59 protein-coding genes (2 of these 59 only partly in view) are annotated in these 56,842 nt (G+C 44.8%); 27 read left to right on the top strand and 32 right to left on the bottom strand.

Annotation, left to right across the window (positions count from 1 at the left end; all coding sequences use genetic code 11):
- From FTU19_RS04535 to ubiG, 13 genes are all read right to left on the bottom strand, one after another.
- Nucleotides 1–507, bottom strand: partial view of an ABC transporter ATP-binding protein gene (locus tag FTU19_RS04535; RefSeq protein ID WP_180011124.1) — the 5' portion only. 300 nt of this gene lie to the left of the window's left edge; the window shows 507 of its 807 coding nt (coding positions 1–507); the start codon lies at nt 505–507; its stop codon lies off the left edge, out of view.
- Nucleotides 508–532: 25 nt separating this feature from the next.
- Complete coding sequence (gene ssuC / locus FTU19_RS04530) at nt 533–1,348, bottom strand: aliphatic sulfonate ABC transporter permease SsuC (protein ID WP_166137594.1); 816 nt, start codon at nt 1,346–1,348, stop codon at nt 533–535.
- On the bottom strand, nt 1,348–2,523 hold the full coding sequence (gene ssuD / locus FTU19_RS04525) for an FMNH2-dependent alkanesulfonate monooxygenase (protein WP_166137591.1): 1,176 nt from the start codon (nt 2,521–2,523) through the stop codon (nt 1,348–1,350). Before ssuD ends, ssuC begins: the two co-directional genes overlap by 1 nt.
- 16 nt (nt 2,524–2,539) lie before the next feature.
- Nucleotides 2,540–3,472, bottom strand: coding sequence for a sulfonate ABC transporter substrate-binding protein (locus FTU19_RS04520; protein ID WP_257218576.1), 933 nt, complete (start codon nt 3,470–3,472; stop codon nt 2,540–2,542).
- An 88-nt stretch (nt 3,473–3,560) separates the two neighbouring features.
- Nucleotides 3,561–4,520: a sulfonate ABC transporter substrate-binding protein gene (locus tag FTU19_RS04515; RefSeq protein ID WP_180130213.1), complete on the bottom strand. Its 960-nt coding sequence runs from the start codon at nt 4,518–4,520 to the stop codon at nt 3,561–3,563.
- 334 nt (nt 4,521–4,854) lie between these two features.
- On the bottom strand, nt 4,855–6,198 hold the full coding sequence (argA, locus tag FTU19_RS04510) for an amino-acid N-acetyltransferase (RefSeq protein WP_179991887.1): 1,344 nt from the start codon (nt 6,196–6,198) through the stop codon (nt 4,855–4,857).
- 132 nt (nt 6,199–6,330) lie between these two features.
- Nucleotides 6,331–6,693 (bottom strand): RcnB family protein, encoded by a 363-nt coding sequence (locus tag FTU19_RS04505; RefSeq protein WP_159124174.1) that lies wholly within the window; start codon nt 6,691–6,693, stop codon nt 6,331–6,333.
- Nucleotides 6,694–6,915: 222 nt separating this feature from the next.
- On the bottom strand, nt 6,916–7,311 hold the full coding sequence (locus tag FTU19_RS04500; protein ID WP_180011122.1) for an RcnB family protein: 396 nt from the start codon (nt 7,309–7,311) through the stop codon (nt 6,916–6,918).
- 306 nt (nt 7,312–7,617) lie between these two features.
- Entirely contained in the window at nt 7,618–7,773 is a 156-nt protein-coding gene (locus FTU19_RS04495) for a hypothetical protein (protein ID WP_180130211.1), read from the bottom strand.
- A 183-nt stretch (nt 7,774–7,956) separates the two neighbouring features.
- Complete coding sequence (locus FTU19_RS04490) at nt 7,957–8,376, bottom strand: hypothetical protein (protein ID WP_180002558.1); 420 nt, start codon at nt 8,374–8,376, stop codon at nt 7,957–7,959.
- Between the two features lie 222 nt (nt 8,377–8,598).
- Nucleotides 8,599–9,345 carry a YciK family oxidoreductase gene (locus FTU19_RS04485; RefSeq protein WP_004781375.1) on the bottom strand — a complete coding sequence of 249 codons (747 nt, stop codon included), beginning with the start codon at nt 9,343–9,345 and terminating at the stop codon, nt 8,599–8,601.
- A gap of 49 nt (nt 9,346–9,394) precedes the next feature.
- Nucleotides 9,395–10,084, bottom strand: a complete 690-nt coding sequence (locus tag FTU19_RS04480) for an HAD family hydrolase (protein WP_180002559.1) — start codon at nt 10,082–10,084, stop codon at nt 9,395–9,397.
- Nucleotides 10,081–10,809 carry a bifunctional 2-polyprenyl-6-hydroxyphenol methylase/3-demethylubiquinol 3-O-methyltransferase UbiG gene (gene ubiG / locus FTU19_RS04475; protein WP_034704015.1) on the bottom strand — a complete coding sequence of 243 codons (729 nt, stop codon included), beginning with the start codon at nt 10,807–10,809 and terminating at the stop codon, nt 10,081–10,083. The genes FTU19_RS04480 and ubiG overlap by 4 nt, the downstream gene beginning before the upstream one ends.
- 226 nt (nt 10,810–11,035) lie before the next feature.
- Here ubiG and FTU19_RS04470 point away from each other — a divergent pair, with 226 nt between their 5' ends.
- Nucleotides 11,036–11,653, top strand: a complete 618-nt coding sequence (locus tag FTU19_RS04470; RefSeq protein WP_004781380.1) for a thiol:disulfide interchange protein DsbA/DsbL — start codon at nt 11,036–11,038, stop codon at nt 11,651–11,653.
- Nucleotides 11,654–11,751: 98 nt separating this feature from the next.
- Here FTU19_RS04470 and FTU19_RS04465 read toward each other — a convergent pair whose 3' ends face one another.
- Nucleotides 11,752–12,381, bottom strand: a complete 630-nt coding sequence (locus tag FTU19_RS04465; RefSeq protein WP_034704013.1) for a TetR family transcriptional regulator — start codon at nt 12,379–12,381, stop codon at nt 11,752–11,754.
- 194 nt (nt 12,382–12,575) lie between these two features.
- Between FTU19_RS04465 and rph the strand changes: the two genes are divergently transcribed.
- A complete protein-coding gene (rph, locus tag FTU19_RS04460; RefSeq protein WP_004781384.1) occupies nt 12,576–13,292 on the top strand; it encodes a ribonuclease PH in 717 nt (238 codons plus the stop codon).
- Nucleotides 13,293–13,441: 149 nt separating this feature from the next.
- On the top strand, nt 13,442–13,564 hold the full coding sequence (locus FTU19_RS16285; protein WP_005232802.1) for a hypothetical protein: 123 nt from the start codon (nt 13,442–13,444) through the stop codon (nt 13,562–13,564).
- Nucleotides 13,565–13,651: 87 nt separating this feature from the next.
- Here the strand turns inward: FTU19_RS16285 and nadC are convergent, their stop codons facing one another.
- Entirely contained in the window at nt 13,652–14,497 is an 846-nt protein-coding gene (nadC, locus tag FTU19_RS04455) for a carboxylating nicotinate-nucleotide diphosphorylase (protein WP_034704010.1), read from the bottom strand.
- Between the two features lie 181 nt (nt 14,498–14,678).
- On the opposite strand from nadC, the gene ampD reads away from it, so the two are divergent.
- Together ampD and murJ are read left to right on the top strand one after the other, a co-directional pair.
- Nucleotides 14,679–15,251: a 1,6-anhydro-N-acetylmuramyl-L-alanine amidase AmpD gene (gene ampD / locus FTU19_RS04450; protein ID WP_180011118.1), complete on the top strand. Its 573-nt coding sequence runs from the start codon at nt 14,679–14,681 to the stop codon at nt 15,249–15,251.
- A gap of 77 nt (nt 15,252–15,328) precedes the next feature.
- Nucleotides 15,329–16,879, top strand: a complete 1,551-nt coding sequence (gene murJ / locus FTU19_RS04445; protein WP_171505608.1) for a murein biosynthesis integral membrane protein MurJ — start codon at nt 15,329–15,331, stop codon at nt 16,877–16,879.
- 84 nt (nt 16,880–16,963) lie between these two features.
- Here murJ and FTU19_RS04440 read toward each other — a convergent pair whose 3' ends face one another.
- Nucleotides 16,964–17,122 (bottom strand): DUF1328 domain-containing protein, encoded by a 159-nt coding sequence (locus tag FTU19_RS04440; RefSeq protein ID WP_004647174.1) that lies wholly within the window; start codon nt 17,120–17,122, stop codon nt 16,964–16,966.
- Nucleotides 17,123–17,314: 192 nt separating this feature from the next.
- Between FTU19_RS04440 and FTU19_RS04435 the strand changes: the two genes are divergently transcribed.
- Nucleotides 17,315–17,767 carry a YcgN family cysteine cluster protein gene (locus FTU19_RS04435; RefSeq protein WP_004781392.1) on the top strand — a complete coding sequence of 151 codons (453 nt, stop codon included), beginning with the start codon at nt 17,315–17,317 and terminating at the stop codon, nt 17,765–17,767.
- A gap of 43 nt (nt 17,768–17,810) precedes the next feature.
- Here FTU19_RS04435 and FTU19_RS04430 read toward each other — a convergent pair whose 3' ends face one another.
- Nucleotides 17,811–19,943 (bottom strand): bifunctional diguanylate cyclase/phosphodiesterase, encoded by a 2,133-nt coding sequence (locus tag FTU19_RS04430; protein ID WP_180130209.1) that lies wholly within the window; start codon nt 19,941–19,943, stop codon nt 17,811–17,813.
- A gap of 267 nt (nt 19,944–20,210) precedes the next feature.
- Here FTU19_RS04430 and FTU19_RS04425 point away from each other — a divergent pair, with 267 nt between their 5' ends.
- Nucleotides 20,211–21,485: a replication-associated recombination protein A gene (locus FTU19_RS04425; RefSeq protein WP_166137552.1), complete on the top strand. Its 1,275-nt coding sequence runs from the start codon at nt 20,211–20,213 to the stop codon at nt 21,483–21,485.
- Nucleotides 21,486–21,751: 266 nt separating this feature from the next.
- Here FTU19_RS04425 and purC read toward each other — a convergent pair whose 3' ends face one another.
- From purC to dapA, 3 genes are read right to left on the bottom strand one after another with little or no spacing between them, the layout of a single operon-like run.
- The gene (gene purC, locus FTU19_RS04420) at nt 21,752–22,471 is read right to left on the bottom strand and encodes a phosphoribosylaminoimidazolesuccinocarboxamide synthase (protein WP_004781395.1); all 720 of its coding nucleotides are present in this window, start codon (nt 22,469–22,471) and stop codon (nt 21,752–21,754) included.
- A 38-nt stretch (nt 22,472–22,509) separates the two neighbouring features.
- Entirely contained in the window at nt 22,510–23,115 is a 606-nt protein-coding gene (locus FTU19_RS04415; protein ID WP_034703997.1) for a lipoprotein-34 precursor (NlpB), read from the bottom strand.
- Between the two features lie 12 nt (nt 23,116–23,127).
- Complete coding sequence (dapA, locus tag FTU19_RS04410) at nt 23,128–24,027, bottom strand: 4-hydroxy-tetrahydrodipicolinate synthase (protein ID WP_180130207.1); 900 nt, start codon at nt 24,025–24,027, stop codon at nt 23,128–23,130.
- A 728-nt stretch (nt 24,028–24,755) separates the two neighbouring features.
- Here dapA and mhpT point away from each other — a divergent pair.
- From mhpT to FTU19_RS04395, 3 genes are all read left to right on the top strand, one after another.
- Nucleotides 24,756–25,961: a 3-(3-hydroxy-phenyl)propionate transporter MhpT gene (mhpT, locus tag FTU19_RS04405; protein WP_179991897.1), complete on the top strand. Its 1,206-nt coding sequence runs from the start codon at nt 24,756–24,758 to the stop codon at nt 25,959–25,961.
- Nucleotides 25,962–26,194: 233 nt separating this feature from the next.
- Nucleotides 26,195–26,824, top strand: a complete 630-nt coding sequence (gene pncA / locus FTU19_RS04400; protein WP_159124185.1) for a bifunctional nicotinamidase/pyrazinamidase — start codon at nt 26,195–26,197, stop codon at nt 26,822–26,824.
- A 107-nt stretch (nt 26,825–26,931) separates the two neighbouring features.
- Entirely contained in the window at nt 26,932–27,906 is a 975-nt protein-coding gene (locus tag FTU19_RS04395; RefSeq protein ID WP_166137546.1) for a bile acid:sodium symporter family protein, read from the top strand.
- Between the two features lie 76 nt (nt 27,907–27,982).
- Here FTU19_RS04395 and FTU19_RS04390 read toward each other — a convergent pair whose 3' ends face one another.
- Nucleotides 27,983–29,236, bottom strand: coding sequence for a hypothetical protein (locus FTU19_RS04390; RefSeq protein ID WP_159124187.1), 1,254 nt, complete (start codon nt 29,234–29,236; stop codon nt 27,983–27,985).
- A gap of 77 nt (nt 29,237–29,313) precedes the next feature.
- Between FTU19_RS04390 and serB the strand changes: the two genes are divergently transcribed.
- The 3 genes from serB to FTU19_RS04375 all read left to right on the top strand — a co-directional run bounded on the left by serB (nt 29,314) and on the right by FTU19_RS04375 (nt 31,907).
- Complete coding sequence (gene serB / locus FTU19_RS04385) at nt 29,314–30,534, top strand: phosphoserine phosphatase SerB (protein WP_180002568.1); 1,221 nt, start codon at nt 29,314–29,316, stop codon at nt 30,532–30,534.
- 417 nt (nt 30,535–30,951) lie between these two features.
- Nucleotides 30,952–31,287 carry a ciprofloxacin tolerance protein AciT gene (gene aciT, locus FTU19_RS04380; protein ID WP_034703185.1) on the top strand — a complete coding sequence of 112 codons (336 nt, stop codon included), beginning with the start codon at nt 30,952–30,954 and terminating at the stop codon, nt 31,285–31,287.
- A 140-nt stretch (nt 31,288–31,427) separates the two neighbouring features.
- Nucleotides 31,428–31,907: an SCP2 sterol-binding domain-containing protein gene (locus FTU19_RS04375; protein WP_004281258.1), complete on the top strand. Its 480-nt coding sequence runs from the start codon at nt 31,428–31,430 to the stop codon at nt 31,905–31,907.
- Nucleotides 31,908–32,007: 100 nt separating this feature from the next.
- Here the strand turns inward: FTU19_RS04375 and dtd are convergent, their stop codons facing one another.
- Nucleotides 32,008–32,448: a D-aminoacyl-tRNA deacylase gene (gene dtd / locus FTU19_RS04370; protein WP_004281259.1), complete on the bottom strand. Its 441-nt coding sequence runs from the start codon at nt 32,446–32,448 to the stop codon at nt 32,008–32,010.
- Between the two features lie 227 nt (nt 32,449–32,675).
- Here dtd and FTU19_RS04365 point away from each other — a divergent pair, with 227 nt between their 5' ends.
- From FTU19_RS04365 to asd, 5 genes are all read left to right on the top strand, one after another.
- Entirely contained in the window at nt 32,676–34,190 is a 1,515-nt protein-coding gene (locus FTU19_RS04365) for a catalase (RefSeq protein WP_180130205.1), read from the top strand.
- Between the two features lie 186 nt (nt 34,191–34,376).
- On the top strand, nt 34,377–34,904 hold the full coding sequence (locus tag FTU19_RS04360; RefSeq protein ID WP_180130203.1) for an ankyrin repeat domain-containing protein: 528 nt from the start codon (nt 34,377–34,379) through the stop codon (nt 34,902–34,904).
- A gap of 128 nt (nt 34,905–35,032) precedes the next feature.
- Complete coding sequence (gene pncB / locus FTU19_RS04355) at nt 35,033–36,238, top strand: nicotinate phosphoribosyltransferase (RefSeq protein WP_180130201.1); 1,206 nt, start codon at nt 35,033–35,035, stop codon at nt 36,236–36,238.
- A 178-nt stretch (nt 36,239–36,416) separates the two neighbouring features.
- Nucleotides 36,417–37,265, top strand: coding sequence for a sulfurtransferase (locus FTU19_RS04350; protein ID WP_180130220.1), 849 nt, complete (start codon nt 36,417–36,419; stop codon nt 37,263–37,265).
- Nucleotides 37,262–38,113, top strand: coding sequence for an archaetidylserine decarboxylase (asd, locus tag FTU19_RS04345; protein ID WP_180130199.1), 852 nt, complete (start codon nt 37,262–37,264; stop codon nt 38,111–38,113). The genes FTU19_RS04350 and asd overlap by 4 nt, the downstream gene beginning before the upstream one ends.
- Before the next feature lie 165 nt (nt 38,114–38,278).
- Here asd and FTU19_RS04340 read toward each other — a convergent pair whose 3' ends face one another.
- Both FTU19_RS04340 and argS read right to left on the bottom strand, forming a co-directional pair.
- Nucleotides 38,279–38,893 carry an SPOR domain-containing protein gene (locus FTU19_RS04340; protein ID WP_159124212.1) on the bottom strand — a complete coding sequence of 205 codons (615 nt, stop codon included), beginning with the start codon at nt 38,891–38,893 and terminating at the stop codon, nt 38,279–38,281.
- A gap of 313 nt (nt 38,894–39,206) precedes the next feature.
- Nucleotides 39,207–40,997: an arginine--tRNA ligase gene (gene argS, locus FTU19_RS04335; protein WP_180130197.1), complete on the bottom strand. Its 1,791-nt coding sequence runs from the start codon at nt 40,995–40,997 to the stop codon at nt 39,207–39,209.
- 243 nt (nt 40,998–41,240) lie between these two features.
- Between argS and FTU19_RS04330 the strand changes: the two genes are divergently transcribed.
- Nucleotides 41,241–41,528 carry a DUF2798 domain-containing protein gene (locus tag FTU19_RS04330; protein ID WP_125278848.1) on the top strand — a complete coding sequence of 96 codons (288 nt, stop codon included), beginning with the start codon at nt 41,241–41,243 and terminating at the stop codon, nt 41,526–41,528.
- A gap of 88 nt (nt 41,529–41,616) precedes the next feature.
- Here the strand turns inward: FTU19_RS04330 and FTU19_RS04325 are convergent, their stop codons facing one another.
- Genes FTU19_RS04325 through FTU19_RS04315 form a run of 3 tightly spaced genes read right to left on the bottom strand, consistent with a single transcriptional unit; the run spans nt 41,617 to nt 44,080 of the window.
- Nucleotides 41,617–42,918, bottom strand: coding sequence for a DUF445 domain-containing protein (locus tag FTU19_RS04325; protein WP_159124210.1), 1,302 nt, complete (start codon nt 42,916–42,918; stop codon nt 41,617–41,619).
- Between the two features lie 14 nt (nt 42,919–42,932).
- Nucleotides 42,933–43,499 (bottom strand): hypothetical protein, encoded by a 567-nt coding sequence (locus FTU19_RS04320; protein ID WP_180025288.1) that lies wholly within the window; start codon nt 43,497–43,499, stop codon nt 42,933–42,935.
- A gap of 41 nt (nt 43,500–43,540) precedes the next feature.
- The gene (locus FTU19_RS04315) at nt 43,541–44,080 is read right to left on the bottom strand and encodes a DUF924 family protein (RefSeq protein ID WP_166137519.1); all 540 of its coding nucleotides are present in this window, start codon (nt 44,078–44,080) and stop codon (nt 43,541–43,543) included.
- A 211-nt stretch (nt 44,081–44,291) separates the two neighbouring features.
- Between FTU19_RS04315 and gshA the strand changes: the two genes are divergently transcribed.
- A complete protein-coding gene (gshA, locus tag FTU19_RS04310) occupies nt 44,292–45,869 on the top strand; it encodes a glutamate--cysteine ligase (protein ID WP_179991906.1) in 1,578 nt (525 codons plus the stop codon).
- Between the two features lie 18 nt (nt 45,870–45,887).
- Nucleotides 45,888–46,415, top strand: a complete 528-nt coding sequence (locus tag FTU19_RS04305) for a disulfide bond formation protein B (RefSeq protein ID WP_159124206.1) — start codon at nt 45,888–45,890, stop codon at nt 46,413–46,415.
- An 88-nt stretch (nt 46,416–46,503) separates the two neighbouring features.
- On the opposite strand, the gene FTU19_RS04300 is transcribed toward FTU19_RS04305, so the two are convergent.
- A complete protein-coding gene (locus tag FTU19_RS04300) occupies nt 46,504–47,835 on the bottom strand; it encodes an alpha/beta hydrolase (RefSeq protein WP_166137513.1) in 1,332 nt (443 codons plus the stop codon).
- Between the two features lie 243 nt (nt 47,836–48,078).
- On the opposite strand from FTU19_RS04300, the gene FTU19_RS04295 reads away from it, so the two are divergent.
- Both FTU19_RS04295 and parE read left to right on the top strand, forming a co-directional pair.
- The gene (locus FTU19_RS04295; RefSeq protein WP_180130195.1) at nt 48,079–48,672 is read left to right on the top strand and encodes a YqiA/YcfP family alpha/beta fold hydrolase; all 594 of its coding nucleotides are present in this window, start codon (nt 48,079–48,081) and stop codon (nt 48,670–48,672) included.
- Between the two features lies 1 nt (nt 48,673).
- Complete coding sequence (gene parE / locus FTU19_RS04290) at nt 48,674–50,554, top strand: DNA topoisomerase IV subunit B (protein WP_166137506.1); 1,881 nt, start codon at nt 48,674–48,676, stop codon at nt 50,552–50,554.
- A gap of 62 nt (nt 50,555–50,616) precedes the next feature.
- Here the strand turns inward: parE and FTU19_RS04285 are convergent, their stop codons facing one another.
- The 4 genes from FTU19_RS04285 to FTU19_RS04270 all read right to left on the bottom strand — a co-directional run bounded on the left by FTU19_RS04285 (nt 50,617) and on the right by FTU19_RS04270 (nt 53,134).
- Complete coding sequence (locus tag FTU19_RS04285) at nt 50,617–51,345, bottom strand: hypothetical protein (protein WP_180130193.1); 729 nt, start codon at nt 51,343–51,345, stop codon at nt 50,617–50,619.
- 119 nt (nt 51,346–51,464) lie between these two features.
- Nucleotides 51,465–51,968, bottom strand: coding sequence for a GNAT family N-acetyltransferase (locus FTU19_RS04280; RefSeq protein ID WP_180130191.1), 504 nt, complete (start codon nt 51,966–51,968; stop codon nt 51,465–51,467).
- A 98-nt stretch (nt 51,969–52,066) separates the two neighbouring features.
- Nucleotides 52,067–52,798: an outer membrane protein OmpK gene (locus tag FTU19_RS04275; RefSeq protein WP_180130188.1), complete on the bottom strand. Its 732-nt coding sequence runs from the start codon at nt 52,796–52,798 to the stop codon at nt 52,067–52,069.
- A gap of 192 nt (nt 52,799–52,990) precedes the next feature.
- The gene (locus FTU19_RS04270; protein ID WP_180130185.1) at nt 52,991–53,134 is read right to left on the bottom strand and encodes a hypothetical protein; all 144 of its coding nucleotides are present in this window, start codon (nt 53,132–53,134) and stop codon (nt 52,991–52,993) included.
- A 240-nt stretch (nt 53,135–53,374) separates the two neighbouring features.
- Between FTU19_RS04270 and FTU19_RS04265 the strand changes: the two genes are divergently transcribed.
- The 4 genes from FTU19_RS04265 to dsbD all read left to right on the top strand — a co-directional run.
- Nucleotides 53,375–53,749, top strand: a complete 375-nt coding sequence (locus FTU19_RS04265) for an HPF/RaiA family ribosome-associated protein (RefSeq protein WP_180130182.1) — start codon at nt 53,375–53,377, stop codon at nt 53,747–53,749.
- Nucleotides 53,750–53,878: 129 nt separating this feature from the next.
- A complete protein-coding gene (locus FTU19_RS04260; RefSeq protein WP_180130180.1) occupies nt 53,879–54,421 on the top strand; it encodes an ankyrin repeat domain-containing protein in 543 nt (180 codons plus the stop codon).
- 24 nt (nt 54,422–54,445) lie between these two features.
- A complete protein-coding gene (locus tag FTU19_RS04255) occupies nt 54,446–55,213 on the top strand; it encodes a transporter (RefSeq protein ID WP_159124198.1) in 768 nt (255 codons plus the stop codon).
- A gap of 17 nt (nt 55,214–55,230) precedes the next feature.
- Nucleotides 55,231–56,842, top strand: the 5' portion of a protein-coding gene (dsbD, locus tag FTU19_RS04250; protein ID WP_180130177.1) for a protein-disulfide reductase DsbD. Its footprint extends 233 nt past the window's final position; the window shows 1,612 of its 1,845 coding nt (coding positions 1–1,612); it begins with the start codon at nt 55,231–55,233; the stop codon falls past the right edge of the window.

The raw sequence follows: 56,842 nt of genomic DNA, 5'->3' as shown, positions 1-56,842 counted from the left end.
TGCCAGAGCTGTACGCTGACGCTGACCACCAGATAATTGTGAAGGCCAAAGCCCAGCTTTTTCTTTTAAGCCGACTTTCTCCAGCATTTGTGAAGCATTGCCATGCTGATCTTTTGGTAAGCCAAGTTGTACGTTCTGTTCGATGCTGCGCCATGGCAATAGACGCGGATCCTGGAACATCACGCGGATATCATCAGCGGTAATACCTTCACGAATATGACGCGCAGACTTGAATTTAATTTCACCGTAACTCTGTTTTTCAAGATCGGCAATCAGACGGAGCAGGGTACTTTTACCACAGCCACTACGTCCAACAATCGCCAGAAATTCACCCGGCTGAATATGCAGGTCCAGATCTTCCAGTACCTTCACCGAACCATAGAACTTGTGCAGCTGTTCAATAATGATTTCGGCACCCGCAACGGCATTGGGATTGATGTCGGTTGCAGCAGGCTCCTGCACTGCAGTCGGATCATTGGCAAGACGCCCTAAGCTGAGATCAGTCATCACATGCTCCTCAATATTTTTTCAATTATTTTTGATAGCCAGCATGCCAGCGCAGCAGGAATCGTTCTAAGGCCACGGCTAGGACATCTGCCAGTTTACCGAGCAGGGCATACAGTAAAATACCCACCAGTACGACATCAGTTTGCAGGAATTCACGCGCGTTCATGGTCATATAACCGATACCAGACTGGGCAGAAATCGTTTCCGCCACAATCAGCAGTACCCAGACCAGACCGAGTGAAAAGCGTAGACCGACCAGAATTGAAGGCATTGCCCCTGGCAGGATGATTTCTTTATAAAGCTGCCAGCGAGTCAGGCCATAGCTTTTACCCATTTCAATCAGCTGGGGATCGACTGAACGAATCCCATGATAGGTATTGATGTAGATTGGGAAAAACACACCAATCGCGACCAGGAACAGCTTGGCTGATTCATCAATCCCGAACCATAAGATGACCAGTGGAATTAAGGCCAAAGCCGGGATATTACGGATCATTTGCAAGGTGGTATCCAGCAGGGTAGAAGCCGTTTTGGATGAACCATTCAGTAGACCCAAAATCAGCCCTAGACCACCACCTACTAATAAACCACTTAAGGCACGGCCAGCACTCACTTTGACATGTGTCCACAATTCACCGCTGAGCAGCAAATTCCAGAACGCGATGACTACGGCACTTGGTGCAGGCAAAATGCGGCTTTCCAGCAAACTGGTACTCGACGCGATTTGCCAGAGTAGAATTAATCCGACAGGAACTAACCAGGGCAGCAAACGCTGCCCAAGCTGTGTTCCACGTGAAACCTTCTTTTCTGCGAGGGTTTCAACTGAAACGACTTTCGACATTAAGCTGGCTCCTGAATACTCTCAGCCTTCTTGTTCTCATCTGGAGTGTAGTTATTTGCCACAATCTCACCGAATGGACCAGTCAGGTTTGGCTGAGCCAGTTTTTGCTGAGTTTCAAGCGGAAGTAATGGGAATACCAGTTCCGCAAAACGGATCGATTCTTCCAGATGTGGGTAGCCTGAGAAAATGAAGGTATCGATACCTAGATCAGCATATTCCTGAATACGTGCTGCGACAGTTTCTGGATCTCCTACAAGCGCTGTACCTGCACCGCCACGTACCAGACCTACACCTGCCCACAGGTTTGGAGACACTTCGAGTTTGCTACGGTCGCCATTGTGCAGCTCAGCCATACGACGTTGGCCGACAGAGTCCATTTGCTTGAATTTCGCTTGTGCAGCAGCAATGGTGGCATCATCCACATATTGGATGAGCTCGTCTGCTGCTCTCCATGCTTCTTCATTGGTTTCACGCACGATCACATGCAGACGGATACCGTAGCTCAGCTTGCGACCTTTCGCTTCCGCTTTGGCACGCACATTTTCAATTTTTTCTTTCACTGCTGCAGGTGGCTCACCCCAAGTCAGGTAAGTGTCAACCTGATCAGTGGCCAGTTCAACGGCTGCATCTGAAGAACCACCGAACCAGAGTGGTGGATATGGTTTTTGAATTGGTGGATAAAGCAGTTTGGCATCATCTACACTGAGACGTTCACCATGGAAAGTGAAGCTTTCGCCGGTATGTGAACGGGTCAGGATTTCACGCCAGATGGTGGTGTATTCAGCTGCAGTCTTGTAGCGTGTTGCATGATCTTCATAAACGCCGTCGCCTTTTAGCTCTTGCTCATCACCACCCGTCACCAGGTTCAGCAATACACGGCCACCAGACAGACGGTCAAAGGTTGCAGCCATACGTGCAGTCAGGGCAGGCGTAGTAACACCTGGACGCAGCGCGACGAGGAATTTCAGTTTTTTAGTGGCATCAATCAGGCTGGCTGCAGTTAACCATGGATCTTCACATGAACGGCCAGTCGGGATTAATACACCTTCATAACCAAGATTATCGACCGCAACCGCAATCTGCTTCATGTAAGCATGATCGACCTGGCGTGCACCTTTGCTGGTACCTAAGTAGCGGCTGTCGCCATGTGTCGGGATAAACCAGAAAATTTTCATGTCTTTGATCCTTAGATTATTTGCCTGCCCAAACGGCTTGCTGAATATTGATAGATTTCGGAATGATCTTGAGTTCGCTGAAACGGTTTGCGAGTTCCTGCTGATCGGCAATTACTTTCTTGGTGAGCGGTGCCGCACCAGACGGATTCGGACGACGCTGGATAAAGGTCTGGCTGACAATCGGTTTTAGACCGGTACTTTGTGCAAAGATGCTTGCAGTTTCAGCCTTATGGCTTTGTACCCATTTATCTGCAACATTGACCTGCTTGATAATGCCTTTTAAGGCTTGCGGGTGATTTTTGATTAAATTTTCTGAAGCCAGGTAAAAGGTGTAATTGGGACTTAAGCCCTTACCTGAAGATAAGACTCTGGCTTTATCTTCTACTTGAGCCGCAGCATAGTACGGATCCCAAATCGCCCAGGCATCAATCGCCCCTTTCTGGAAAGCTGCACGCGCATCAGCAGGGCTTAACCAGACCGGCTGGATATCGGTCCATTGCAGACCCGCTTTGCGTACTGCCTGCACCAGTAAATAATGTGAGCTTGAACCGCGGTGTACGCCGACACGTTTACCTTTGAGCTGGCTCAGCTTGGTAATTTTGGAATTATGCTGGACCAGAATGGCAGAAGATAAAGGTTTTGCAGTTTCATAAGCAAAATAGTGCAATGGCTTATTGCCTGCCTGAGCGTAGACAGGAGGTGTATCTCCAGTTGCACCCACATCGATAGAACCTACCGCCAATGCTTCTAAAATTTGTGGTCCGCCTGGGAATTCATTCCAGCTGATTTTTGCATTTGGAAATTCTTTTTCAAACAGTTTTTGCTGCTGGGCAATGACCAGGTTCACAGAAGCTTTTTGATAGCCCACACGAAGCTGTTTAACAGAAGGATCTACTGCCCAAGCGGCACTTGAACCCAACATCGCGCAAGCAACTAATGCAGCGTTCATTCCATGACTGGAGGTCTTGAACCATGTGATTGCTTTGTTGTGTAGCTGATGTTGAGTCATGATTAAATCCCCTAAATTGTTCTTTGGTTTACTTCGCGATAATTGCAGATTGAATATTCAGTTTGGCTGGAATCAGTTGCTGGCCATAAAAGGCATCAGCCACCTGTTGTTGTTTTTGTGCCACTTCGGGAGTGAGTGGTTTTACTCCAAAACCCATGCGTGAAATAGACGTTTTCAATACATCAAATGCCAGACCTGTTGGTTTTTCCAGAAGTTTGGCGGCTTCATCCTGATGAGCAGAGACCCACTCAGTGGTCAGATTGAGTTCATTCACGACAGCTTCAATAATCTGTGGGTTGGCTTCAGCAAACTTGCGATCTGCCAGATAGAACTGATGGTTACTGATGATGTTCTCACCCGTTGCGATGACACGGGCACCAATCTGATGTTCTGCTGCAGCGAAGAACGGGTCCCAGATCACCCAGGCATCGACAGCACCGCGTTCAAAAGCGGCACGGGCATCAGAAGGTGGCAGGTAAACCACTTCGATATCACTGAGTTTCAGATTGTTGGCTTCAAGGACTTTAAGTAGTAAGTAATGAACATTTGAGCCTTTATTTAAGGCAACACGTTTGCCTTTCAGATCCTGAACTGACTGGATATTCGAATCTTTTTGTACGATTAGCGCTTCAGCTTTCGGTGCTTCAGGCTGATTGGCCACATAGACCAGATTTGAGTTCGCTGCTTGAGCAAAGATCGGTGGCGCTTCACCGGCTTCACCAAAAGATATGCTGCCGACATTCAAGCCTTCAAGCAACTGAGGACCAGCCGGGAATTCAACCCATTTCACATTCACGCCTTGTTCTTTTAATGACGTTTCTAAGGTGCCACGTTCTTTTAAGATCGGCAGTACGCCATATTTCTGGAAACCAATATTCAGGGTCACGGCTTCCTGTTTTTTGCCACAGCCAGAAAGCATCATCACGCCAGCCACCGCAGCACTAAGGACCGCAGTTTTTGTGAATAATTGAATGTGTGATTGGCGCATGAATCAGAACTCCTGAAAATTTAGAAATGTGAAATGAAGAACTTAGGCATACGCTAAAGCTTTTTACTTTTCTAAAAAAATAACTATTCAGGAATTTCTAATGAAGAAAAAAGATAAATAAAAAAGTGCAAAACTTATGCAGGAAAGTGATTTACACATTAATTTAGGAAAAAAGAATTATTTATATAAGACAATGAAATATAAAATTATTTATTCTAAATAAAGTGGCCAGATATGCTTATTAGAAAATCAGCAATAGGATTTTTATGCTGAATACAGGTTTTATGAATATCGTTATCTAAAATAGAGATATGAGAGCGAATAAAAAGTCACTTTAAAGTGACTTTTTACAGACAATTGAATTGCGCTGATAATTATAAAAAGCCTGTCGGGCATCGGGCAAATCATCTACTGATGCCGGTTCAAAGCCCTGTTCCAGAAACCAGTGTGCAGTACGGGTCGTTAAAATAAACAGTTGCTGAATACCCAGACTTTTGGCCTTATCTTCCAGATAATGCAGAATCTGGCTACCGCGGTTGGATTGACGGTAACTTGGATCTACTGCAACGCAGGCGATTTCTGCAGAACGCAGTTCATTGCCCGTAGTCGGAATCGGATACAGGGCAGCACAAGCCAGAATCATGCCGTCACGCTCAATTACGGCAAACTGGTCAATTTCATTTTCCAGACGTTCCCGCGAACGGTAAACCAGAATGCCTTCTTCTTCCAAGGGGCGAAGCAAGCGGATCAGGCCACCAACATCCTGAATGTCGGCCATACGCACTTCTTCATAATGCGCATCGGTGATCATGGTGCCGGAACCATCCCGGGTGAACAGTTCTTCCAGCAAGGCGCCGTCATAGGTATATGAAATCAGATGAACACGATTGACGCCATTTCGGGAAGCTTCCTGAGCGGCCTTGAGCTGGAGCCGAATTTCAATATCCTGTTCATCAGAAAGAATATAGTCATCCAGTTGCTGTGGGGTTACTTCCCGTTTTAACTGGCCCTTACTGTCGAGCAGACCATGCTGTCGACCCAAGATAATCAGTTTATCTGCTTTGAGGCGGGTCGCAGTTTTGGTTGCAACTTCTTCAGCTAGAAGGTTAAAAACTTCGCCTGTCGTTGAATAGCCGGTCGGACCGAGAATCACAATATTATGATTGTCCAGATGACGTTGAATCGCATCAGTATCAATCGCCCGAACTTCACCAGTTAACTGAAAATCGACCCCGTCACGGATGCCATAAGGTTTGGCTGTCACAAAATTTCCAGAAACGGCATCAATGCGCGCACCATACATGGGTGAGTTAGCCAGCCCCATCGATAATAGCGCCTCAATCTGTAAACGGATCGATCCTACAGCATTCAGTACACAGCTTAAGGATTCACGTGTCGTCACCCGACGCTGCTGGTGGAAAGGGGTCTCGAAACCACTCGCAGCCAGATTCTGGTTAATCTGCGGACGTGCGCCATGCACCAGAATCAGACGGATTCCTAAAGAATTGAGCAGGGCAATATCATGAATGATGTGCTGAAAGTTGTCATGCAATACCGCTTCACCATCAAACATGATCACAAAGGTTTTATTGCGATGAGCATTGATATAAGGCGCAGAATGGCGAAACCAGTGCACATATTGCAAGGTGTTGCTCGGTGAGGTTTCTGCTGCAGTCATAGCTGTGCCTATTTCAATATTTAAAGATCTAGCTTTGATTCTAATGAAAAAATACTGAAGTGGAAGTACAGAGATAAAAAAACACCTGAAGCGAGCTTCAGGTGTCTGCTAGAAGGGCAGAAAAGAGAATGATTAGTTGATGATTCGAACAATCTTGTCGTTACGATCGTTGACTAGCACATAGTCACCATTGATTTTGTACCATTGCTGGTTTTTACCTGCTTTCGGCAGACGGCGTGCTTCATAGCCACTGACTTCAAAGCGACGGTTGTCATACTGGTTTGGCAGTTTTTGACCTACGCGCCAGTCACGGCTTGGGTTAACCCCACGGTTGTTATAACGACGGTCATCCCATTTTTTCGCATCTTTATGATTCCAGTGCGGTGCTGGTTTATGCGGTGCATAACGTGGATCATGATGCTGCGGTGCTGCCATTGCAGAAGTAGCAACCAGCGCACTAAGAGATAAGGCAATTGTAGTTAAAACTTTTTTCATGGCTCTCACCTAAAAATCTGTACATGTTTTCGATGAGATTAAATTAGCGAATAAGTAGATAGAAAGCGTGAGGCCAGTTTAGTGGAATTGTTAAATTCATGAAGGAATTTAGGAGATTAGCCACGATTAAAAGGAAAGCTCTAAAATAAGAAAAAGCCTAAAAAGGCTCATCCGAAAAATCAAAAAGCCCAAACGAGGTTGGGCTTTGCATCAGGTTCTGAATCAGTCTCCGATAATCCGGACAATACTGTTATTTTCAGAGTTCACCAGAATGTAGTCATTGTTGACTTTGTACCATTGCTGCTTACGGTCTGGTTTAGGCAGTTTATGGTCCTTATATTCGACCTTGTAGCCATTACTGCGATAATGCTGCGGCATGACATAGCCAGGCTGCCAGCGTAACTGCTGCAGACGTTTAACACCACGTTCTTCACGCATACGGCGTTTATCATACTGGTCTTGGTGATCGTCATGGAACTCAAGCGCTTTCTTGGCCTGATGATGACCCGGACCTCGTTCCATACGCTGTTCATCATTGAAATGAGGGGCAGCGTTTGCAACATTTGCCAGCATGAATGCACTGCAGGACATCGCCAATGCTACCAGAACCTTTTTCATGTTGAGCCCTCATTCAATTGTTCATTTTCTACAGTAACTAATGTACGGAAAAATTGCAGAGAAACTGTGAAGAACTGGCTGAAGTTTTATATCAATTACAGAGAAATTATGATTATGCCATGATTTTACATAAGCTTAGGATGCACTTCAGTCAGTTGACCAGTTATGCCCAGCCCCATTGGCATTTCAGCAAAACCGGGATCAAGATGCAAGCGCAATGTCCTGAATTGTGTATCAAAACCGTCTCAAATTGGTGGAAAAATATTCTTTTTAAACACCGGATCTTGATTTGGTCATTGCAATTTTTCAGTTCCACTGTTCCGTTAAACCCTGTAAGGACTGAATGGCTTCAGCCACAGACTCTGCCTTGACTGCATCTTCTAAAGCCAAAATCAGGGCAGTTGATAACTGCAAGTTTTCAATACGACGAATAGTTTCAGTTTTACGTTTTTGGTCTGCCATTTAATTTTCCTTCGCTTTGATTTAACTTGAAAAGCATTATAAAAATTTTATATTAATTTGAGAAACCGAATAATTTTATATTATTGATTCGTTAAAACGATTTATGTCTGTTTTTTAAAGAATTTAAGGATAAAAAAAGAGCATCATCCGTAAATGTGCTCTTTCGGGATCTAATGAACGATCTTAATAGGCATAGTTCAGATCAGTATAGTCACTTAGGGATTTCTGTACATGTGCCTGAATAAAAGTACGCACATCTTCTGCTGTCATTGCTTTGCCCTGATTGCTGATCACATGTTCAATTTCAGGCTGACCTTCGATCTTGATGCGATAGACAAAGTGTTTCGCTACCTGATAACGATCGCCCAGCTTTTCGATACCCGTCACATAATGATAGGAATGTTCAAAATTCAGATCGGTATGGGAAAAGACAAACTGGTCAAACAGTTTCAGTTTTTGACCATTTTCGAGTGCCTGAATGTCATCGACAATGCTGGCATCAAACTTCATGCCGTATTTTTCAGAGATCGGCTGCTGATCGACCAGCAGAGAGACCATGCCATCTTCCAAAGTCGTCACGGTGATGTTGTTTAAGTCAGTCATGTTGCACTCAAATAAAAATCTGTTGGCGCTAGTATAGGGGAATTTGCAGCGAACTGAATAAAGACAGTATTGTAGAAATAAGAAAGGTCTGGCTGATTCAGTCTGAAATCTGGATGAATTGGGCAGAAGAATAGCCAGCTGTCAAATGGACCTTATCTTTATAGAGTTTAAAAACAAAAAGCCAATGCGAACATTGGCTTTTAAATAGGCGTCAATTAAAGCTTAATCTTGAGCATCAATACTTTGACCATTCATATGCAAGCTATCTTCACCCATCAGGTACAGATAGGCTGGCATGATGGAATCCGGTGTCGGTAAGGTTTTCGGATCTTCATTCGGATAAGCCTTGGCACGCATTGCCGTACGTGTAGCGCCTGGATTGATACAGTTAAAACGGATATTCGAATTGACCCGTTCTTTGGCAAATAACTGGCTCACTGCTTCAATGGCAATTTTTGAAACTGAATAAGCGCCCCAGCATTCCCGGGCTTCACGACCTACGCCGGAACTGGCAAAGACCACAGAAGCATGTTTGGATTTTTCCAGCAGGGGTAACAGGGCTTGGGTAATCACAAAAGGCGCACGAAGGTTAACCGCCATGACATCATCCCAGACATTAACCGGATAATCTGCCAGTGGCACTCGCTCGCCTAAAATACCGGCATTATGCAAAATCCCGTCCAGACGGCCAAACTGACGATCGAGCGTGTCGAGCAATAATTCATAATCACGTTCAGAGGCGCTAGATAACTGCAATGGGAGAATGGCAGGTTGCGGCGCACCTAAGCTTTCAATCTCGTCATAAATGACTTCAAGCTTGTTTAAGGTACGCCCGTGCAGAACTACAGTTGCCCCATGCAGGGCATAGCTGATTGCTGCTGCACGACCAATGCCATCGCCCGCACCCGTGATCAGGATGATACGATCTTTTAACAGATCGGGGCGAGGTTGATATTCTGAATACTTCATTATCTACCTCCTCATTATTATTGTTAAGTGTCTTCAGTAGTTTCAGGAATCAAGACAGGACACTTGGCTCGCTCAAGACCAGTTTCTGAATGTGCTGATGTAACTCATTCACTGTATTCACTATATAGTCGGCTTGCCAGGCTGTTAAGTCATCTTTGTATTGCAGTGGTAAATAACCGTATGCTGCCAGTATGGTATACATTTTGGCATTGCGGCCAGCATCAATATCCCGTGGATGGTCACCGACATAGATACAGTCTTCTGCAGCCAGCTGTAACTGCTGGGCAGCCAGATACATTGGCTCCGGATCTGGCTTGGTTCGAGTTACATCTTCCGGACAGACCAGTACGGCACAGCGCTCGGTCAGGTTTAAAGCTTTGAGTAAAGCTTCGCTCAACCAGCGCGGTTTATTGGTTACGATTCCCCAAGGGATATCATTTTCTTCTAATTCTTCAAGTAGAGGATACATTCCGCTGAACAGGTCTGTATCTACAGCAATATCTGCGCCATACATATCCAGAAAACGCTGGCGATGATCCAAGAAAACCGGATCTTCCAGTTGTAGTTCCGGATAGACCAATTTGACCATAGCGCGGGCACCTTCTGAAACCTGGGTACGGATCAGATCAGCTTCAACCACTTCACGGCCGGCTTCGCGGCACATATGCTGGATAATCCGGATAAAGTCAGCCGCAGTATCAATTAAAGTACCATCTAGGTCGAATAGAACCGCCTTCATTGGGCAGCCTCTTGCGCACTTTCTTTAACGGTATACACCATATAGTTCACGTCAACATTCGGTGCCAGCCAGTAACGCTTGGTCAGCGGGTTATAATGCAGGCCAGTCATATCTTTCAGTTTTAAACCGGCATTACGGATGTCGTGCGCCAACTCAGAAGGCTTGATGAATTTGCTGTAATCATGTGTACCTTTGGCCAGCATACGCAGGATATATTCTGCACCAATGATCGCGAACAGATAAGATTTTGGATTACGGTTAATGGTCGAGAAGAAGACATGACCACCTGGTTTGGCCAGTTTATAACAGGCCTGAATAATAGAGGCTGGATCAGGTACATGTTCCAGCATTTCCATACAGGTAACCACATCGTATTGACCGGCTTGCTCTTCTGCCAGCTGTTCTACCGGAATCTGACGGTATTCAATATTGCTAACATCTTCCTGCTCAGCATGGATGCGTGCCACATTCAGTGGCGCTTCGCCCATATCAATGCCCAGCACCTGAGCGCCACGGCGCGCCATGCTTTCTGACAGGATGCCCCCGCCACAGCCCACATCCAGCACTTTCTTGCCGCTCAAGCCACCAGCATGTTCATCAATCCAGTTGAGACGCAACGGATTGATCATATGCAATGGGCGGAACTCGGAATGCTGATCCCACCATATGGCTGCAAATGCTTCAAACTTGGCAATTTCTTGTGGATCAACATTCAATTGCGACATCGGTGTTACCTCAATCAGTCGTGATTATTTAAAATTTAAGTTCGCCCAGAGGCGGTATACACAGATTTAACTTCTTGTAAATCAGTACACTTGTTTAGTGTAGCGATTCTGGAAAAAAAAGCGATAAAAGCTGTAAAAAAGTTCACAGAATAAAAACGAAACCGGCATAATTACTTTATAGTGAAGCCATAAATTAGACATAATGATTTAGAGGACGATAATCCCAATGAAAAAATTTATTTTAGGCACTGTAGCCGCATCTGTTTTGGCATTTTCTGGCAGTGCAATGGCCGCCAACTTTGTAGCAGGTCAAGACTATCAAGTCCTGGCGAATCCAGTAAAAGTTGAAAAGCCGGGGAAAATTGAAGTCCGTGAATTCTTCTGGTATGGCTGTGGTCACTGCTATTCTCTTGAACCACACATGCAAAGCTGGTTAAAAAAATTGCCTAAAGATGTACGTTTCGTGCGTACCCCAGCCGCGATGAATCCACTATGGGAACAGGCAGCTCGTGCGTATTATGTGTCTGAAGCTCTAGGTGTTCGTCAAAAAGCACATTTGCAGCTATTCCATGATATTCATGCGAAGAAACAGCCAATTCTGGAACAGGCTCAATTGGCTAAGTTCTATACCCGTTATGGTATTTCTGAAGCGAAATTTAATACCACTTATAAATCATTCCCGATTTCTTCAAAAATCGCACAGGCCAAAAATCTGGCTGCGACTTATCAGTTAAGCGGCGTACCAGCGGTAACCGTAAATGGTAAGTATGTGGTTCAGGGCGATGATGCCAAAGTGGTTCAAGTGGTAAATTATCTGGTTGAAAAAGAGCGTAAAGCTAAATAAAACCAGATCTGCATGAATCTAAAAACCCGCTGTTATATGCGGGTTTTTTATGTCAGGATAAAATTGAACTGCGAAATAGATTTCACTCAGATGAGATCTCAGGCTTGAGATAAAATTCCACGAAATAACAGTTCTAACTGCTTTAGGCTTTGCGCTTTGAAGTCATTTATCCGAGTTTGCCGCAGTGCAGGATCAGGCTGTGCCTGAAGCTGAATCCAGCCCATAGCCCAGTTTAATGCGAGAGGAACTAAGATCTGTGCCAGTGCGGTTAATTCGGCTGGAGAAGGAGATTGCTGGACGGCTGGAATCTGTTCCAGGGTATGCCTTAAATCTTGGGTCAGATAATGAATTTCCCGCTCAATCCCTTGTCTGAGAATGTTGGAACCGCCCCAACGTTCGGCACTGACAAATGTCCAGGCTTCGGGATGGGCATCGACTGCTTGAAAAAACAGTTCGATTTTGGCTGAAAGCTCATCCAGAGAAAAATCTGCAGGTCCCAACTGACTCAGCACACCTTTGAGATGAATTGACACCTGATCCAGAAGTTCCAGCCCCAACTGATCCATATTCTGAAAGTGTCGATAAAACGCAGCAGGCACCAGCCCGACTTCATGAGTGATTTCGCGCAGGCTGATGCTGCTAAATGCATAGCCACGGCTGCTCAATGCCAAGGTAGCATCGAGGAGGGCCTGGCGGCTTTGGTGCTTGCGTTCTTCACGTAAAGACATAGGGATTTTCCTTCGGCAGATTTGCAGTTTAGCAAAAAACATCTGTCCATCGCAGTAGCGCAGATGGACTGAAAAATCTATACAAGCAAAGCGTGTCCAGTGATTTTGTAAATGATCTGTCCTCTGTTCCAATCTTGGCGGAGGCTTCTGTTATACTGAGCCGCAATTATTTTTAGTCAACAGCAGGACCTATTATGCGTATCGACCAACGAGCATTAGATCAATTACGTGAAGTGAAAATTACCCGTAACTATACACGTTATGCGGAAGGTTCCGTATTGGTTGAATTTGGTCATACCAAAGTGCTGTGTACTGCCAGTGTGGACAGCTCTGTACCACGTTTCCTGAAAGGTCAGGGTCAAGGCTGGGTAACAGCAGAATACGGCATGCTGCCACGTTCAACACATACCCGTAGTGATCGTGAAGCTGCTCGCGGCAAACAAAGTGGCCGTACTCAGGAAATCCAGCGTCTGATCGGTCGTAGCCTACGTTCAATGGTCGACCTGAAAAAACTTGGTGAAAATACCATTACCATTGACTGTGACGTGATCCAGGCAGATGGTGGTACCCGTACTGCATCAATTACGGGTGCAGCCGTAGCATTGATTGATGCCATGAACGTATTGCTTGAGAAAAAGAAAATTAAACAGGACCCACTTAAAGGTCTGGTAGCAGCCATTTCTGTAGGTATTTTTAAAGATGAAGTCTTGCTGGATCTTTGCTATGAAGAAGATTCAAACTGTCAGACTGACTTGAATGTCGTGATGACTCAGGCAGGTGAATTTATTGAAATCCAAGGTACTGCTGAAGATAAGCCATTTACCCGTGAGCAATGCAATGACATGCTGGCCATGGCTGAAAAAGGGATTCAGGAACTGATCAAGAAACAGCAAGAAGCTTTGGGCTGGTAAGCTTTTCAAGTTGTAAAAAACGCATCTTCGGATGCGTTTTTTATTGTACCTACACATTGCCTGACAAAAAATGAACAGGATCTGTCTACTGTGTAACCTCTGTTTTAAGCGATGATCTTTTAACCAAATCTCATTCAGAGGGGTATAACATGAAAATATGGTTGATGGCATTTTCAGTATTTGCTGTACTGGGTTTAACTGCCTGTGATTCGAATTCTCGTGATGAAAACCGCGATGGTGCAAATATGGAACGAGGAAGTGATACCAATTAACAGAGTAGAGGCCATTCAACCTCTATGATTTATATCCTTGAGAATAAGAAAAAGGGTGCTGTGGCACCCTTTTTTAATAATAAGACTTTAACCATTAAAACGCATCGACAGGTCAATGGCTTTGACATCTTTGGTCAGTACGCCCATCGAAATATAATCTACGCCTGTACTCGCCACTTCACGTAAGTTATCAATGGTGATATTGCCTGAAGCTTCCAGTTTACAGCGACCAGCCACATGTTTAACGGCATCAATCATTTGCTGCTGACTGAAATTATCCAGCATCACGATATCAGCCTCGGCTTCTAGGGCCTGATTCAGTTCATCCCAGGTTTCAACTTCCACTTCAACTGGTTTACCCGGTGCAATCTGGTGGGCCATGGCAATCGCCTGGCGAATGCCGCCGGCTGCCATAATATGATTTTCTTTAATCAAAAAGGCATCGAATAGGCCCAGACGGTGATTCTGACCACCACCGACAGCAACAGCATATTTTTGGGCAATACGTAAGCCTGGCAGCGTTTTACGGGTATCTAAGAGCTTGGTATGCAGACCGTCCAACTCTTTGACATAGGTTGCTGTTTTGGTCGCAACTGCAGACAGCGTCTGTACAAAGTTCAGGGCAGGGCGTTCTACAGTCAGTAGGCTACGTGCAGAACCGGCCAGTTTTAGAAAAGCTTCATTGGCAGCGACATGATCGCCGTCATTTTTTAGCCAGATCACTTCTACACTCGGATCATAGGCCTGAATCAGGGCATTGACCCAAGGCTGACCAGCAAGAACCATTGCTTCACGGCTAATAATCGTGGCAGTCGCCTGTTCATCTTCAGGAGTCAGCAGGGCAGTAATGTCACCATCGCCAATATCTTCGGAGAGTGCCTGTTGAATATTGATCTGAATCGACTGTTCTAGCAAAGCCTGAGATATGCTCATGAGTATTTCCGTATCTTTTTTAGCCGTGAAAAATTGTGCGTTATCTTAACACCGTTACATTAAAATGAGCGATTTTTCATACAGCCTGCCGGGATGAATTGAGATTTGCCTATGAAAGTTTTAGCATTAAGCCGGCTGCAATCCTGATATTGCAGATTTTATTTTTGTACAGGACAGTTTTATGCAACAGGCAGCTGAGTTTCAAATCCGGGACGGGCAATTGCTCGGGGCGCGCCAGATCCCTTCTCCAAATTTTAATCAGCGGCCTGAACATACCGACATCCAGTTACTGGTGATCCATAACATCAGTCTGCCGCCGTCACAGTTTGGTGGTGGCTATATTGAACAGTTTTTTCAGAATCAGCTGGAGTGGTCAGTGCATCCGTATTTTCGGACTATTGAAGGCATGCAGGTGTCGGCGCATCTGCTGATTTTGCGTTCTGGTGAAGTGCTGCAGTTTGTGAATTTCAATGACCGAGCCTGGCATGCAGGTCGTTCCAGCTATCTGGCCAAAAAAGAATGTAATGATTATTCCATCGGGATTGAACTGGAAGGCAGTGATGACCTGCCGTTTGAACAGGCACAATATGATGCCTTGGTCAAAGTCACCGCCTGTTTACAAGACTATTATCCAAAAATGCAACAGCATATTGCCGGACATTCGGACATTGCACCGGGACGTAAAACCGATCCGGGACCATATTTTGACTGGTGTGCTTTTCGTGCCCAGTTACAACATTATAAGAACCCATGACCCTTCAGGAAGTCATGTGATTAAGCAATGAACTTCTTTTGCAAGTTTCATTACAATAGGCCCAAATTAATTATTAGGTGAATAGGATGGCGCTTTGGCGTTCGACCGTAATTGTCAGTGCGATGACCATGTTGTCGCGGGTTCTGGGATTGGTCCGGGATGTGGTTTTACTGAATGTATTCGGTGCCGGTAAAGATTTCGATACCTTCGTGGTGGCATTTCGTATTCCAAACTTTTTCAGACGGCTGTTTGCAGAAGGGGCATTCTCCCAAGCCTTTATTCCGGTACTGACCGAATATAAAACCAGCCGTACCCATGCTGAAGTGCAGATCCTGATCAGCCGGGTCTTTGGCTGCCTAGCCACCTTCATGACCACCCTGACCATGATTGCCATCATTGCCGCACCGGTGATCATGTATATCTATGCGCCTGGGTTCCATGGCGATGAAGCAAAGTTTGCGCTGGCCACAGACATGTTCCGTCTGACCATTCCATACCTACTGTTTATGTCATTGACGGCTTTTGCCAGCAGTATTCTGAACAGTTATGGCTCTTTCAGTACGCCAGCCTTTGCTCCAGTTTTATTGAATATTGCCATGATTGCCGGTGCGCTCTGGCTAACCCCTTTTATGGCAGAGCCGATTATGGCGCTAGGCTGGGCTGTCGTCATTGCCGGGATTTTACAGCTGGCGATCCAGATTCCAGAGTTATGGCGTAAAAACCTGCTGATTCCACCGAAAGTAGACTTCAAGCATGAAGGGGTGGATCGCATCATGAAACTGATGCTACCGGCTCTGTTTGGTGTATCTGTCACACAGATCAACCTGTTACTGAATACGGTTTGGGCCTCTTTTATGCAGGACGGTTCAGTGTCCTGGCTATATAGTGCTGAACGGATGACTGAGTTGCCATTGGGTCTGATCGGTGTCGCAATCGGTACCGTGATTCTGCCGTCCTTATCCACACAGCATACGGAAAAGAATCCGGAAAAATTCCGCGATATGATGGATTGGGCAGCGAAAGTCATCGTACTGGTGGGTTTGCCAGCCAGTATTGCCTTGTTCATGCTGTCAACACCGATTATTCAGGCATTGTTTGAACGTGGACAGTTTACCTTTGAAGATACCCAGATGACTGCCTTGGCACTGCAATGTATGAGTGGTGGTGTGATTGCCTTTATGCTGATTAAAGTCTTTGCTCCCGGCTTCTATGCCCAGCAGGATACCCGTACACCGGTACGCGTCGGTTTAATGGCCGTGGCAGCCAATGCGATTCTGAACGTGATCTTTATTGGTTTCTTTAAGCTGATTCATTGGGAAGCGGAGCATATGGCACTGGCACTGGCTTCAACCGGTTCAGCCATGGTCAATGCAGGTCTGCTGTATTTCTATCTGCATCAACGCAATATTTTCCGTTTTGGCGCACACTGGAAAAAAATCTTTATGCAATTCATGTTTGCCAATGTGGTGATGATTGCAGCCTTGGCCTATGCACTGAGCTGGTACAATGGTGATGTATCACAGTGGATGCGTGTACTGGAAGTGCTGATTTTATGTGTGGTAGGAGTCGTGGCGTATTTGGCCGCATTGGTCGCTGCTGGTTTCAGACCACGCCATATCAAACCGTAATTCATTTTGGGCGCATAAAAAAACAAGAGCCAAATGGCTCTTGTTTTTTCTGTAGGAAACTTTTCCTTAAGCAGAACTCAGTCGCTAGACCTTGCCGCGAGAAAGGAAACCAACAATGGCAAGAATAACGGCAATCACCAATAAGATAATTGCGAAATCCTTAGATAAGCCTGCTACTCCACCGAAACCAAGTAGACTGGCAATCAAGGCAATCACAGCAAAAATAATAGCCCAGCGAAACATATCAATTCTCCATGTGTTTTTATTCTCAAATCCAGTATAGGAATATTCGATTTTGGGCACTGTTAGTGTTTTGTTGATGTACTGTCTCTGATTTAACAATAGTTTACGTGATATTAATAAGATTCACGTCCCTACATTTCCTTTGTTGAGACTTGGTATAATAAGCTGATTTTTACCATAGCCGTTTTGATTATGTCTGATGCCTTACGTCCATACTTCTGGAAAAAATATAGTCTCACTGAGCTGACGCCAGAAGAATGGGAAGCGCTTTGTGACGGTTGTGGGCTTTGCTGCCTGATCAAGCTGGAAGATGAAGACACCCACGAAGTCGCCTATACCAAAGTGGCTTGCAAATTACTGGACTGCAAAACTGCCCGCTGTTCGGATTATCCGAACCGGCTGCAATATGTGCCGGATTGTATCCAGCTGACACCTGAGAAACTGGACACTATTCACTGGTTACCCTCAAGCTGTGCTTATCGCCGAGTTGCTGAAGGGAAAAGCCTGCCATCCTGGCATTATCTGAAGACGGGTTCACGACAAAGCGTGATTCAGGCCAAAAAATCCGCTGCTGGTCGCTGCTTAAGTGAAGTCGATATTGATGAAGATGAAATTGATGAATATATCGTGCGCTGGGTGCGCTAATGATTAGCGCAATCCAACCCCGTCAAATGATTAAATAAAAAAATTAAGCTGCCTGTTGTAGCAGTTGCTGTGCTGAAGACCCGGACATAGGACGATAAAAATAAAAACCTTGTCCGATCTGGCAATCACAATTGATCAATGTGTCTAGCTGTTCGGTATTTTCAATACCTTCGACCAGTACATCCAGAGAAATACTGGAACCAATCTGGGTAATGGCTTTGACAATGGCCAGCGCAGACGGATCATTGTTCATGCGTTCTACAAAGTTGCGATCAATCTTGATGCAGTCGACCGGATATTCCTGCAAACGGGTCAGGGAAGAATGACCGGTACCGAAGTCATCCAGAGAAATATGAATTCCATGTTTTTTCAGCAGGTTCAGTGCCCGGATCACATAATTGGCTCCGCCTTCAGACAAGCTCTGCTCGGTAATTTCCAGCTCAACCTTATGCGCAGGAATATCGAATCGGGACAGACGAGCCAGAAATTTCTCAGCATAGTCATCGCGCAGGAATTCAACTGGAGCTGCATTGATTGAAATTGGCAGAATATCCAGACCTTCGGCCTGCCAGCGGCTCATATCCTCAAAGACTTTCAGCTGCATGGTTTCACTGATGCGCGAAGCCAGATCATAGTCCTGGAAAGCTGAAAAAATATGAGAGGGTAACTGGATCTGATGCTGCTGATCCTGCCAGCGCAGCAAGGCTTCGAAACCAATCACCTCACCATCGGAGAGGCGAACCTTAGGCTGATAATAAGGAATAATCTGATCCGCATGAATAATCTTGCGTGCCAGCGTCAGTTGTTTGGTCATGTTTTCCAGTGATCTGAACATCTCCTGATTAAACATGCGAATCCCGCCACGACCACTATTTTTCAGATCATTCAGGGCAATATCGGCACATTTCAGCAGGTTAGAGCTATTCTGGGCATCACGCGGATAAACGGTACAACCAATACTCATGCCGATACTCATACGATGGCCGACATAACTCACTGGTTGTTCTAGTTGAGCATAGGCCAGTTGTGCGGTATTAATCAGCTGGGCTTCGTTTTCCAAGTTTTTGACCAGAATGGCAAACTCATCTCCACCGAGACGGGCAACGACTATATTGTTGGAGCCAAAACAGGCCTGAAAACGCTTGCCCAAGACATGTAGCAGATGATCTCCAGCAATATGACTCAGGGTGTCATTGATATGCCGGAAATAGTCCAGATCGATCAGGAGCAGGCCAACCATCATTTGCTGTTGCTTGGCTTTTAGCAGCACCTGTTTAAAGGTCTTATAAAAGGCATTGCGGTTATACAGTCCGGTCAGCTCATCACGCTGAATTACGGCTTTTAAACGGCTTTCGGCTATTTTTTGCTGACTGATATTACGTGAAACACACAGAATATTTTGGGGAATATTATTTTCGTCCAATACCGGAGTCAGCAAATGATCCCAATATTCTGGGTTCTCATTATCCGTCTGAGCTTTTTCTACAAAACGGCTATTTAAGCCTTGAGCAGCCTGTTTTAAAGCGCGCTGTCCGGTCTTTTTAACCTCGGCTGGTAACAGGCTTAACCATGAATGCGGGGCAGGCTGCTGTTCAGGATCAATCCCTAACTTATGACAGGCTGACTGATTGATATGACGGATCTCGCCTTGTGGAGACATCACTTTAATACAGTCGACACTGGCATCCAGCATGTTTTTCTGGGTAGAAATGACCTGAGACAGTTGTTGCTGAATCTCAAAATATTCATGGATGTCCGTCAGTGATACCGACCATTGCAGCAGATGTTCAGCGGTATGCTGAAACTTAATAGCCAAGGCACACATACGGTAGCTGGAATCAGCCGATTTAATCCGGCACTGGGTATTAAAGCCTTGTTGCTGATTCAGGGCAGCATGCCATTGCTTAGAAAACGCTGGTTGATCATCTGGATGAATCAGGCTTTGCCATTCTTTAGGACCATATTTACTTAAATTGGTGCCTAAATAATCCGAAAGTGCCTGATTAAAATATTCAATATTATCTTTGCCCAGCACCCAGAGTGGATGTGGCACATCATTGATTAGGTCCTGTAATAATCTGAATTTTGCCTGTTGCTCATTAGAAGATTGTATCGAGGTTGAAATAAGCGACTCAGCGCATTCTGCAGTTGTTCGTCTAGATTTATTATGCTTCATGCATCCCCACCGATACCACCCAAAGAGCATCCAATCAGTTGCTCAAGTCCATTCTAATTAATATGAGACAATGTGAAATTTACAAGGTTATTCACCTGTAATTAATCATGTTCTATTTATCTACTTTTCATAAGATTAATCCATTCATTGTAAAAAAAATAGAGCTTTCTTACATAAATTAAATTTTTCTCATAAATGTTTGAAATATTGGAATCAAAACTACCGGTGTTAGAATGAAAGCAGAATTTAATTTGAGCCAATAATAAGATGTCAGACAGTCATATCCCGCTTCCAGAACGCTTGCGGCCTCGCGACCTTACAGAAATTATCGGGCAGGATCACTTGCTTGGAGAGAATGCACCTCTACGTCAAATGATTGACCAAGGGCATTTACCATCGATTATCTTCTGGGGGCCACCTGGAGTAGGTAAAACCACAATTGCCTTGCTACTTGCCCAAGCGGTGGACCGGCCATTTATCAGCCTGTCTGCACTTAATACTGGTGTGAAGGAGTTGCGTGAAGTTATTGCAGAAAGTGGTGATCTGCTGACGCCCGTGGTGTTTATTGACGAGATTCACCGTTTTAATAAATCCCAGCAGGATGCACTGCTGAATGCCGTCGAAAAAGGCAAAATTACCTTGATTGGTGCGACGACGGAAAATCCATCTTTTGAAGTCAATAGTGCCTTGCTGTCACGTTGTCAGGTCTATACCTTAAATGCGCTGAGTGATGAAGCGATTCAGACTTTACTGACTCAGGCGATTCAGACTGACAAATTTCTGCAGGAACGCTATATCCAGATTGAAGAATTTGACGCCTTATTGCAGTTTGCCGCTGGGGATGCGCGTAAGGCCCTCAATTTGCTGGATCTGATTGCCAGTACCTTTGAGGCTGACCAGGAAAATATCATTACCAATGCGATTGTGGTCAAAGTCGCACAGCAGAATATTGCCCGTTATGACAAATCTGGCGAACAGCACTATGATCTGGTTTCGGCCTTCATCAAGTCGATTCGTGGCAGTGATCCGGATGCTGCCCTGTACTGGATGGCGCGTATGCTCAAAGGTGGTGAAGATCCGGTCTTTATTGCCCGCCGTATGCTGATTGCGGCATCAGAAGATATTGGCAATTCCAATCCGAATGCCTTGTTGCTGGCGGGCGAATGCTTCCGCTCAGTTCAAGCGATTGGCATGCCGGAATGCCGGATTATTCTGGGACAATGTGCGGTTTACCTGGCGACTAGTGCCAAAAGTAATAGTACCTATCTGGCGATTAACAAGGCGATGGATCTGGCTGAAAAAACGGCCAATTTGCCAGTGCCTTTACATCTACGTAATGCACCGACCAAAATGATGAAAGAGCAGGGCTATGGGGTAAATTATCTGTATCCGCACAACTATCCGGAACATTTTGTCCTGCAAGATTACCTGCCGCCTGAGCTGAAAGGCACCAAGCTGTACGAATCCGCACGTAATAAGCGTGAAGTAGAAGGCGAACGTCTGCAACAACGTCGCTGGCAGCAGGAACAACAGCAGCAATAAGCAAAAAAAGCCCAATTCAAGGAGAATTGGGCTGAAATAGGATGTCTTGGGGGAGATACATCCTAGAGGGTAAGGGTATAAATCTGGTCAGCAACATCAGATGGATTGCATCTGCTGGGGATGTTGCTGGGATGCAGTAATATTAAGGCATGCATTGAATAATGTAAAAACGATCATTTTTATTAATAAAATTCATTTTTTCGATCATAAGATTAGACAATAAAAAACCGGGCTATTAACCCGGTTCTTTGAAGCACTATTAGTGCTTAGATATCTTCAAGATTGATACCTAAACGTGCTGCAACTTCTTCGTACGCTTCAACCACGCCGCCTAGGCCTTGACGGAAACGGTCTTTATCCAGTTTTTTCTTGGTGTCTTTATCCCATAGACGGCAACCGTCTGGAGAGAATTCGTCACCCAGTACGATACGGTCGTGGAACACACCAAATTCAAGTTTAAAGTCAACTAGAAGCATATTACCCGCTTCGAATAATGCTTTAAGCACATCGTTCACTTGGTAAGTCAGTTCTTTCATTTTTGCCAGTTGTTCAGCAGTCGCCCAACCTAAAGCAATCGCTTGAGATTCGTTCACCATTGGATCGCCTAGCGCGTCATCCTTGAAGAACAATTCGAATGTAGGAGGAGTTAATTCTTTACCTTCTTCTACACCCAGACGACGGCATAAAGAACCCGCAGCATAGTTACGTACCACACATTCTACTGGAATCATTTTAAGTTTTTTCACCAGCACCTCAGTCGGTGTCAGCAGTTTCTCAAAATGAGTTTCAATACCAGCAGCAGCCAGCTTTTCCATGATGAAGGCGTTAAAACGGTTATTCACCTTACCTTTACGATCCAGTTGTTCGATTTTTTCGCCATTGAATGCGGACGCATCGTCACGAAAAACTAAAATCAGGTGGTCTTCACTGTCCGTGGTATAGACAGATTTCGCTTTACCAGTATAGAGCAAGGTTTGTTTTAACATGAGGGAACCTTCTACAAAAAAAAATGCCTAGAAAATGTCTAGGCTGGCCAATTTTGGTAAATCTGGTTTAACAGTTCTGCTGCTTTTTCGCGGTCGGCAAAACTGTTATCGGGATTAAACACAGCCAGGGTGTTACTCGAACCTGCGGGAGAGAGTCTTAAAACATAGGTTTGCTGATCAACCTGAATCGTTACTTCATAACGATCTTTATTTTGACCAACGATAGAATGGTTAAGGCTGCTAAGCGTGGCAAGAGTGTATTGCCATATTGTAGCAGCATTTCCATCAATTTTGAGCAGTGGATTTTGATTTCCGTCAGTGACTAATTGCGGCTTTCCTGAAAAATTTTCTTGAGTTTCATCTGCTTGAGTTGAATTTACTGGCTGTGCAGTAGGGCGTGGCATCGCAAAGCGGTTACCACGCTGATTTTCAAGCTTTGGTGCATTTTCCAGGGCAAGCGGATCCACTGTCGGAGCAGGGTACAAAGGCGTTGCAGGACGAACCATTGACCCTTCAGGATATTGTAATGGTTGCAGCGTGGTTGTTTCTTTATAGTCCAAGGTACCGTTTTTAAAGGCCATTGAACTACAACCTGCTAAACTGAATACTGAAAGTGCCAGGGTAAGTCCTAAACGTAATTGCATAATCGTTGCTCTTTATTTAATGACGCTCGCTTCTACAAGTGCCTCATGAAGCGGAGCGCGATATTGTTCTGCAAGTGGTGTTAATGGAAGGCGAATACCTGTACCAATTAAGCCCATATCATGGAGAGCCCATTTCACAGGAATTGGGTTTGATTCGCAAAATAGAATATTGTGTAAATTTGCAACCTGAGCATTCAGCTCTTCAGCACGTACCGCATCGCCTGCAATGGCAGCAGCACATACTTCACTCATGACCTTTGGTGCAACGTTGGCAGTCACAGAGATATTGCCTTTGGCACCATGACCCATTAACTCATAGGCAGTTGCATCATCACCTGAGTAAACAGTCATGTTTTTGCCTGCCAGACCTTCAATCAGGGCAGCACCACGGGCTACATCACCTGTTGCATCTTTAATGCCTACGATTTGTGGAATATCTGCCAGACGGATCACGGTTTCGTTGGCCATATCCACGCCAGTACGACCTGGAACGTTATAAAGAATTTGAGGTAGGTCAACCGCTTCAGCAATGGCTTTATAATGCTGATATAGGCCTTCCTGAGTCGGTTTGTTGTAGTAAGGAGTAACCAGCAGGGCAGCATCAGCGCCAAGTTCTTTGGCTTCCTGAGTCAGCTCGATTGCTTCACGAGTCGAGTTTGCGCCTGTACCGGCAATGATAGGAATACGTTTGTTAGCAACACGAATGATTTCTTTGATCACTTGGGTGTGCTCGCTCATGCTGAGCGTTGATGCTTCACCAGTGGTACCAACCGCGACAATGCTGTTGGTGCCTTCTGTAATATGCCACTCAACCAGCTTCTCGAGACCCTTCCAATCTACGCTGCCATCTTCAAACATGGGGGTGACGATTGCGACAATGGAACCCTGAATGGTCTGTGCTTGCTGAGTCATTTTAAAAAACTATCCTATTTGTCCATCCGAAGAGAATGAGAAAACATATTTGGGATGGGTTTGTATTTTGATTTGTAGCAAATTCAATAGATTTGCACTGAATTGAATATTGCTTATGCAAATTATGACTGATCAAACGCATAAGAACAATATGCTTTAGTAAAAGCCACTGAATTCTTTATACAAAGCCCCCAGGCAACAATCAAGTTTTAATCGTTATAATTTTTTGCTGTCCAAATCATCCTTTATCCTCCAGCAGTATGGAGAGTAATAAATTCATTTTTTTAGGAAAAATTACAAAGAATAAGTCACTTAAGTGAATTAAATAGATTTAGAAAACATGCTTTTATGGCGTTTTAGGGGAGTATTAATATTTATATTCGATGAATTAAGAGCTAAAATATATCGAATAATAAACCTCATTTATGATGAATAAAAAGCAAAAATGCCTGAACTAATCTTTTTTTCGTATTAGTGATCGGCCCCGAATTTTTCTCACTGTTGAATTTCCGAGTTTGATGTATAAGTCTAAATCCAAAAATACTGGGATTTTAATACTTCTCATTAATTGCTTTTTTGACTTTATCGAACAGCATCTTAAGGTCATCAATTTTCTGGATTTTTCAGTATATCCGAGCAAATTGTTCAACTTATTGGTAGTTAATTCTCTTTAGCGGCTCATAGATGATGGCCTCTCTTTTGAACGCTGATTGAACAAGGATATTCCAATGGAAAAATCAGACAATAAGCACGCGATCATCACGGTAGGGATCTGCTTTCTGATCGCTGTGATTGAAGGCCTGGATATTCAGGCTGCCGGGATTGCCGCTGCTGGTATTCGTGAGCACTTTGGTCTTGATAGCTCACAATTGGGTGTGTTTTTTAGTGCAGGGATTCTGGGCTTATTGCCTGGTGCACTGGTCGGTGGTCGATTCGCGGACCGTATTGGTCGTAAGAAAGTTTTAATCTGGTCAACCGCAATTTTTGCACTATTTACCTTATGTACCGTGTGGGTGAACAGTTTCCACAGTTTGCTGGCAGTTCGTTTTCTGGCGGGTGCGGGTCTTGGCGGTGCAATGCCAATCTTAATCACGCTGGCTTCTGAAGCCGTGGCTCCACAAAACCGTGGACGTGCCGTGGGCCTGATGTACTGTGGTATGCCAGTCGGTGCAGCAATCTTGTCTTTAATCGCAGCAACTGAATTCGGTGCAAACTGGAAAAATGTTTTTTACTTAGGTGGTTTATTACCCATCATTGTGATTCCACTGATGATGTTGTGTCTGCCTGAATCTAAAGAATACTTAAAGACACAAAACAAGACAGCCGCAGAACGTGCAGCATCTCCTCAGGGTTCATTCAAGGATCTGTTTAACTCTGACAACTTGCTTCGTACGCTTTGCATCTGGGTCAGCTACTTCTTCACCCTGATGGTGGTGTACATTATGTTGAGCTGGTTGCCATCATTGTTCATGGAACTGGGCTTCACCCGTAAAGATGGTTCAACTGCACAGTTCTACTTTATGGTGACTGCAACGATTGGTACTGTGATTTTGGGTATGCTGACGGATCGCCTGAAAAAAGCGTATGTGATCCTGTTGATGTATGGCGGTATCCTGGCGGGTCTATTAGCGTTGAACGGTGCAAGCTCACTTGAGCAAATGTACATGGCCGCAGCACTGGCAGGTGCCTTTGTGATTGGCTGTCAGGGTGTACTCTATGCCTTCGGTAGTATCGTTTACCCAACTGAAGTACGTGGTACAGGGGTAGGTGTTGCTTCCGCAGTTGGCCGTATCGGCGCCATGCTTGGCCCTGCAATTGCGGGTCAGCTACTGACAGCAGGCTTCGGTGCAGCAGGGGTGATCTCGGCAGCGATTCCATGTATCGTAATCTCTGCGGTATGTATGCTACTCCTGGTCAGCCGTACCAAGGTTTAAAAATAAAAAGATGAATATCCGAAAAGCCTGCACTGATGCAGGCTTTTTATTTTCCAGTATCAGTTCAGCTTAAGACAAATTCTTTCTATGTTTTGGAGAGCAATAGCTTTTACAGTTAACTCATCATGCGTTTTATCAGAATGCAGAGTCATTCTATTTTTACCTAAAGGGCTAAAAATTTTCTTTAGTTTTAAGCTATGCTTGGATGCAAACTCAGATTTCAAGGGATGAAAATGATGCAAAATGCGGCGCTGATTGTGGTGGATGTACAAAAAGGATTTACCCCAGGTGGAAATCTGGCTGTGACCAATGCCGATCAGATTATTCCGAATATCAACCGGTTGGGGCAATACTTTCAGAATATTGTACTGACTCAGGATTGGCATCCGGCAGAGCATATCTCCTTTGCAGACAATCATCCTGCCCAAGCAGCCTATGACACCATTCAGCTGGATTATGGTTCTCAAGTCCTCTGGCCGAGTCATTGTGTACAAGGGACTGAGGATGCCGAATTCCATCCGGAGCTGAACCTTCCGCAAGCCCAACTGATTATCCGTAAAGGCTTTCATCAAAATATCGACAGTTACTCCGCCTTTATGGAAGCTGATCAGAAAACCAGTACTGGTCTGGCCGGCTATTTACGTGAGCGCGGTATTGATACCGTATTCATCGTGGGTATCGCGACTGATTTTTGTGTGGCCTGGACTGCGATGGATGCCTGCAAACTCGGCTTTAAGGCCTATGTCATTGCGGATGCCACCAAAGGTATAGACCTGAACGGTTCGCTACAACATGCCTGGCAGGACATGCTGGCACAGGGTGTAAAACGGATTTATCTGAAAGATATTATTAATGCTGCCTAAGCGCTGACTTAAGGCGATTAGGGCCATTTGCCATTATGCAATGGTTTGTTTACTTTGAGGCATCCACAGATGCCTTGATTTCTTTTTCATGACACTTGGATTTTCCCATGTCAGCACTTCTTCAATTTAGCCAGTTTGTCCAAAAGACCTTTGCTCTATGGGTCATTCTGTTTTCAGCCATTGCCTTGATGCTGCCGGATCTTTTTGTCTGGTTACGCGCCTATATTCCCTGGATGCTGGGTCTGATCATGTTCGGCATGGGCATGACCATGACGCCAGGTGATTTTAAAAGTATCTTGCAAAGTCCCAAGGCCGTTGCGATTGGGGTCGTGGCTCAGTTTATGGTGATGCCAGGGTTAGCCTTTTTGCTCTGTCAGCTATTCCAGCTTCCGGCTGAAATTGCGATTGGTGTGATTCTGGTGGGCTGCTGTCCAGGTGGCACGGCATCTAATGTGATTACCTATATGGCCAAAGGCAATACGGCCTTGTCTGTGGCGTGTACTTCGGTATCAACTTTATTGGCACCGCTTTTGACTCCGGCAATTTTTTATCTGCTGGCCAGCCAATGGATTGAAATTAATGCCTTATCTATGCTGATTTCGATTCTACAAGTGGTGCTGTTTCCAATCATTTTAGGTTTGATTGTCCGTGCCCTTCTAAAAACCAAGGTAGAAGGCTATATCCAAGTAATGCCAGTAATTTCGGTGATTGCCATTGTCGCAATTGTGGCGGCCATTATTGCTGGCAGTAAAACCCAGATTCTGGAATCCGGGTTAATGATTTTGGGTCTTGTGGCTTTACACAATGGAATGGGCTACTTATTGGGTTATTGGGCAAGCCGAATATTGAAACTGGCAGAAATCGATTGTCGCGCGGTTTCGATTGAAGTGGGAATGCAGAATTCTGGTTTAGGGGTAGCGTTGGCTGCGACCCATTTTGCCGCGTCTCCCATCACTGCGGTTCCAAGTGCTATTTTCAGCCTATGGCATAACATTTCTGGACCCGCCTTGGCGACGTACTGGGCCGCCAAAAGTAAGACAATTGAATCTGCATCAGCACAAGATACTTCCGCAGATAGATAACATCCTGACTGCTGAAGATTTTATTTCTCTCATATAAAAAGCCCGATATTCAATCGGGCTTTTTGCTTTCTGTGACTTAGGACGCTTTAGACTGTTTCGATTTGAGAATCTCGGTTCTGAAGCTTTGCGCTAGTTCAGCACTTTCCGCATCCATCCCATTGACCACAAAGGCATGACGGGTCAGAACATTGGTCGGATTTGGCATGCTGACCAGCTCAAAGTGGTCCGCGATTTGTTTCAACAGGGCATTAGGAACATGCAGTGCACTTTCCTTAGCGACTAGTTGCTGAACCAGACGTTCTGCAGCCTGAACGGAATTAAGCTGCATTTCTTCAACGGCTGAAGAAATTGCGCTACGTGTCTGCAGGACAAAACGTTTTTCTTCGCGATAACGCTTATACAGGACTTCTGAAAGCAACTGGAATACTGAACTGATCATGGTCAGACAGGCGAGGGCATCTGGCTTCTCTGCCGCAATACTGATACTGGCACCTTTTTCATCAAACTTGTGTACGGTACAAATATCCGTGCTGTTCAGTTTGTAGTGCTGGATGCACAGTTCAGTAGCTTTGTTCAGGAAAATCTGGCACAGATTGAAGTAAGGAACCGATACCGTCTTATTCACACTATCTAGCAACTGTTTTGGATCATAGAACTGAATGTTCAAGCTCAGGCTATCGGTATCTAGGACCACAGGTTTACTGTCTTTTTCTTTCGGTTTGTTTTTCAGGGCTTGCTGTGCCTGGGCAATGGCGAGGGCAGCATTATGCTTTTCCTGTTCTAATGCCTGAGTTAAAGTCTGAATCTCGAATTTCAGTCGCGATTCATTATTGATACGTGCCAGATACTCGGTACGGCTTGGACGCGCTACCGCACGATAACCGACCCAAAGCAAACCATGAATAATGAAAGAGAACAGAATGGCGAGCCATTGAGTCCGCAGAATTTCACCAATACTTGGCTCAATCAGGGTGATTTCGATCACACCGACTTTTTTCTCGTTTTGCAGGGCATCTCGGACAAAAACTTCCCCATCACGGGTCTTGGTCAGTCCACCAGTGGCTAAAACCTGACCATTCGCATCCAGGATACGAATTGAAGCAACGCTTGGGTTAGTCGCATAACGGTTGGCCAGAAGTGCCAGAGAAACGCGGTTCGCCGGTTCAAGCTCCGCCAGGCTGTCTGTGACCAGTTGGCTCGTCATGAGCTGTCCCTGGTTGGCACGGTTATCATTCAGTTGGTGAGTCGTTGCCAATACCAGTAAAAAGGTATGCAGAGCAAAACTTACAATCAGTAGGCTAGCAAATAGCCCTTGTCTAGGCGCATTCAACGTAAACTTCCAAGGCAATTCTGTTCAATTTCGATTATGATTCTAACAATAGTTGTAGCTCAGACCCGAGTCAATTCATGCGAGAAATCATTCTTATATCATTCTTAGGACCCGACCAGCCTAATCAATTTACACGATTAATGCAGGTTTTGTCCGCTCATTCCTTACAGATTCTAGATGTGGGGCAAGCGGTCATTCATAATCAACTGACCTTAGGTATTGTTGTATCGTCTGATGACCAAACTGCAACAGCATTAGCCATGAAGGAAATCCTGATTCTAGCACATGATATCGGGTTAACAGTGCGCTTTAAACCAATCTCTGCTGCTGAATATGAACAGTGGGTAAGAGAGGGTGGCCGCACGCGTTATATCGTAACGGCATTGGCCCCGGAATTAAATGCCTCTCATCTGCAAGCCGTGACCCAGATTGTGTCGAGTCAGGGCTTCAATATTGAAACCGTAACCCGTCTTTCTGGCCGTCCTGAGCTGGATGGTTCCAATACTGGCCCTAAACGTGCCTGTGTACAGTTTGGTCTGAAAGGCCAGATGCTGGATGCAGCAGCCATGCGTGCAGCCTGCTTAAGCCTGTCGAATAACCTGAATGTCGATGTGGCAGTACAGGAAGATAATGCTTACCGCCGTAACCGTCGTCTGGTCTGCTTTGACATGGACTCGACCTTGATCGAGCAGGAAGTGATTGATGAGCTGGCAATTGAAGCTGGTGTCGGCATCCAAGTCTCTGAAATCACTGAACGCGCGATGCAGGGCGAGCTGGACTTCCAGCAAAGTTTCCGTGCCCGTGTTGCTTTATTAAAAGGCATGGATGCATCGGTATTGCCAAAAATTGCTGAGCGTCTGACCGTGACTGAAGGTGCAGAACGCCTGATTTCCACCCTGAAAGCACTGGGCTACCGTACCGCAATTCTGTCTGGTGGATTCCAGTATTTTGCAGAATATCTGCAAGCCAAACTGGGAATTGATGAAGTTCATGCCAACGTTCTGGATGTGCAGGATGGCGTGGTGACAGGCGAAGTCAAAGGTCATATTGTGGATGGCGCACGCAAGGCTTTATTGCTCCGTGAAATTGCCGACAACATGGGAATTTCTCTGGAACAGACCATTGCTGTAGGTGATGGTGCCAACGACCTGCCAATGCTTTCAATTGCGGGCCTAGGTGTGGCTTTCCGTGCCAAGCCTTTGGTTCGTCAGAATGCCAATCAGGCCATTTCCAGCGTGGGTCTGGATGGTGTGCTCTACCTGCTCGGTGTACATGATAAAGATCTGAGCCGCGCGTAACACATAGCTTTGCGGTGAAATCCAACGCGGCCTTAGGGTCGCGTTTTTTTATATTTTTAGCTTAACTTTTATCGAGGGACGGCGCAGCTTGTCTATAAATACTCCGATCATCTTAAACGGAAAATATTTTTTTTAAGTCGATGAAAGGGCATATGATTTTGTAATGACACGCCAACATTGACGCAGCAATTGATCCACAAATACTGTGAAAATAAAAAATGTAATGACAAAATAATATCGCGACAGAGTATGTCGTAAGGGGAGAAAACAGGACTTTTTTTATGTAAAAAACTCAGCATAATGCATGCATAGAGATACAAATCAACACATTCCATTTTATTGATTTAACGAAATTCAATAGGTAGGACGGTTGCAATATCAAGCATACACACTATCCTTTTGGATGGAGGGGTTTATATGGTAACAGCGAATCTAGCAACTCTCGTAGGCTTTAGTTTAGTCGCCGCGGCTGTGCTTGCTGTTTTCTTCTCGCCTTATCGTCGCTGGTTAAGTTTTATGGCTGCGGGAATGCTGGCCTGGGGCCTGATCGAAGTGATTCGAGTAGGTACTCAAGCCTTGTTTGAGCTCCCGATGACATATAGCTATCTGACAGCTTTAACGGCCGTGATGGTCGTAGTGACCTTACTGTTATTGCGTGAAGATCGACGTGCAGAGCGTGCTTTGGCTAAACGCCGTTATATCGAACATACACCAGTGTATGAAGATGACCAGCAGCAGCTATCTAGCCGTTAAGTTCTCTAATATCAGCGAAATAATGCACCTGCGGGTGCATTTTTCGTTTAGAAATATGATACAAAGTCCTGCATCTGCCTGGCTTTGATCTATGCTAGGATATTTGTCAATTTTCGTACAATTAGAATAGGCATAATTCCATGAAACTGTCCTCCATTCCTGTGCTCAAACTTCCTCTGGTTGACCTCAGTACCGATCCACTTGATTTGCTGGTCGCAGGTCTTGCATTACGTATGAAGCAGTTAGCACGCACCAGCCCGAAATTTATTGAATTGGTACATGAACGCCAGTTCCGTATCCAGATCGGAACAGATGAAGGAATGGCACGTCAGATCGTTGTGAATAATGGTCATATCGATACTGTTTCAGGTGATGCAGAAAAAGCTGATTTTGTGCTGCAATTTGCTGACAGCGAACAGGGTGTAAAAACGTTGCTCAAAGGTGATCCGACTGCATTCATGACCGGTATGCAAAGTGGCACAATTAAAATGGAAGGCGATTTTGGTCTGCTGGTCTGGTTTAACCAGGTCGCGAAAATGATTCCGCCTAAACTGCCAAAACCGGTCAAAGAAAAAGTGAAAATGGCACGTCAGTTTATTAAAGAGAAAACTGGTAAATAACTCCTAATCCCCCTGCTTTAATTAAAGGAGGGGCTAGGGAAGGATTATCATAAAAAAGCCCTCATCAAGAGGGCTTTTTTCATTTTGGAACAATGACGGTTTATTCAACTTCCAGATTAAACGTTACCGGCCCATCATTGACCAGATGCACTTTCATATCGGCCGCAAAAATACCGGTTTGTACATTTTCGAACTGGCTCTGCGCATATTCAACCAGCTGTTCATACAAGACCTTGGCATCGCTTGGCGGCATGGCGGGACCAAAATCCGGACGTAAGCCTTTTTGAGTTTGCGCCATCAAGGTAAATTGGGACACTAGCAGTAAACCGCCACCGGCCTGACTGACATTCCAGCCCATCTTGCCCTGCTCATCATCAAAGAAACGGTATTTCAATATCTTATCAATCAGTTTTTTGCCTTTTTCCAGATTATCTTCTTTACCGAGGCCCAGAAAAACCAGAATACCTTTGCCAATTTCTCCGGTGGTTTCACCATCGACCACGACTTTGGCTTCCAGTACCCGTTGTAATAATGCACGCATAATCAATTTCAGTTAGATTTAAAATTGCCGCCATTGTAGCAAGATCAGACTCATCTATTATTAAGTTAATGTCTAAAAAATGAGCTTAATTTATTGATTAGCATTGATAATATTTTAAACTATCTAAAAACACGATCATAATTATAAAAATTATCTGTTTTATCTATTTTATACTCTCACGTATCTTAGCTGCATGCAGGAAAGGTATTAAATTGAGAGATTTAGAAATGTTTAAGCGTTCATTACTTGTTGCAATGCTTGCAACGGTGACAGCTGCCCAAGCTGCGCCATTAACCAAAGATAACGGGGCACCTGTCGGTGATAACCAGAACTCAATCACTGCGGGTCCACAAGGTCCAACTTTGCTGCAGGATGTACAACTGGTTCAAAAACTGCAACGTTTTGGCCGTGAGCGCATTCCTGAACGTGTGGTTCATGCACGTGGCACGGGTGCTTATGGTGAATTCGTTACGACGAAAGATCTGTCTGATTTAACGATTGCTTCTTTATTCAAGGCAGGTACCAAAACTCCAGTTTTTGTGCGCATGTCTACTGTCATTCATGGTAAAGGTTCACCAGAAACCCTACGTGACCCGCACGGTTTCGCCATCAAGTTCTATACTCAAGAAGGTAACTGGGATTTGGTCGGTAACCAGACGCCAGTCTTCTTTATCCGTGACGCAATCAAATTCCCGGATTTCATCCATGCGATGAAACCAAGCCCGGTCACCAACGTACAAGATGCCAACCGTGTGTTTGACTTCCTGTCTAGCCAGCCTTGGGCAACCAACATGCTGACTTATGTTTATGGCAAGCAAGGTGTCCCAACCAGCTACCGCGAACAGGACGGTTTCGGTGTACATGCCTACAAACTGTATAACGACAAAGGCGAATACAAGTACGTGAAATTCAACTTCCGCTCTAAACAGGGCGTGAAGGGCTTGAACGTCAAAGAAGCAGCTGTGCAACAAGGTAAAGATTTCAACCACTTGACCAACGATCTTTATAACAACATCTATGCAGGTAATTTCCCGAAATGGGATCTGTATATTCAGGTGCTTGATCCTAAAGATCTGAACAGCTTTGATTTCGATCCGCTAGACCCAACCAAAATCTGGCCAACCAAACTGGTTCCAGAAGTGAAAGTCGGTACATTGACGCTGAACCGTATGCCGAAGAACTTCTTCAATGAAACTGAACAGGCTGCATTTGCACCAGGTAATCTGGTCCCAGGTATCGAACCCTCTGAAGACCGTTTGCTTCAAGGCCGTATCTTCTCTTATTCAGATACACAAATGTACCGTCTAGGTGCCAACCATCAGCAAATTCCGGTAAACCGTCCTGTGGTGAATGTGAACAACAATAACCAGGAAGGTCACATGAATGTGTCTGAACGTGACTCTGATGTGAACTACGAGCCAAGCCGTAAAGAGCCAAAACCGGCGACTGAAAAAGCGCGTGCAGTTGAAACGCCATTGACTGGTCATGTGCAACAGATCGGTACTAAAGAGCAAAACTTCAAGCAAGCAGGTGACTTGTACCGTTCATATACTGCCAAAGAGAAAGATGACCTGATCATGAACCTGGCGGCTGATCTGGGCAATGTCAAAGATTCAGAAACCAAGCACATCATGTTGTCTTACTTCTATAAGGCAGATGCGGACTACGGTATGCGTATGACCAAAGCTGTCAATGGTGACATCGCCATCGTTAAAGCCAAAGCTGCAAAATTAAAAGACTAATTCCGATGGGTCTTGAGGAACTGGTGACTAGGGCCTAGCGCATCACCTCCAAAAAGTCCTGTAATACTCCAAACCTTTCCTGCACCCTAGGGGGAGTTTTACAGGCACTCTGTTTTTTATTTCATCTTAGGTCAATTGAGTCTTTAGAGACTTAAATTTTCCTTTCGATTTCTATTGGAGTTCATCATGAAAGTTCTGCCATATGCATTTTTAGCCAGTATTCTTGCTTTTAGCTCCGCATTCGCAACTGCTGCTGAAGTGAAGAATGTCTCCCCTGCAAAAACTGCGGCAAGCGTTCAGATGACCTCACAACAGGAATTGATCGATCTGTTTTTTGCTGCCGCTAAAATCGGCAATAGCGAAGTGATCAATGAATTTTTAAAACACGGCTTTCCAGTCGATGTACGCAATAAAGATGGTTATACCCCGTTGATGATGGCGACCTATTATGGCCATCAGGATATTGTGACCACCTTACTGGCCAAAGGGGCAGACCGCTGCGCCCGGGACAACCGTGGCAATACAGCCTTGATGGGTGCCTTGTTCAAAATGGAATTTGCCATTGCCAAACAGCTGCGTCAGGTTGACTGTGATGCCCAAGCCAAGAAAACCGGGCAAAAAACCACAGCTGAATTTGCCAAGGTGATCGGTCAGGAAAAGCAGTTACAGAAAATTATCAAGGAACAGGAAAACGGGGTGAAAGCAGTCAAATAACCGAGCAGGAAGCAGTTTATTTTCTTGAACTTTTGTCGATAATTCAGCTAGCTGTACGTAAATCCTGCAATATTGCCTAAACTTTTATGCTTTAATGCGGGATAAGCACAGCGATATTTCCCTTAGTTATGGCTCCAATTATCCACTCTTTGTTAGATACTGACTTGTATAAATTCACCATGCTACAAGTGGTATTACACAAGTTTCCGCAAACGCATAGTGTCTATCATTTCCGTTGTCGCAATCTGGAAGACACGGAATATCCACTGACGGATATTCTGGATGATTTGAATCACCAACTGAATTTGCTGTGTCAGCTCAAATTTAAAGAAGACGAATTACAATATTTACGCAGCCTGCGTTTTATCAAAAGCGATTTTGTGGATTATCTGGAACTATTCCAGCTCAAACGGCGTTTTATTAAGGCCACCATCGATAGTGAAGGCCGCCTGGATATTACTATTGAAGGCCCCATGGTTCAGGCAATGATGTTTGAAATCTTTGTACTGGCCATTGTGAATGAACTGTATTTCAGCCGCATCCGTACACCTGAAGTGCGGGCTGAGGGTGAGCGCCGTCTTAAGGCCAAAATCGAACTTTTAAAACAGTATGATGCCGCGCAGAATCCGAATGATCCACCATTCCTGGTGTCAGACTTTGGTACCCGCCGTCGTTATAGTTTTGACTGGCAAAAGCATGTCGTCGAAGAATTCAATAAAGCTGCACCGCACGTGTTCCGTGGGACCAGTAATGTATACTTAGCCAAAGAATTGGGCATTACTCCGATCGGGACGATGGCGCATGAATTTCTGCAAGCCTTTCAGGCCTTGGATGTGCGTTTGCGTAATTTCCAGAAAGCAGCCCTGGAAACCTGGGTTCAAGAATACCGTGGTGACCTCGGAATTGCCTTGACCGATGTGGTCGGGATGGATGCTTTCCTGCGTGACTTTGACCTGTACTTTGCCAAACTGTTTGATGGCTTGCGTCATGACAGTGGCGATCCCTATGAATGGGGTGACAAAGCTTATGCACATTATAAAAAGCTGAAAATTGACAGTAAAACCAAAATGCTGACTTTTAGTGATGGTCTGAATCTGGAAAAAGCCTGGAAATTGCATCAATACTTTAAAGACCGTTTTCAGGTCAGTTTCGGGATCGGCACCAATCTGACCAATGATATGGGGCAGACGCCGCTAAATATCGTATTGAAACTGGTGGAATGTAACCGTCAATCCGTGGCGAAAATCTCCGATAGTCCAGGAAAAACCATGACGGATAATGATACCTTCCTGGCGTATTTGCGTCAGGTGTTCAATATCTCAGAACCTGCCTAAAAATCTCTGCTTTATTCAAAAAACCGCTTCAATCATGAGGCGGTTTTTTCTTGGATGATGGTCTTTCTTAAATCAGCTTTAGCTAAAATTATGCTAAGGATCTAGATAAAAACAACATAATTGAAAAAATGAGCTGTGCTAAGATCAAAAGGATTTGACCGCAATGACAACTACTAAGATGACAGCTTCCGCCTTTGACTTTGGTCTGCTGATTGAAGCAGAAGATTTGGTTCCGCATTTGGGACACGAAAAACTTCGGATTGTTGATTTAAGCCGGGCGTCGGTTTATGAACAATTGCATATTTCACATGCCTTACATCTGCAACCCAAGCTGCTGGTTCGTCAGGAAGAAACAGCCATGGGCCTGTTACCGGATGCAGAAGGGTTGGAAGCTTTAATTCGTTACCTGAATATTTCTCCTGAACATCATGTCGTAGCTTATGATGATGAAGGCGGTGCGTGGGCAGGGCGTCTGCTCTGGAACCTGCATTGCATGGGCTTTGAAAATACCAGTTTACTCAATGGCGGCATCCATGCCTGGCTGGGTGCGGGACTACCGACTTCATCAGATCAGGAAACGTTTACACCCGTTGATCATCTGATTCCAGTCAATCTTAAAAGAAAGGCTGAGTTTCAGATTGATTATGATGAATTAAAACAACTCATTGAAAATAGAAAGATTCAGATATGGGATTGTCGTACGGAAGATGAATATACTGGCCTGCGTCTGGCCGCGCGACGCGGTGGTCACATCCCGGGCGCACGTCATTTTGAGTGGAGTACTGCCCTTAACCGGCAAAATCATTTAAAATTACATCCTTTACCACGTACTCAGCAGCGTCTGGAACAACTGGGATTTGATCTGGATCAGCCGGTTGTGGTGTATTGTCAGTCCCATCACCGTTCAGGTCTGGCTTATATTCTGGGTCGCTTATTCGGCTGGAATATTCGAGCCTATGATGGTGCGTGGAGTGAATGGGGCAACCGCCTCGATAGTCCAATCGCTACAGGAGAGGTGCCATCTTGAGCATCACATCGCGTCTAAAACAACAACTGTTTATCCAGGCCCAAAAAGTGGTGCCACAGCATCGCCTGTCCCGTGTGGTGGGAAAAATTGCAGCCAGCGAAAATCCGATTGTAAAAACAGCCGTGATCGCAGCATTCAAGACCAAATACGGGATTGATATGTCGATTGCTGAGCAAACCAATGCCCTGAAATTCAAATCATTTAATGATTTCTTTACCCGTGGATTAAGAACTGGAGTGCGTGCGGTCGATGCTGATTCAACTGCGATCGTATCTCCGGCAGATGGCGCGATTTCCCAACTGGGTAAAATTGAAAATGGCGATGTGTTCCAAGCCAAAGGTCAAAAGTTTACTGTTGAAAACCTGATTGCTGATCCGCAACTGGCAGAACCATTCAAGAACGGGGAGTTTGCGACCGTGTATCTGTCACCACGTGACTATCACCGTGTTCACATGCCATTCGCCGGGACTCTGACCGAAACTTTATATGTACCGGGTGAACTGTTCTCGGTCAACCAGACCACGGCTGCAAATATTCCGGGCCTGTTTGCCCGTAATGAACGTATGGTATGTCTGTTTGATACCGAACTTGGTCGTATGGCCGTGGTTCTAGTTGGTGCGATGATTGTCGCTGGCATTGAAACTGTGGCGACTGGCAAGGTAAAACCATCTGGTCGTATCGAGCTAAACCAGCACAATTTATTCCTTGAAAAAGGCGCTGAACTGGGTCGTTTTTACCTAGGTTCAACCGCCGTTATCCTGTTTGAGGAAAACAAGATGCAATGGGATGAGAAATTTAAAGCCAATTCAACCGTGCTGATGGGCGAGGCTCTAGGTCACACTATCTAAGTGCCCAAAGCCTCCCTTTTTAAAGGGAGGTTGGAGGGATTAAATATTTGCTAACTTAGAATAAGTAAATCCCCCTTATTCCCCCTTTAATAAAGGGGGAGATTTTCTCTTCTTTTAGGAGAAGGAACAAAAAAGCGCCATTTGGCGCTTTTCTATATTTAAACCTTATCGTTTGACCACAATGGAATCGATACCACTGTGCTGTAAGGTTTGCTGTGCAATAATCGCAGATTCTGCTGAATCATAAGGTCCAGACACGACACGATACCAAACCTTGCCATTTTCCACACTGCGGACTACATCTGCAGATAAACCGTTGAGAATGATTTCTGCACGGCGGGCATCTGCCTGATCCGGGTCATCAAAACTACGAACTTGTAAAATATAGCTTGCAGAAGCAGGAGTTGGGGCTTCGGTTGCATCCAGACCTGGCTCAGTTGCTGTTTCTGATTCATCAACTTCAGGTCGTGGTGCCTCTACAATCACCACTGCTTCCTGATTTTTTGCTTCAGGAACCGCCTCTTCAGGAATCGGTGTCACTTGCTGCTGTGGCAACAGATCATAAAAACGGTAGTCTTTATTGGTATCTTCTTCTTGAGAATGCTCAGCCGTAGCCTGGTTTTTAGGTTTAACAGGTTCCCATGGCTTCCACAGCATGAGTGCCATTAAAAAACTTAACACGATTAAAATGATCACGAGTGTGCCGAGCCAGGTAGGAATAAGTGGCTTTTTGGGCTTATTCGGTCTTTCAGATACACCGCGCTGCGTTTTTCCAAACACTTGGGATTTCCTCTTATTTATCGGGGCAAATAGAAAAGGCATAACAGCAGTTATGCCCCTACTATGACTTCATCCTATGTGATCGTGATAGAAAAGTCATTATCTAGATCACAAATCACACAGAATTTTAATTTATCTGCATCTTCAAACACATAGCTAAAGTTACAAAATGTTTATTCAGCAGATAAACGGCAATGAATAGCATGCTTACTTCGAGCTTAGCTCTCCGTCTTGCGTCAATGTAAAAGCAGTGCTTTACATTTTCGCTTCGAGCTTAGCTCTCGCCTTGCGAGCATGCAAAACAGTGTTTTGCTTACATGCTCTCAGGCGCAGATACACCAAGCAGTTCCAGACCGTTACGCAGCACTTGGCGAACATTTACAGATAACAGTAAACGTGCCTGAGTTAATTCTGCATCATCGCCCAGAACCTTGTTGTCGTTGTACCAGCCATGGAACAGCGCAGCCAGCTCTTTCAGGTAGTTACCAATCTGATGCGGTTCATAGCTGTTTGCAGCACGAACGACAATCTCTGGATAAGCTGCCAGCTTTGCCAGAATTTCAGTCTCCGCTTCCAGCTCAAGTTTGGCTGCCAGACCACGTGCAGTGGCTGCATCAAAGTTCACACCTGTAGAGGCTGCCTTTTCTAACATACGGCAGATCCGCGCATGCGCATACTGGATGTAATACACGGCATTGTCCTTGCTTTGAGATACGGCAAGGTCAAGGTCGAAGTCAATGTGCTGTTCAGATTTACGCATGACATAGTAGAAACGCGCTGCATCATTACCGACTTCTTTACGCAGGTCACGTAAAGTCACGAACTGGCCTGAACGAGAGGACATCTGTACCATCTCTCCACCACGCCACAGGCTGACAAACTGAACCAGAAGTACAGTCAGTTTTTTCGAGTCATAGCCCAGAGCATCAATCGCTGCTTTTACACGTGCGATATAACCGTGGTGATCTGAACCCCAGATATCTATAATATCGGTATAGCCACGTTGTAATTTGTTTAGGTGATACGCAATATCAGACGCGAAATAAGTGGTTTGACCATTACGGCGTTTCACTACGCGGTCTTTTTCATCACCAAATTCAGTTGACTTGAACCAGATGTTGCCATCTTTTTCATACAGGAAGCCTCGCTGATCTAGAGTTTGTAGCGCTTCACCAATTTTTTCAGTCAAAGTTGCTTCGCTAAACCATTGATTGAAAGTCACTCCGAATTCACCGAGGTCATCTTTAATATCATCAAGGATGGCTTTTAACGCAGCTTGATGGAATACACGGTAACCTTCATTTAATAAAGTTTGTGAGTTGAAGATCAGGCCATCAATGTGCTTTTCTTTATCGCCTGAAACAATCACTTTATTGCCTTCAGCATCCGGTTCGGCAGCGTACTGTACGTCCTCAGGGACGTCTTTATAAACGTCTGCAACAGGGCGAACATAGATATCGCCGTCTTTATCAATAATGCTTTGTGCGATTTCTTTGACGTAGTCACCTTGATAGGCATTTTTCGGGAACACCAGTTCCTGACCCGTCAATTCTAAATAACGCAGATAAGTTGAAGTCGCCAGAATATCCATCTGACGGCCAGCGTCGTTGACATAATATTCACGGTCAACTTTGGCACCTGTCGCTTCAAGCAGATTTGCAACAGTCATACCATAAGCAGCGCCACGACCATGACCTACGTGCAGGCTAGAAGTCGGGTTCGCAGACACAAATTCAACCTGAACGCGTTTTTCCGCATTGGCCTGGGTACGACCATACGTTGCCTGTTGAGCCTGAATCTGATCCAGCACAGCAAAACGCTGGTCTGCATTTAAAAAGAAGTTAATAAAGCCTGGGCCTGCAATTTCTGCCTTGCTGATATCCGCCACTTCAGGCAGGGCAGCAAGGATTTTTTCTGCTAAATCACGCGGTTTCATCCCCGCAGCTTTAGACGCGATCATGGCAATATTTGATGCAAAGTCACCGTGGCTGCGGTCTTTGGTACGCGTCAAATTACTTGTATTGTTCCAGTCAGATGGGAGTACGTTTTGTGCCTGTAAAGTTTGCACTGCATGATCGAGAGCTGCTTGGATTGCCGTATTCATAATCAGTCGAAAATAGATATCGCAGAAAAACAGCAAATATAGCAAATTTCCGACTCTTTAGGTAAAACCATTTATGGGGAATAAAAAATATACGATTAGTAGTCTATAGTTTCTATCCATCGGTCGGTCATCAATGAAGGATCACATGAGAAAGAGGGGAATAAATAAGTTGCAAATTTTGCTATAAAAAAATGAATCAAAATGGCCTATATTAGCCTGATTGAAACTATAAAAAGAGTCAGCATGGATTCAAAACAGCGCCCGACTATTATCGGCAATATTCCCAAACTTCCAGCCAAATGGGCCTTGGTCATTGTGCCTTTTATCCTGTCCTGCCTGATGAGTGGAATTATTTCCATGATTAACATGCTGCGCAATCTGGGCTGGATTGAGGGCTTTATGGCACTCTGGTTTCATAACTGGATGATTTCCTGGGCAATTGCTTTTCCAATTGTGGTAACGCTTTTGCCTTTTGTACGCAAATTTGCCGGATTGCTGGTCGATATGTCAGGAAATCAGCCACCCAAATAATTGTTTTCTATCAATGAGAATTAAGAAAGAAGTTTTAGAAGGTAAAAAGTATTCGCTAACAGATAAGTTCTATAGCTGAAAAAACCAACTAAATCAGATGCTCGACTGCAGCGCGGATGATTCCAAGGATCAGACCAATACAGGCCCCGACCACGACACCATTGACCCGGATCATATGCAGGTCACCACCGACTTCGTTTTCAATCTTGTCGATCATCTCAGTCGAATCCCATTCATGAATACGTTCACTGATAAAACGGATCACTTTCTCACTGTACTGGTCACTCAAATCGACAGCGATACCACTGAGACGGTTATTCAGCAACTCACGCACTGAAGTATTTGAAATAATATTTTCACCGACTTGCTGAATGGCGACTCGCAGATTCTCCGCAATCCCCGAATCCGACTTTTGCAAATCTGCTTTGATGGCATCGCATAAAATGACCACTGCACCACTGATAAAATTTAGCACTTGCGGACTGTCAAGCAGGGCATCTTTAGTTTCATTCAGTCGCTGGCTGGCCATACTTTCAGAATCTGCCAATTGCTGCATCAATTCTTGAGCTGTTTCTTCAATTTTAAGCCGCCACGGATGGTCGGGATCTGCCAGCATGGCTTCCACCCGCTGAATCACCGAATCGATACTGCGTTGCTGCACATCAATACCGATCCAGCTGGCGCCTTTGGCCAGACGCCAGACGCCCATTTCCTTGAATAAAGTGCGGGTCAGCTCACGGGTTTGTTCTGGATGTGAAGTCATCCAGGCATGTACCACATCTAGGCCGCGTTGCAGCACATCCTGATGGAAATCATTTTCCAAAACAGCGCGCAGCATTTCGCTGGCCAGGGTATTGATCTGGGTGTTTTTGACCCATTGCACACTATTGCTCTGAATAAATCCGGCGATCTGTTCCTGCCCGACAAATTCAAATACTTTGGGTACGGTCTGCTGAATCACTTGTGTGACTTGAGCATTATTCTGCGGATTGGCCAGCCAGCGGCCAGCAGCCAGACTTAAATCGGTACTGGCCAGACTGCGCTGCACAATTTGCGGGGAAAGGAAATTTTCCTGCACAAAGCGCCCCATAGATTCGGCAATCCGGGCTTTATTGCGTGGAATAATTTCAGTATGGTCACGTAAAAATTTTGGAATCGGTAGCCGGCCAAAAGGATTGCGGAACAGCACGGTAATTGCATACCAGTCCGCCAGACCACCGACTACACCTGCTTCGGCAGAGAGCATCAGAATATGAATCAGCCAGACATATTCAGGCAGCAGTTTGGCAGTAATCATCAGCGCCAGCCAAGCCAGTACTGCGACGACCAGTGCAATAGTCGCAAAACGTTTACTGCGTTGTAAGCTCGGTGACGGCTGCTCTTTCTGCATAAATCATCCTGTTATTAGGGCGTGGCCGGCTGCGGTTGGAGTACTTGGCCGGATGGACTTACTCCATATTTAGCGCCAAGTGATTGTAAAATCAAGCGGGCATCAAAGGCATCTTTCGGCTCCTGACCGGCTTTAAAGCACTCAATGGTATAAGCCACTTGAGCAGGATCTAAAGTGACAGTATAGGGCTGGTCATAGAATGGATCGGGCCAGAATCCCGGATAGCGACGGGAATAACCATAAGGACGATAATAGCCGTATGGATAGACGCTAGGCGCCGGATAGACAATCGCCTGACGCGGTGGTTGCTGGGTACGGTTGCTTGGATCGTTCAGTACCCGGAAAAACTGGAAACCGTTCTGAACTGTGGTCTGCGCGGCTTTCAGCAGGGTAATTTCTTCGGCTGTACCGAAACTCATATTAGGTCGCGCCTGAAAACTGATGCGATAAGTGTTGGCATTCAGTGGAGTAGTGCTGTACTGGCCGAGCTGGTCAAAGGTAAGCGGCTTGGACGGTGTCGTTGCACAGCCAGAAAGCAGGGCAGTCGTCGCAAGGCTCAGGGCAATGACGGTTTTTTTCATCTTCGTTCTCCTGATAGGATGATCCAGCGAGTTACAGACCTCTAGAAGCTGCTATCTGGCTGGGTCAGGAAACTCAATTCTTCCTCGGTGGATTCACGGCCCAGAATCTGGTTGCGATGTGGGTAGCGTCCGAAACGGTCAATAATGATTTTATGCTTGATTTCATATTCGAGGTTTTCTGGATTGCCGAGGCGCTGAAATAATTTTAGCGCAAATTCATGTATTAATTGAGATTCGCTATGCATGAAAGGCATATAAAGAAAGGAACGTTGCTCCGGACTCAGCTGTTTATCCAGATCTTGGCTGATGGCTTCCTGAGCCAGTGCCAAAGCCAGACTATCCTGAGCAAAAGCACGCGGCGTATCCCGAAAAATATTGCGTGAGAACTGGTCCAGAACAATGATTTCAGCTAATCGACCATCAGCATTCTTACGCCATGACCACAGTTCAGCTCTACTCGCCTGTTCCAGAATATCGCCAAATTTTTCCTTCAAACTTTGGTCGAACTGGTCACTTTTGGCAAACCAGTTGGGTTGAGTCTCAGGACTAAACCAAAAGTCTAAAATATCTTGATAATTCATATTGTTTACAATTTATTAGCATTTATTTGTCAATAAAATCACAAATTTCACATGTCTTATAGAGAAACTTTGTGTTAAAAATTTGCCCAACTAAAAATCAATGGTTTGCTTGAAAACTAGGCAGGGCAGCATGTGCTGTCTGGAAATCGCGGTATACTAAGCTAAACCGATGATTCTATTTTAATAGTTACCCCCATTAAGCGAGATTGTAATGAGTCAACCTGAATCGACTGCCCATGATGTATTACCGGAATGGGTAGATTCGTCGCTCATCAAAGGAATGCTGCGCGGTATCGAGCGTGAGAGCTTGCGTATGCAAAGCAATGGTTTCCTGTCGCAGGAACCGCATCCTCATGCCTTAGGTTCAGCTCTGACACATCCGCATATTACGACCGATTATTCTGAAGCCTTGATGGAGTTTATTACTCCACCGAAAGAGAGTATTACTGAGGCATTAAACTATCTGACCGACATTCATGCCTTTGTACATCGTCATCTGAAAAATGATGAAAAGCTCTGGCCGATGTCTATGCCGTGCATGCTCGACAGTAAGGATGAAAATATCCCGCTGGCGCAATATGGCAGCTCCAATATTGGCTTATTTAAAACGCTGTATCGTCATGGTTTAGGCGTGCGTTATGGTCGCCGTATGCAGACCATTTCCGGGGTTCACTATAATCTGTCTTTCCCGGATAATTTCTTTATAGCACTTCAGGAACAGGAAACTGATGAAGAGCTACGCGCTTTAAGCCTGCAGGATTATCGCAGCCATCGCTATATGGGGCTGATCCGTAACTTTATTCGTTTAACGCCACTGGTAATTTTCCTGGTTGGTGCCAGTCCAGCAGTGTGCCAGTGTTTTATGACTGGACGTGATCACCATCTATTTCCGCTGGTACGCGGTACTTTATATACGCCTTATTCGACTGCATTACGGATGGGACGCTTTGGCTACCAGAATTCAGCGCAGAAACAGCTCGGTATTCACTACAATAATCTGCAGGATTATCTGGAAGGTCTGCAAAAAGCGGTCAGAACACCGTACAAACAGTTTACCCGTCTGGGTCTGGATGATGCCAATGGTCAGCCAATTCAGATCAATGACCATGTGCTACAGATTGAAAATGAATACTACAGTCTGGTGCGTCCAAAGCAGGTACCTAAAGAAGGTGAAACTCCATCGCAAGCCTTGCAAAATCGCGGGATCGGCTATGTTGAGCTGCGTGCTGTAGATGTCAATCCGTATAGCGCGATCGGGATCAATGAAGATACTGCCGGCTTCCTGGAAGTAGTGGCACTGTACTGCTTATTGCAAGACAGCCCGGCATTGCTGGATGCCGAACAGGAAATCATTGACCAGAATCAGGCTGAAGTGGTCAATCGTGGCCGCGCCTATAACGCTGCGATTATGGAAAATGGCCAGCGCTATATGATTGAAGACTGGTGTAATTTACATTTGCAACGTATGCAGCCACTGGCTCAATTGCTCGATCAGGCTTATGAAACTGATCTATATAGCAATGCTATGCAAGCCATGCAGATCCGTGTCGATGAAGTTGATGCGACCTTGTCAGCCCTGATTGTCGGAGATATTCGTAGCCACAGCAGCATGTGGCAGTTTGGTCAGCATTTGGCCCATCAGCATAGCAATCTCTATGAATCACATCGATTAAGCAAAGAAACACTTAAATATTTCAATGAATTGTCACAAAAGTCATTGCAGCAACAACAGCAGCTCGAGCAAGATAACACGATCAGTTTTACTGAATATTTAGCCCAATATCGATAATAAATATGAGGATTAACCATGCAATGGGGTTATCGCTTCGTGAGTGGTGTGTTGTTTTTGGCATCTGTTGCCGGGATGGCATTTGCTTTATATCTTGAGCATGGACAGGGCCTGAACCCTTGCCCATTGTGTGTGTTTCAACGAATCGGATTGATCGGACTAGGGATTATTTCCCTGATTGCCTTGCTGCATAATCCGAAATCCAATGCCATGAAGCGTGGTTATGCTTTCTTAGGCTCGCTGAGTATCTTATGGTCAGTCGGTGTCGCTGCACGGCATGTCTGGCTACAGAACCTGCCCCCAGATCAAGTGCCGAGCTGTGGCCCAGGTCTGGATTACTGGCTGGAAACTTTGCCGATGAAATCGGTATTACAGCAGGTATTAAACGGTTCAGGTGAATGTGCCGCAATTGACTGGACGTTCCTGGGGCAATCTTTACCGGTCTGGTCATTGGTGTTCTTTAGTATTTTATTGCTGATCAGCCTGTGGCAGTTATTTCGCAAATATCAGACTGCGCCCGTCAAACGTCTAAGAGATAAATACTGATTTTCAAAATTGGAATCAAAAAAGCCAGTCTACAGACTGGCTTTTTTTTATCACTCTCTTAGAGGCGAACCAAATTTTTTACCTTCAATCAGGTTAGGGCAATGCCTTCAATACTGTCCAGATCGGTCACGTATTCATGAATTTGCGTATAGGTTTCATCTTCCACACTTGGATAGAACCAGCGCACAATCTGTTCGGCCACCAGTGGATGATACTGAATTTCAAAATGATTCAGTCCATAGAAAATCGCCTTATGTGCGTCGGGTACTTTCAGATCAAAACGCGGATGGGGATGTTCGCCCAAGGCACTTTTGACACTGACCAGATAATCACCGATCACATTAAGCGTTTTGTTGGTATGGTGTTCAAACTCGATCGTACCTGCCACCAGATAGGCATCAATATGCGCAGGAATCGGTGCCGGTTTACGGTTGTCGTCCATAAAGCCAATCCGTACCGGATTATGTTCCCAGTCATCATCCCGGACGCTGCCATGACGTAAGTCTAGAATTCCGTTACTGCGAATATTCACCACATGTCCCACAATTTTCACTAAAGGAAAATGTCCGAGCTTTTCCTGCAAACTAAAACCAAAACGTTCCAGTACCGCACCATGATGCGGTGAGCCCAGACAGACCAGATTTTCTACCATCGGAATCCAGTCATAGACATTTTGTTTGCCATAGAACAAGGCGCTGCGTGACACCAGACCGCCCATACTGTGTCCGATCAGATCAATACTGGTAATTCCTGGATTACGTTTGACCAGATCCTGCAAGGCATTGGCCAGACTGCGGCCATTGGCTGAAATGCGGCGTCCGGTATTGTAGTTCAGGTACAGCATGGTGTTATGGTCACGCTGTGCCAGTAATTTTTCTCCAATGCCCGGATATTTGCGGGTTGACCAGTCCAGATGGTTCATGCACAGACCATGCACAAATAGGGTAATGCGTCCGGTTAGCTCACCTTGTTGCAGAGAACCATAATGATCGTAAATGAGCATCGGCAGGGCGAGAGGATTCTGATATTTCAGCAGATAATCGCCAATAATCCCGTTCAGGGCACTGACCATAAAATGCATGGTCGGGGTCAGAGGTTTATTATGTAATTTTGGAAATCTTTCAATAATACGGCGCAGTCCAGGCGCAATCAGAGTATTGCCATAATGAAAGATCATGTCATAAGACATTTGATACAGACGTACGATATAAGGAATATTCTGGAAAGTTTTGGAATTTTTTTCACTCAGCCCGAATACGCTCATTAAAATTTCACGCTGAATCGATTTAATCAGCTCCTGTACTACATCACTAAAGCGCATGGTGACCAATTGTGCCAGGCCTTCCAGGACATCTGCCTGGCTAAGCGGAGTTCGATCCCATCGACAATAGGTTTCATGCAATGGCGTTAAACTTGGCATTTGATCCTATCCTTTATATGAACCGTAGACATCTTTCTTTTTTGAGCACTTCGCGGTATAAATTCTTTTTTTCAGTATTCTTGATTCTCAATTTATTCGGAATACTCTTAAAATAGCGAGAATTGCATAACATTAAAGGCTTTTTTGTCAGACAATTTAAGCAATTAAGTGGTTATAAAATGAAGTGTATTTCACACTTTTAAATTAAATTTTGACATTTTGTTTGTTTTTTATTGATTGCCGATGAATATCATTTACCTGCATGGGTTCAAGAGTAGTAGCAACTCGATTAAAGGCCAGTTATTGGAACAATACTGTGCAAAGTACCCGGATATTCAGGTGCATTTACCCGATTTGAACATGCCGCCCATAGCTGCAATTCAGAAGATTTCTAAATTGATCCAGTCGATGGATCAGGTGGCATTGGTCGGCAGTAGCTTGGGGGGATTTTATGCGACATATCTGGTCGCTCAAGCGCATGTGCCGGCTGTACTGATCAATCCGGCAATGCGACCATGGCAGCTGTTTCGTGAACTGTTTGATGATGAATTGCCACTGCAGGTTCATCCGAACTGGTGCCTGAATGACGCAGATCTTGGCCAGCTCGAAGCCATGGCGCTACCAACTGCACAAGATGCAGACAAAATGTTAGTGCTGTTACAACAAGGCGATGAAGTTTTGGATTATCGTGAAGCACATCGCTATTATAGTTCAGCTCGTCCACCTGCACTGCTGATGACCGAGGCCAATGGCAGCCATGGCATGGATGATTTTGCGGAGAAAATTCCGCTGCTCTTACAGTTTTTATCCGACTGCATAAAAAAGGAAACCGAATAACGTGTCTCAATATACGGCTCAATCTCTTGAAGTTTTATCTGGTCTAGATCCGGTCCGTCGTCGTCCGGGCATGTATACCGATACCTCTCGTCCAAACCACTTGGCGCAGGAAGTGATTGATAACGCGGTCGATGAGGCACTGGCGGGACATGCCAATAAAGTCACGGTCACGGTGTATAAGGATGGTTCATTATCTGTTGAAGACAATGGCCGTGGTATGCCCGTCGATATTCATCCGGAATATGGTCAGAGCGGAATCGAAATTATCCTGACCAAACTGCATGCCGGTGGTAAGTTCAGTACTGATAACTATCAATTTTCTGGCGGTCTGCACGGGGTGGGGATCTCGGTCGTCAACGCGCTTTCTAGCCGCGTAGAAGTTGAAGTTCAGCGTCACGGCAACCTGTATAAAATGGCCTTTGAAAATGGTGAACCGACTGCACCACTAGAAGTGCTGGAAGGCAAGGCACCGAAACGTGCCACAGGGACAACTGTTCATTTCTGGCCGGAAACCAAATATTTTGATTCTCCAAAATTCGCGCTTAAAGCCTTAAAACATAACTTAAAAGCCAAAGCGGTATTGGCTGCTGGTCTGCAAATTAACTATATCGACCAGATCAATGATGAAAAGATCACCTGGCAGTTTGAAAATGGTCTGGTTGACTATTTGATGGACGAGCTGGAAGACCGTGAAATCATTCCGGCTCCTGCTTTTGTGGCGACAGGTGATGCTGAGCGTGCCAGTGCAGAATTTGCCATCTGCTGGAACGTGGAAGGTGGAGAAAGTATTCAGGAATCCTACGTCAACCTGATTCCAACCGCACAAGGCGGTACTCACGTGAATGGCTTACGTTCAGGTGTGACCGATGCCATGCGTGAGTTCTGTGAGCTGCGTAACCTGTTGCCACGGAATATGAAACTGTCTGCAGAAGATGTCTGGGATGGGGTGAACTATATCCTGTCACTGAAATTCCAGGAGCCACAATTCTCTGGTCAGACCAAGGAACGTTTATCTAGTCGTGAAGCCTCAGGCATTGTGCAGAATATTGCCAAAGATGCGTTTGCGCTATGGTTAAACCAGAATTCAGACATCGCTATGCAACTGGCAGAAATGGCGATTTCTAAAGCGGGTCGCCGTCTGAAAGCGGCCAAAAAAGTTGAACGTAAGAAGATTGTCGCTGGTCCGACTTTACCTGGGAAACTGTCAGATTGTGTGGGACATGATCTGGATCAGTCTGAACTGTTTATTGTGGAAGGGGACTCTGCAGGTGGCTCGGCCAAGCAGGCACGTGACAAGAATTTCCAAGCGATCATGCCGATTCGCGGGAAAATTTTAAATACCTGGGAAGTCTCTTCGGATGAAGTGCTGGCCTCTCAGGAAGTGCATAACATTGCAATCGCGATTGGGGTCGATCCAGGTTCAGATGACCTGTCTGAACTGCGTTATGGCAAGATCTGTATTCTTGCCGATGCCGACTCGGATGGCTTGCATATCGCGACTTTGTTATGTGCGCTGTTTGTAAAACACTTCCCGATTCTGGTCGAAGAAGGGCATCTGTTTGTGGCAATGCCACCCCTATTCCGTATCGATGATGCTAAAGATGTGCACTATGCGCTGGATGAAGATGAACTGGAAGGCATCCTGAAAAAATGTAAAACCAAGAACCCGCAGATCACCCGATTCAAAGGTTTAGGTGAGATGAATGCCAGCCAGCTTCGCGAAACGACTTTGGATCCTAATACTCGCCGTCTGGTACAACTGGATCTGGATGATGTGCACCTGACTTCAGGCTTACTGGATAAACTTCTGGCCAAAAAACGCGCCAGTGACCGTAAAGACTGGCTGGAACAGAAAGGTAATCTGGCGGATATCGTTGTTTAAAATGATTTGCTGCTAATATCTATTAAAAAGCCCGCAATCGCGGGCTTTTTTAACAACTCAATTTAAGACTCAACTTTTAAATAGTGTCCATCTGCATAGACATTATGTCCAAAGCCACAACCTGAACTGCCATTGTCCTGTTTTAAAATCACCTGTTGTCCCTGTTTAGGATCAAAAGCAAAATTGAGATTAATTTTGCAGTCATCTGATCGATAGGTCGTTTGATTTTTATTAACAGGCATTGTGGTTTCAAATTCACCTATATTTGGACCATAAATCATGCTATTTAGCCCCATATAGAGGCCATTAAAATGAATCTGATAAGAATTTTTAATCCGTTTGACTTGAATGGTATTCCAGTGACCGAAGCCAGCATGCCGTATATAAATGCCTGCCAAGTTTTGAGTTTTTTGCGGAGGAGGAAGCTGTTTTAAATTAAATTGACTGCTTTTGGCCTGAGGAAAGACTGAAAACCAGGCTCGTGCCCATTGTGGCTTTCCTGATTTAAAATAGCTTAAGCCAACATTATTAAAAGCAGTGGTAATGGCATTCTCGGAAAAAGATACACCGCTATTTTCACTATGCATTGCACAAAAGGCAGACCAGGAAGCTTGCTGTTGAAATTGTCCTAGCGCATTTTGATACTGTTTCTGATCATAAAATTTTCTTCCCGAGTTGGCATAGCTTTTCACCTTGGCACATTCGGATCGGAGTTCAGTTTCAAAGTCTGAATTGGCGAAACTGAAACTACTCAGAGGGAGAATACTGATAAAGATAAGCCATTTATTCATAATTTTACTCAACTGACATTATTCTGGTTTTAATAGAAAATTTTATCTATCAGTAATTTTTCTAACAGATTATTGATCCAATTAGATTAAGTTTTACATAAAAAATAAAATATTTTGGTTTAATTCAGGTTGAGTTGCATCAATACCAGATCGCGCCATTGTCCAAATTTCTGTCCAACTTCCGGCATATAACCGGTTTGTTTAAAACCTAATTTCTCATGTAAGGCAATCGATGCATGATTTTCATGGTCAATGGCACCAACCATAACATGGATAGCATTTTGCCGCGCATGTTCAATCAGCTTGAGCATCAAAGCTTTACCCAGACCTTGCCCAATAAAGTCTGCATGAAGAAAGACAGAATGTTCAACAGTGTGTTTAAAGCCCTGAATGGGTCGAAAAGTAGAATAATCCGCATAACCTGCAATTTGCTTGGACGCTGAATGCTCAGCCACCAATAAAGGAAATCCCTGAGCATTTAATTCACTTAGCATGTTCTGAAAATCCTGGATCGTTTTTGGCGTGCTATTCCAGGTTGAGGTTCCGTATAAGATTTCAGCATTGTAGATCGGGAGTATTTGTTCCAGATCTTGAATTTGAGCAGGACGAATAACAAAGCTCATAAGCAGATGCCAAAAAAAGAAAGAAAATATCTAACCATAACCTGAATTTAGGCAATAAAAAAGCAGAACCGAAGTCCTGCTTTATTCATTCTAAAAACTTAGAAGTGGTATTTCACCAATGCGCTAACATTATGTTCGTCTAAGCCTTTGATTGCATATTTATTGTTCCAAACTGAATGCTCAATACCGAAGTATAATTTGGTTTCAGGTGAAATATGTTTACCAGCATTCCATTTGTATTGAGACGTCCAGTTCAATTCACTTGCATGATCGTTTTTCTCAGCTGTTGACCAGTCCAGGAAAGCATCTGCCAGGAATTCTTCACTACCAATTTTAAATGGAACCGCATAAGTAATGGTCATCTGATAGTCATCTTCAGAACCTTTTTCATTATCAACTTTATAGAAGTTGATGTTTGCATAACTGGTATAAGGAACATCTAGAGCAAATCCAATACCATATAGGTAATTATTAAAGCCTTCACCACCTTCCCAAGTAGTAGAAATAAGTACGTCTTTAATTGGACCAAGCTCAAGCTTTTGGCCAGTGACCGCACCTAAGCTTAAACGTGGTGAAACTTCAAAGTAAGTTTCATTACCACTGAGATCATTATTAGTACGGTCAGCAAAGGCGAAGATATCACCATATTTTAAACCAGCTGCATATTCAGCCGTAATGGTTGACTGTTCTAAATCATCAACCATACCTACAGGATGTGCATAATTTTCGCCATATAGGCCTGTCAAACTAAAATCCTGCCAAACTGCTGCCTGAGTGAAAGCTGCTGTTGAAGCCAATGCACAAAGTGCCGCGATTTGTGTAAATTTCATTTAAATATCTCCCCCGAGAAAGCAGCTTAAGGATACAGATTAATAAGTAAAAATAAAGTCAAAATTGATCGCTGACGGAAATATTTCATCGTCTTGAGCTGATGATAATTTGAGATATGGGGAGAAGAAGGTTTATAGGATATTTAAATGAAGTTAAGTTTTTATATTTAAATTAATTTTAAGAATAGAGACTCAATTTTGAAGCTGATTAAAATAAAAACATAGATCTTCTATGAACAGGGCAAAGACTGCTTTAATTTTGGGAAGGTCATGTGAATAGTATTTCGATTGTTCTAAATCTGGAAGGTCAATCACGATCCGGTAAGCAGTTGTCACGAACGGTTGTCCTTTTGCTAAAAAAATCAAAATATCACTTGCATATTTTCAATAGAGGACCGATATTCGAAGTATAGGAACACGGTTCTGCAGACTCAAAAATGTGTTCATCATTCAATCTGGAGGGTTTTATCCAAAGCGATTTGAAGATGTGAAATGCAATATAAAACAGCAAGCTATACACGTGCCAAGATAAAAATTCTGCACTAAAAAGTTAAAATGATTTGAGGATGGTATTTTATGAACATTGAACTCCGTACCGATAAAAACATTCGCAATAGTGATCGTCTAATTACTTACGTTCGTACCGAATTAAATCAGGAATTTCAGCGCCACAGTGAGCGTATTACCCATTTCTCAGTGCATCTTAGCGATGAAAATGCCGCCAAAGGAGGCGATGATGATATTCGCTGCATGATCGAAGCACGTCCTGCCGGCTTGAAGCCAATTGTCGTGAACCATCATGGTCATAATGTTGATACTGCCATTCATGGTGCCATCGACCGTTTAAAACGCAGTCTGGAACATGTGATTGAGAAAAAAGATAACGTACGTAGCACTCCGCTAAAACTTGCGGAAGAAGATACGGGTACAGATACAGATCTAGAACAATAAATAATTCGCAGATGAAAAAGGCCCCTACGGGGCTTTTTTCAATTTTAGATAAAATAAACGAATGAGAACAAAACAAACCCCGCTTTATTCGGCATAATAGTGAAAAACGAATTTGAAGTGAGCTCCATCATGTTAACTGCGCAACAACAGCTTTTTGTGCAAGCACTCGAAGAACTCAATCTGGGTCAGGTCAAACAGCTTTTGGCAGATGGACTTAACCCGAATTTTATTGATCTGGAAAAAGGCCCAGTTATTTCCATCTGGTCAGATGGCCTGTTCAAATGGTGGGAAGAAGTCTGCGAAGCTTATGAAGCGGGCAGTCCCTTAACTGCTGAAGAAAAACAGCAACGTCTGGATGTACATTTACAGATTCTGGAAACGCTGATCCAGGCTAAAGTCAATTTGCATCTCTGGGATGCTGAAGAAGTTTATGGCCCGCTTTGGGATGCGGCCAGTGCAGCCTGTGTACCTGCAGTGCAGCGCCTATTAGAAGAAAAAGTCAATCCGAATAGCAAGGATGAAGAAGGATTAACCATTCTGTCATCGATTAGTGATTTATTCTTTGATTGTGATTTTGATGAAATTAACTGGGCAGAAGCACTGGAAGAAGAAAAACAAACCCTAGAATTATTGCGTAGTCATGGCGCAAAAATGACCAAGGAATTACATTAAATTTTAAGAAAGAGCTCCAACAAGATGAAGACAACTTTAAGAATATTGGGTTTGATGGCACTGACGGGTGTCAGTGCACAGCTTTGTGCTGCAGTTGAATTTGACCGACCAGGTGAAGGTTTGGGTACCAGTACCGTGCCAGTGGGTCAGTTAGCTTGGGAACAGGGTTTACCGAGTTTCTCTTATAGCGAAGCGACTGTGGATGGAAGCAAGCTGAAACAAACCACTTTAAATGCCGACGTCTTGTTGCGTACCGGTTTGACTGATGATCTGGAATTACGTTTAGGCTGGGCTGGTCCGGCCTGGTCACAAACCAAGTTCAATGGTCAGACTGAAGAGGATGATGGTTTAGGCGATGTCAGTATTGGCCTGAAAAAAGCCATTGATCTGGATGATGAAAAACTCAGTATGGCGCTGATGGCTGAAGCCATTATTGCCACAGGTAATGCTAATTTTAGCAATGAAGAAGATATTTACAGTCTGAGCTCAGCAGTTGCTTATCAATATAATGATTTGGTGAATACTGCACTGACCATGCGTTATGAATGGCAGGATAGCAACTGGGCGATTACTGCGATTCCGACTTTAGGCTATCAGATTGCTGATCGCTGGTCAGGTTATTCGGAACTGATTTATCGCAAAGCCGAAAGTCAGGATAATGAATATGCGCTAGGCACTGGTGTCATGTATGCATTGAATGATCAGGTACAACTTGATGCCAGTATCGGGGTGGATCTGGAAGGCCAGAATAAAGGTTACTTCTCAGGCTTGGGCGTATCGTTCCTATTCTAAGCTGCTCTTATTTCGATATGACCAAAGCACTACGGTTTAAGATCGGGAGAAAAGTATTTTCTCCAGTCTTATTGGGCACAGTGTTGCTTAGCAATATTGCTCAGGCAGAAGCGCCCTTATTGTCGCCTGAGCAGGCTTTTCCTCTGAGTATCAGTTCAGTCACTCAGCAACAGACTGAACTTAGCTGGGAAATTCCACAAAACTATTATCTTTATCAGCATAAGGTAGAGCTAAAGCAGGGAAGTCAGCCGATGACCTTGCAACTACCACCCGCTGAAGATCTATATGATGAAAACTACGGTCATACCCAGGTTTATTATCAGCAATTAAAAGTTCAGATTCCGACACAGGCGGGTCAAACGTATCAGGTCAGCTGGCAAGGCTGTGCCAAAGACCGGCTTTGTTATCCTCCTCAAACCATTGAATTTAAGACCGACTTATCCGGTCTGGTGCAATATGAATCTACTGGCTCGGGTAATAAAAGGTTACTGGATCTAAGCAGCTCTTCCTCGCAACACAACCGAATTCTGGAAAATTCTGCTGATGATCTAGAATCAGGAAATACAGACAGTAAAATCGTTGAAGTCATTTCTACACGATCCAACAGCGACTCGGCACAAGACCAGCAATGGTCTACACGTCTGGCTGAAAGTTCGCTGGCTTATGGATTGCTGTTATTTTTCGGCTTGGGCATTTTGCTGGCATTTACGCCATGCTCTTTGCCGATGCTGCCAATTCTGACTTCATTAATTGTTCGTGATAGCAAAGGCATCAAAGCTTGGATGATTGCCCTAAGCTTTGTAAGCAGTATGGCCGCAGTCTATGCGGTACTGGGCTTGATCGCATCTTCAGCCGGACTCAACTTTCAACGCTGGTTACAGCAACCTGCCACCCTGATGGCATTTAGTGCATTATTTGTGGTATTTGCCCTCAACCTGTTTGGCCTGTTTGAAATTAAAATGCCACAGCGTCTAACGCAGCGTCTGGACCGGGTTCAGGCGATGCAGCAAGGGGGAACTCTGGTTAGCGCTGCGATCATGGGATCTGTTTCTGCCTTGCTGGTTGGGCCTTGTATGACGGCACCATTAGCCGGTGCTTTATTATTTATTTCCCAGACTCAGAACCAGTGGCAAGGCGCAGTGCTGTTGTTTACGTTGGGTTTCGGTATGGGCACCCCGTTGCTGCTGGCCAGTATTATGGGGGCACGTATTCTACCTCGAGCCGGGCACTGGATGAATCAGGTGAAAGTGCTCTTTGCTTTCATTATGCTAGCTTTGGCCTTGTATTTTATTCGTCCGCTGATTTCAGAAGCGGCATTGCAGTGGCTGTCGCTAGGGCTGGGCTTAAGCTTTGTTGTTTATGTTCTGGCACGATTATTCTGGAAAAATACCGGACTGCGCTGGCTTTATATCATCTGTTTGGCTATCGCAGTGCCTTATATTACATATAGTCAGTATCAGCATAGTCAGCGTTTTTTTGTTGAAACTGCCCAACAACAGGCGAGTTGGCATATAGCAAAAACAGCCACTGAATTTGAACAGTTACTGGCTACAGTACCGAAAGGGCAGAAGGTCATTATTGATGTCTATGCTGATTGGTGTGTGGCCTGTCAGCCGATTGAACATAAAG

Origin of the sequence: Acinetobacter sp. YH12072 (genome assembly GCF_013419565.1) — a bacterium.
Lineage (GTDB): Bacteria > Pseudomonadota > Gammaproteobacteria > Pseudomonadales > Moraxellaceae > Acinetobacter.
The sequence above is the reverse complement of the archived record's forward strand: the minus strand, read 5'-3'. Positions and strand labels throughout refer to the sequence as shown.

Bases quoted from the DNA above. Each gene is read 5' to 3' on its own strand.
- FTU19_RS04520 (WP_257218576.1), bottom strand. From the start codon at position 3,472: ATGAACGCTGCATTAGTTGCTTGCGCGATGTTGGGTTCAAGTGCCGCT.
- purC (WP_004781395.1), bottom strand. From the start codon at position 22,471: ATGTTAAAACAAACCTTGCTCTATACTGGTAAAGCGAAATCTGTCTAT.
- pncA (WP_159124185.1), top strand. From the start codon at position 26,195: ATGATGCAAAATGCGGCGCTGATTGTGGTGGATGTACAAAAAGGATTT.
- ampD (WP_180011118.1), top strand. From the start codon at position 14,679: ATGCAACAGGCAGCTGAGTTTCAAATCCGGGACGGGCAATTGCTCGGG.
- FTU19_RS04325 (WP_159124210.1), bottom strand. From the start codon at position 42,918: ATGCAGAAAGAGCAGCCGTCACCGAGCTTACAACGCAGTAAACGTTTT.
- FTU19_RS04305 (WP_159124206.1), top strand. From the start codon at position 45,888: ATGCAATGGGGTTATCGCTTCGTGAGTGGTGTGTTGTTTTTGGCATCT.
- FTU19_RS04480 (WP_180002559.1), bottom strand. From the start codon at position 10,084: ATGAAGGCGGTTCTATTCGACCTAGATGGTACTTTAATTGATACTGCG.
- FTU19_RS04425 (WP_166137552.1), top strand. From the start codon at position 20,211: ATGTCAGACAGTCATATCCCGCTTCCAGAACGCTTGCGGCCTCGCGAC.
- pncB (WP_180130201.1), top strand. From the start codon at position 35,033: ATGGCTCCAATTATCCACTCTTTGTTAGATACTGACTTGTATAAATTC.
- FTU19_RS04375 (WP_004281258.1), top strand. From the start codon at position 31,428: ATGAAACTGTCCTCCATTCCTGTGCTCAAACTTCCTCTGGTTGACCTC.
- argA (WP_179991887.1), bottom strand. From the start codon at position 6,198: ATGACTGCAGCAGAAACCTCACCGAGCAACACCTTGCAATATGTGCAC.
- serB (WP_180002568.1), top strand. From the start codon at position 29,314: ATGCGAGAAATCATTCTTATATCATTCTTAGGACCCGACCAGCCTAAT.
- mhpT (WP_179991897.1), top strand. From the start codon at position 24,756: ATGGAAAAATCAGACAATAAGCACGCGATCATCACGGTAGGGATCTGC.
- FTU19_RS04500 (WP_180011122.1), bottom strand. From the start codon at position 7,311: ATGAAAAAGGTTCTGGTAGCATTGGCGATGTCCTGCAGTGCATTCATG.
- FTU19_RS04440 (WP_004647174.1), bottom strand. From the start codon at position 17,122: ATGTTTCGCTGGGCTATTATTTTTGCTGTGATTGCCTTGATTGCCAGT.
- FTU19_RS04470 (WP_004781380.1), top strand. From the start codon at position 11,036: ATGAAAAAATTTATTTTAGGCACTGTAGCCGCATCTGTTTTGGCATTT.
- FTU19_RS04275 (WP_180130188.1), bottom strand. From the start codon at position 52,798: ATGAAATTTACACAAATCGCGGCACTTTGTGCATTGGCTTCAACAGCA.
- FTU19_RS04465 (WP_034704013.1), bottom strand. From the start codon at position 12,381: ATGTCTTTACGTGAAGAACGCAAGCACCAAAGCCGCCAGGCCCTCCTC.
- FTU19_RS04315 (WP_166137519.1), bottom strand. From the start codon at position 44,080: ATGAATTATCAAGATATTTTAGACTTTTGGTTTAGTCCTGAGACTCAA.
- FTU19_RS04415 (WP_034703997.1), bottom strand. From the start codon at position 23,115: ATGCAATTACGTTTAGGACTTACCCTGGCACTTTCAGTATTCAGTTTA.
- FTU19_RS04495 (WP_180130211.1), bottom strand. From the start codon at position 7,773: ATGGCAGACCAAAAACGTAAAACTGAAACTATTCGTCGTATTGAAAAC.
- FTU19_RS04260 (WP_180130180.1), top strand. From the start codon at position 53,879: ATGTTAACTGCGCAACAACAGCTTTTTGTGCAAGCACTCGAAGAACTC.
- ubiG (WP_034704015.1), bottom strand. From the start codon at position 10,809: ATGTCGCAATTGAATGTTGATCCACAAGAAATTGCCAAGTTTGAAGCA.
- FTU19_RS04330 (WP_125278848.1), top strand. From the start codon at position 41,241: ATGGATTCAAAACAGCGCCCGACTATTATCGGCAATATTCCCAAACTT.
- FTU19_RS04365 (WP_180130205.1), top strand. From the start codon at position 32,676: ATGTTTAAGCGTTCATTACTTGTTGCAATGCTTGCAACGGTGACAGCT.
- rph (WP_004781384.1), top strand. From the start codon at position 12,576: ATGCGTATCGACCAACGAGCATTAGATCAATTACGTGAAGTGAAAATT.
- gshA (WP_179991906.1), top strand. From the start codon at position 44,292: ATGAGTCAACCTGAATCGACTGCCCATGATGTATTACCGGAATGGGTA.
- ssuC (WP_166137594.1), bottom strand. From the start codon at position 1,348: ATGTCGAAAGTCGTTTCAGTTGAAACCCTCGCAGAAAAGAAGGTTTCA.
- FTU19_RS04255 (WP_159124198.1), top strand. From the start codon at position 54,446: ATGAAGACAACTTTAAGAATATTGGGTTTGATGGCACTGACGGGTGTC.
- FTU19_RS04295 (WP_180130195.1), top strand. From the start codon at position 48,079: ATGAATATCATTTACCTGCATGGGTTCAAGAGTAGTAGCAACTCGATT.
- ssuD (WP_166137591.1), bottom strand. From the start codon at position 2,523: ATGAAAATTTTCTGGTTTATCCCGACACATGGCGACAGCCGCTACTTA.
- FTU19_RS04285 (WP_180130193.1), bottom strand. From the start codon at position 51,345: ATGAATAAATGGCTTATCTTTATCAGTATTCTCCCTCTGAGTAGTTTC.
- FTU19_RS04360 (WP_180130203.1), top strand. From the start codon at position 34,377: ATGAAAGTTCTGCCATATGCATTTTTAGCCAGTATTCTTGCTTTTAGC.
- FTU19_RS04320 (WP_180025288.1), bottom strand. From the start codon at position 43,499: ATGAAAAAAACCGTCATTGCCCTGAGCCTTGCGACGACTGCCCTGCTT.
- nadC (WP_034704010.1), bottom strand. From the start codon at position 14,497: ATGAGCATATCTCAGGCTTTGCTAGAACAGTCGATTCAGATCAATATT.
- FTU19_RS04435 (WP_004781392.1), top strand. From the start codon at position 17,315: ATGTCTGATGCCTTACGTCCATACTTCTGGAAAAAATATAGTCTCACT.
- aciT (WP_034703185.1), top strand. From the start codon at position 30,952: ATGGTAACAGCGAATCTAGCAACTCTCGTAGGCTTTAGTTTAGTCGCC.
- argS (WP_180130197.1), bottom strand. From the start codon at position 40,997: ATGAATACGGCAATCCAAGCAGCTCTCGATCATGCAGTGCAAACTTTA.
- FTU19_RS04485 (WP_004781375.1), bottom strand. From the start codon at position 9,345: ATGAAGTATTCAGAATATCAACCTCGCCCCGATCTGTTAAAAGATCGT.
- FTU19_RS04265 (WP_180130182.1), top strand. From the start codon at position 53,375: ATGAACATTGAACTCCGTACCGATAAAAACATTCGCAATAGTGATCGT.
- dtd (WP_004281259.1), bottom strand. From the start codon at position 32,448: ATGCGTGCATTATTACAACGGGTACTGGAAGCCAAAGTCGTGGTCGAT.
- FTU19_RS04300 (WP_166137513.1), bottom strand. From the start codon at position 47,835: ATGCCAAGTTTAACGCCATTGCATGAAACCTATTGTCGATGGGATCGA.
- FTU19_RS16285 (WP_005232802.1), top strand. From the start codon at position 13,442: ATGAAAATATGGTTGATGGCATTTTCAGTATTTGCTGTACTGGGTTTA.
- FTU19_RS04490 (WP_180002558.1), bottom strand. From the start codon at position 8,376: ATGACTGACTTAAACAACATCACCGTGACGACTTTGGAAGATGGCATG.
- FTU19_RS04350 (WP_180130220.1), top strand. From the start codon at position 36,417: ATGACAGCTTCCGCCTTTGACTTTGGTCTGCTGATTGAAGCAGAAGAT.
- FTU19_RS04430 (WP_180130209.1), bottom strand. From the start codon at position 19,943: ATGAAGCATAATAAATCTAGACGAACAACTGCAGAATGCGCTGAGTCG.
- FTU19_RS04395 (WP_166137546.1), top strand. From the start codon at position 26,932: ATGTCAGCACTTCTTCAATTTAGCCAGTTTGTCCAAAAGACCTTTGCT.
- FTU19_RS04515 (WP_180130213.1), bottom strand. From the start codon at position 4,520: ATGCGCCAATCACACATTCAATTATTCACAAAAACTGCGGTCCTTAGT.
- dapA (WP_180130207.1), bottom strand. From the start codon at position 24,027: ATGACTCAGCAAGCACAGACCATTCAGGGTTCCATTGTCGCAATCGTC.
- FTU19_RS04505 (WP_159124174.1), bottom strand. From the start codon at position 6,693: ATGAAAAAAGTTTTAACTACAATTGCCTTATCTCTTAGTGCGCTGGTT.
- FTU19_RS04280 (WP_180130191.1), bottom strand. From the start codon at position 51,968: ATGAGCTTTGTTATTCGTCCTGCTCAAATTCAAGATCTGGAACAAATA.